General features: G+C 76.0%; 55 protein-coding genes (1 of these 55 cut by a window edge). 44 read left to right on the forward strand and 11 right to left on the reverse strand.

What is annotated here, in order from left to right; all coding sequences use genetic code 11:
- Positions 1–93 precede the first annotated feature (93 nt).
- The 9 genes from aroC to ACI8AF_RS10500 all read left to right on the forward strand — a co-directional run bounded on the left by aroC (position 94) and on the right by ACI8AF_RS10500 (position 7,172).
- Positions 94–1,164: a chorismate synthase gene (aroC, locus tag ACI8AF_RS10460; protein ID WP_456539757.1), complete on the forward strand. Its 1,071-nt coding sequence runs from the start codon at positions 94–96 to the stop codon at positions 1,162–1,164.
- Entirely contained in the window at positions 1,161–1,700 is a 540-nt protein-coding gene (locus tag ACI8AF_RS10465) for a shikimate kinase (RefSeq protein ID WP_456539634.1), read from the forward strand. The genes aroC and ACI8AF_RS10465 overlap by 4 nt, the downstream gene beginning before the upstream one ends.
- On the forward strand, positions 1,697–2,758 hold the full coding sequence (gene aroB, locus ACI8AF_RS10470; protein WP_456539635.1) for a 3-dehydroquinate synthase: 1,062 nt from the start codon (positions 1,697–1,699) through the stop codon (positions 2,756–2,758). The genes ACI8AF_RS10465 and aroB overlap by 4 nt, the downstream gene beginning before the upstream one ends.
- A complete protein-coding gene (aroQ, locus tag ACI8AF_RS10475) occupies positions 2,755–3,189 on the forward strand; it encodes a type II 3-dehydroquinate dehydratase (protein WP_456539636.1) in 435 nt (144 codons plus the stop codon). The genes aroB and aroQ overlap by 4 nt, the downstream gene beginning before the upstream one ends.
- Positions 3,186–4,289, forward strand: coding sequence for a M24 family metallopeptidase (locus ACI8AF_RS10480; RefSeq protein ID WP_456539637.1), 1,104 nt, complete (start codon positions 3,186–3,188; stop codon positions 4,287–4,289). The genes aroQ and ACI8AF_RS10480 overlap by 4 nt, the downstream gene beginning before the upstream one ends.
- Positions 4,290–4,850 carry an elongation factor P gene (gene efp, locus ACI8AF_RS10485; RefSeq protein WP_456539638.1) on the forward strand — a complete coding sequence of 187 codons (561 nt, stop codon included), beginning with the start codon at positions 4,290–4,292 and terminating at the stop codon, positions 4,848–4,850.
- A gap of 13 nt (positions 4,851–4,863) precedes the next feature.
- On the forward strand, positions 4,864–5,262 hold the full coding sequence (nusB, locus tag ACI8AF_RS10490) for a transcription antitermination factor NusB (protein WP_456539639.1): 399 nt from the start codon (positions 4,864–4,866) through the stop codon (positions 5,260–5,262).
- Between the two features lie 332 nt (positions 5,263–5,594).
- Positions 5,595–6,476: a DUF4349 domain-containing protein gene (locus ACI8AF_RS10495; protein WP_456539640.1), complete on the forward strand. Its 882-nt coding sequence runs from the start codon at positions 5,595–5,597 to the stop codon at positions 6,474–6,476.
- Between the two features lie 42 nt (positions 6,477–6,518).
- Positions 6,519–7,172, forward strand: coding sequence for a class I SAM-dependent DNA methyltransferase (locus ACI8AF_RS10500; protein WP_456539641.1), 654 nt, complete (start codon positions 6,519–6,521; stop codon positions 7,170–7,172).
- 89 nt (positions 7,173–7,261) lie between these two features.
- Here ACI8AF_RS10500 and ACI8AF_RS10505 read toward each other — a convergent pair whose 3' ends face one another.
- Positions 7,262–8,770 carry a DUF222 domain-containing protein gene (locus ACI8AF_RS10505; RefSeq protein ID WP_456539642.1) on the reverse strand — a complete coding sequence of 503 codons (1,509 nt, stop codon included), beginning with the start codon at positions 8,768–8,770 and terminating at the stop codon, positions 7,262–7,264.
- Positions 8,771–8,904: 134 nt separating this feature from the next.
- A complete protein-coding gene (gene bldD / locus ACI8AF_RS10510) occupies positions 8,905–9,450 on the reverse strand; it encodes a transcriptional regulator BldD (protein WP_456539643.1) in 546 nt (181 codons plus the stop codon).
- Positions 9,451–9,702: 252 nt separating this feature from the next.
- Here bldD and pyrR point away from each other — a divergent pair, with 252 nt between their 5' ends.
- From pyrR to ACI8AF_RS10605, 19 genes are all read left to right on the forward strand, one after another.
- Positions 9,703–10,296, forward strand: a complete 594-nt coding sequence (gene pyrR, locus ACI8AF_RS10515) for a bifunctional pyr operon transcriptional regulator/uracil phosphoribosyltransferase PyrR (RefSeq protein ID WP_456539644.1) — start codon at positions 9,703–9,705, stop codon at positions 10,294–10,296.
- Positions 10,293–11,213: an aspartate carbamoyltransferase catalytic subunit gene (locus ACI8AF_RS10520; RefSeq protein WP_456539645.1), complete on the forward strand. Its 921-nt coding sequence runs from the start codon at positions 10,293–10,295 to the stop codon at positions 11,211–11,213. Before pyrR ends, ACI8AF_RS10520 begins: the two co-directional genes overlap by 4 nt.
- Positions 11,210–12,496 carry a dihydroorotase gene (locus tag ACI8AF_RS10525; RefSeq protein WP_456539646.1) on the forward strand — a complete coding sequence of 429 codons (1,287 nt, stop codon included), beginning with the start codon at positions 11,210–11,212 and terminating at the stop codon, positions 12,494–12,496. Before ACI8AF_RS10520 ends, ACI8AF_RS10525 begins: the two co-directional genes overlap by 4 nt.
- A complete protein-coding gene (gene carA, locus ACI8AF_RS10530) occupies positions 12,493–13,596 on the forward strand; it encodes a glutamine-hydrolyzing carbamoyl-phosphate synthase small subunit (protein WP_456539647.1) in 1,104 nt (367 codons plus the stop codon). Before ACI8AF_RS10525 ends, carA begins: the two co-directional genes overlap by 4 nt.
- Positions 13,596–16,904, forward strand: a complete 3,309-nt coding sequence (gene carB, locus ACI8AF_RS10535; RefSeq protein ID WP_456539648.1) for a carbamoyl-phosphate synthase large subunit — start codon at positions 13,596–13,598, stop codon at positions 16,902–16,904. The genes carA and carB overlap by 1 nt, the downstream gene beginning before the upstream one ends.
- Positions 16,901–17,782, forward strand: a complete 882-nt coding sequence (locus tag ACI8AF_RS10540) for an iron-sulfur cluster-binding protein (RefSeq protein ID WP_456539649.1) — start codon at positions 16,901–16,903, stop codon at positions 17,780–17,782. Before carB ends, ACI8AF_RS10540 begins: the two co-directional genes overlap by 4 nt.
- Positions 17,779–18,705, forward strand: coding sequence for a dihydroorotate dehydrogenase (locus ACI8AF_RS10545; protein WP_456539650.1), 927 nt, complete (start codon positions 17,779–17,781; stop codon positions 18,703–18,705). Before ACI8AF_RS10540 ends, ACI8AF_RS10545 begins: the two co-directional genes overlap by 4 nt.
- A complete protein-coding gene (gene pyrF, locus ACI8AF_RS10550; protein ID WP_456539651.1) occupies positions 18,702–19,511 on the forward strand; it encodes an orotidine-5'-phosphate decarboxylase in 810 nt (269 codons plus the stop codon). Before ACI8AF_RS10545 ends, pyrF begins: the two co-directional genes overlap by 4 nt.
- Before the next feature lie 380 nt (positions 19,512–19,891).
- On the forward strand, positions 19,892–20,221 hold the full coding sequence (gene mihF / locus ACI8AF_RS10555; protein ID WP_456539652.1) for an integration host factor, actinobacterial type: 330 nt from the start codon (positions 19,892–19,894) through the stop codon (positions 20,219–20,221).
- A 53-nt stretch (positions 20,222–20,274) separates the two neighbouring features.
- Entirely contained in the window at positions 20,275–20,880 is a 606-nt protein-coding gene (gmk, locus tag ACI8AF_RS10560) for a guanylate kinase (RefSeq protein ID WP_456539653.1), read from the forward strand.
- 15 nt (positions 20,881–20,895) lie between these two features.
- Entirely contained in the window at positions 20,896–21,159 is a 264-nt protein-coding gene (gene rpoZ, locus ACI8AF_RS10565) for a DNA-directed RNA polymerase subunit omega (protein WP_179720069.1), read from the forward strand.
- Between the two features lie 136 nt (positions 21,160–21,295).
- The gene (coaBC, locus tag ACI8AF_RS10570; RefSeq protein ID WP_456539654.1) at positions 21,296–22,522 is read left to right on the forward strand and encodes a bifunctional phosphopantothenoylcysteine decarboxylase/phosphopantothenate--cysteine ligase CoaBC; all 1,227 of its coding nucleotides are present in this window, start codon (positions 21,296–21,298) and stop codon (positions 22,520–22,522) included.
- Positions 22,523–22,629: 107 nt separating this feature from the next.
- The gene (metK, locus tag ACI8AF_RS10575; protein WP_456539655.1) at positions 22,630–23,829 is read left to right on the forward strand and encodes a methionine adenosyltransferase; all 1,200 of its coding nucleotides are present in this window, start codon (positions 22,630–22,632) and stop codon (positions 23,827–23,829) included.
- Between the two features lie 129 nt (positions 23,830–23,958).
- Entirely contained in the window at positions 23,959–25,911 is a 1,953-nt protein-coding gene (locus tag ACI8AF_RS10580; protein WP_456539656.1) for a primosomal protein N', read from the forward strand.
- A 7-nt stretch (positions 25,912–25,918) separates the two neighbouring features.
- Positions 25,919–26,608: an aspartate/glutamate racemase family protein gene (locus ACI8AF_RS10585; protein WP_456539657.1), complete on the forward strand. Its 690-nt coding sequence runs from the start codon at positions 25,919–25,921 to the stop codon at positions 26,606–26,608.
- 25 nt (positions 26,609–26,633) lie between these two features.
- Positions 26,634–27,185, forward strand: a complete 552-nt coding sequence (gene def / locus ACI8AF_RS10590; RefSeq protein ID WP_456539658.1) for a peptide deformylase — start codon at positions 26,634–26,636, stop codon at positions 27,183–27,185.
- Entirely contained in the window at positions 27,116–28,105 is a 990-nt protein-coding gene (gene fmt, locus ACI8AF_RS10595; RefSeq protein ID WP_456539659.1) for a methionyl-tRNA formyltransferase, read from the forward strand. Before def ends, fmt begins: the two co-directional genes overlap by 70 nt.
- Complete coding sequence (locus ACI8AF_RS10600) at positions 28,102–29,511, forward strand: RsmB/NOP family class I SAM-dependent RNA methyltransferase (protein WP_456539660.1); 1,410 nt, start codon at positions 28,102–28,104, stop codon at positions 29,509–29,511. The genes fmt and ACI8AF_RS10600 overlap by 4 nt, the downstream gene beginning before the upstream one ends.
- A gap of 17 nt (positions 29,512–29,528) precedes the next feature.
- A complete protein-coding gene (locus ACI8AF_RS10605; protein WP_456539661.1) occupies positions 29,529–30,026 on the forward strand; it encodes a hypothetical protein in 498 nt (165 codons plus the stop codon).
- Between the two features lie 106 nt (positions 30,027–30,132).
- On the opposite strand, the gene ACI8AF_RS10610 is transcribed toward ACI8AF_RS10605, so the two are convergent.
- On the reverse strand, positions 30,133–30,747 hold the full coding sequence (locus ACI8AF_RS10610) for a DinB family protein (RefSeq protein WP_456539662.1): 615 nt from the start codon (positions 30,745–30,747) through the stop codon (positions 30,133–30,135).
- Between the two features lie 3 nt (positions 30,748–30,750).
- On the reverse strand, positions 30,751–31,383 hold the full coding sequence (locus ACI8AF_RS10615) for a GPP34 family phosphoprotein (RefSeq protein ID WP_456539663.1): 633 nt from the start codon (positions 31,381–31,383) through the stop codon (positions 30,751–30,753).
- 51 nt (positions 31,384–31,434) lie between these two features.
- On the opposite strand from ACI8AF_RS10615, the gene rpe reads away from it, so the two are divergent.
- The 8 genes from rpe to ACI8AF_RS10655 are packed head-to-tail and all read left to right on the forward strand — an operon-like array spanning position 31,435 to position 37,190.
- Entirely contained in the window at positions 31,435–32,109 is a 675-nt protein-coding gene (gene rpe / locus ACI8AF_RS10620; RefSeq protein ID WP_456539664.1) for a ribulose-phosphate 3-epimerase, read from the forward strand.
- 2 nt (positions 32,110–32,111) lie between these two features.
- Positions 32,112–33,176, forward strand: coding sequence for a bifunctional diaminohydroxyphosphoribosylaminopyrimidine deaminase/5-amino-6-(5-phosphoribosylamino)uracil reductase RibD (gene ribD / locus ACI8AF_RS10625; protein ID WP_456539665.1), 1,065 nt, complete (start codon positions 32,112–32,114; stop codon positions 33,174–33,176).
- Positions 33,177–33,178: 2 nt separating this feature from the next.
- A complete protein-coding gene (locus ACI8AF_RS10630; protein WP_456539666.1) occupies positions 33,179–33,823 on the forward strand; it encodes a riboflavin synthase in 645 nt (214 codons plus the stop codon).
- Positions 33,820–35,118 carry a bifunctional 3,4-dihydroxy-2-butanone-4-phosphate synthase/GTP cyclohydrolase II gene (locus ACI8AF_RS10635; RefSeq protein ID WP_456539667.1) on the forward strand — a complete coding sequence of 433 codons (1,299 nt, stop codon included), beginning with the start codon at positions 33,820–33,822 and terminating at the stop codon, positions 35,116–35,118. Before ACI8AF_RS10630 ends, ACI8AF_RS10635 begins: the two co-directional genes overlap by 4 nt.
- Entirely contained in the window at positions 35,115–35,639 is a 525-nt protein-coding gene (gene ribH / locus ACI8AF_RS10640; protein WP_456539668.1) for a 6,7-dimethyl-8-ribityllumazine synthase, read from the forward strand. Before ACI8AF_RS10635 ends, ribH begins: the two co-directional genes overlap by 4 nt.
- Positions 35,636–35,899, forward strand: coding sequence for a phosphoribosyl-ATP diphosphatase (locus ACI8AF_RS10645; RefSeq protein WP_456539669.1), 264 nt, complete (start codon positions 35,636–35,638; stop codon positions 35,897–35,899). Before ribH ends, ACI8AF_RS10645 begins: the two co-directional genes overlap by 4 nt.
- Before the next feature lie 25 nt (positions 35,900–35,924).
- A complete protein-coding gene (gene hisG, locus ACI8AF_RS10650) occupies positions 35,925–36,791 on the forward strand; it encodes an ATP phosphoribosyltransferase (RefSeq protein WP_456539670.1) in 867 nt (288 codons plus the stop codon).
- A gap of 3 nt (positions 36,792–36,794) precedes the next feature.
- Positions 36,795–37,190, forward strand: coding sequence for an SSI family serine proteinase inhibitor (locus ACI8AF_RS10655; protein WP_456539671.1), 396 nt, complete (start codon positions 36,795–36,797; stop codon positions 37,188–37,190).
- Between the two features lie 138 nt (positions 37,191–37,328).
- On the opposite strand, the gene ACI8AF_RS10660 is transcribed toward ACI8AF_RS10655, so the two are convergent.
- Positions 37,329–38,252: a DUF2877 domain-containing protein gene (locus ACI8AF_RS10660; RefSeq protein WP_456539672.1), complete on the reverse strand. Its 924-nt coding sequence runs from the start codon at positions 38,250–38,252 to the stop codon at positions 37,329–37,331.
- 431 nt (positions 38,253–38,683) lie between these two features.
- Here ACI8AF_RS10660 and ACI8AF_RS10665 point away from each other — a divergent pair, with 431 nt between their 5' ends.
- Together ACI8AF_RS10665 and ACI8AF_RS10670 are read left to right on the forward strand one after the other, a co-directional pair.
- On the forward strand, positions 38,684–40,555 hold the full coding sequence (locus ACI8AF_RS10665) for a PucR family transcriptional regulator (RefSeq protein WP_456539673.1): 1,872 nt from the start codon (positions 38,684–38,686) through the stop codon (positions 40,553–40,555).
- 73 nt (positions 40,556–40,628) lie between these two features.
- Positions 40,629–41,375 (forward strand): DUF5995 family protein, encoded by a 747-nt coding sequence (locus tag ACI8AF_RS10670; protein WP_456539674.1) that lies wholly within the window; start codon positions 40,629–40,631, stop codon positions 41,373–41,375.
- On the opposite strand, the gene ACI8AF_RS10675 is transcribed toward ACI8AF_RS10670, so the two are convergent.
- Complete coding sequence (locus ACI8AF_RS10675; RefSeq protein ID WP_456539675.1) at positions 41,372–42,097, reverse strand: GNAT family N-acetyltransferase; 726 nt, start codon at positions 42,095–42,097, stop codon at positions 41,372–41,374. The genes ACI8AF_RS10670 and ACI8AF_RS10675 overlap by 4 nt on opposite strands.
- An 82-nt stretch (positions 42,098–42,179) precedes the next feature.
- On the opposite strand from ACI8AF_RS10675, the gene ACI8AF_RS10680 reads away from it, so the two are divergent.
- Genes ACI8AF_RS10680 through ACI8AF_RS10690 form a run of 3 tightly spaced genes read left to right on the forward strand, consistent with a single transcriptional unit; the run spans position 42,180 to position 47,852 of the window.
- Positions 42,180–44,888, forward strand: coding sequence for an ATP-binding protein (locus ACI8AF_RS10680; RefSeq protein ID WP_456539676.1), 2,709 nt, complete (start codon positions 42,180–42,182; stop codon positions 44,886–44,888).
- The gene (locus ACI8AF_RS10685) at positions 44,857–46,509 is read left to right on the forward strand and encodes an FAD-dependent oxidoreductase (RefSeq protein ID WP_456539677.1); all 1,653 of its coding nucleotides are present in this window, start codon (positions 44,857–44,859) and stop codon (positions 46,507–46,509) included. Before ACI8AF_RS10680 ends, ACI8AF_RS10685 begins: the two co-directional genes overlap by 32 nt.
- Positions 46,506–47,852 (forward strand): sensor histidine kinase, encoded by a 1,347-nt coding sequence (locus ACI8AF_RS10690; RefSeq protein WP_456539678.1) that lies wholly within the window; start codon positions 46,506–46,508, stop codon positions 47,850–47,852. Before ACI8AF_RS10685 ends, ACI8AF_RS10690 begins: the two co-directional genes overlap by 4 nt.
- A 6-nt stretch (positions 47,853–47,858) precedes the next feature.
- Here ACI8AF_RS10690 and ACI8AF_RS10695 read toward each other — a convergent pair whose 3' ends face one another.
- From ACI8AF_RS10695 to ACI8AF_RS10715, 5 genes are all read right to left on the reverse strand, one after another.
- Positions 47,859–51,110, reverse strand: coding sequence for an ATP-binding protein (locus ACI8AF_RS10695; RefSeq protein WP_456539679.1), 3,252 nt, complete (start codon positions 51,108–51,110; stop codon positions 47,859–47,861).
- A 24-nt stretch (positions 51,111–51,134) separates the two neighbouring features.
- Complete coding sequence (locus ACI8AF_RS10700; protein ID WP_456539680.1) at positions 51,135–52,712, reverse strand: helix-turn-helix domain-containing protein; 1,578 nt, start codon at positions 52,710–52,712, stop codon at positions 51,135–51,137.
- Between the two features lie 65 nt (positions 52,713–52,777).
- Positions 52,778–53,722: a prolyl aminopeptidase gene (gene pip / locus ACI8AF_RS10705; protein ID WP_456539681.1), complete on the reverse strand. Its 945-nt coding sequence runs from the start codon at positions 53,720–53,722 to the stop codon at positions 52,778–52,780.
- A 17-nt stretch (positions 53,723–53,739) separates the two neighbouring features.
- Positions 53,740–54,120 carry a hypothetical protein gene (locus tag ACI8AF_RS10710; RefSeq protein ID WP_456539758.1) on the reverse strand — a complete coding sequence of 127 codons (381 nt, stop codon included), beginning with the start codon at positions 54,118–54,120 and terminating at the stop codon, positions 53,740–53,742.
- A gap of 84 nt (positions 54,121–54,204) precedes the next feature.
- On the reverse strand, positions 54,205–55,209 hold the full coding sequence (locus ACI8AF_RS10715) for a radical SAM protein (RefSeq protein WP_456539682.1): 1,005 nt from the start codon (positions 55,207–55,209) through the stop codon (positions 54,205–54,207).
- Positions 55,210–55,267: 58 nt separating this feature from the next.
- Here ACI8AF_RS10715 and ACI8AF_RS10720 point away from each other — a divergent pair, with 58 nt between their 5' ends.
- The 3 genes from ACI8AF_RS10720 to ACI8AF_RS10730 form a co-directional block, all read left to right on the forward strand.
- Positions 55,268–56,011, forward strand: a complete 744-nt coding sequence (locus ACI8AF_RS10720; protein ID WP_456539683.1) for an SDR family oxidoreductase — start codon at positions 55,268–55,270, stop codon at positions 56,009–56,011.
- Positions 56,012–56,111: 100 nt separating this feature from the next.
- The gene (locus ACI8AF_RS10725) at positions 56,112–57,029 is read left to right on the forward strand and encodes a DMT family transporter (protein ID WP_456539684.1); all 918 of its coding nucleotides are present in this window, start codon (positions 56,112–56,114) and stop codon (positions 57,027–57,029) included.
- A 17-nt stretch (positions 57,030–57,046) separates the two neighbouring features.
- Positions 57,047–57,181, forward strand: partial view of an amidohydrolase family protein gene (locus ACI8AF_RS10730; RefSeq protein ID WP_456539685.1) — the start only. It continues 1,059 nt past the right edge of the window; only the first 135 of its 1,194 coding nucleotides appear in the window; it begins with the start codon at positions 57,047–57,049; the stop codon falls past the right edge of the window.

Raw genomic sequence — 57,181 nt, forward strand, 5'->3', positions numbered from 1 at the left:
CCCGCCGCCGCCGCCCCCCCCCCCCCCCCCCCCCCCCCCCCCCCCCCCCCCCGCCCGCCGCCCCCCCCCCCCCCCCCCCCCCCCCCCGCCGCGCTGGCCCGCCGCCGCCTCGGCCACGGCCGCGGCGCCCGCATGTCCTTCGAGCAGGACGAGGTCACCCTCACCGGCGGCATCCGGCACGGGCGCACGATGGGCGGCCCGATCGCCGTCCAGGTGGGCAACACGGAGTGGCCCAAGTGGACGACGGTCATGTCGCCCGACCCGGTCGACCCGGAGGTGCTCGCCGGACAGGCGCGCAACGCCCCGCTGACCCGCCCGCGGCCCGGCCACGCCGACCTCCCCGGCATGCAGAAGTACGGCTTCGACGACGCCCGGCCGGTGCTCGAGCGGGCCAGCGCCCGCGAGACCGCTGCCCGCGTGGCGCTCGGCGCCATCGCGCAGGCCTTCCTCCGGCAGACCCTGGGCGTCGAGGTGGTCAGCCACGTCGTGGCCATCGGCCCGGTCACGGTGCCCGACGGCGTCGTCCCCGGCCCCGGGGAGAACGAGCGCATCGACGAGGACCCGGTGCGCTGCGCCGACCCGGCCACCAGCGAGCTGATGGTCGCCGAGGTCGACGACGCCCGGAAGAACGGCGACACGCTCGGTGGCGTCGTCGAGGTCGTGGTGCACGGCCTGCCGCCGGGCCTCGGCAGCCACGTGCACTGGGACCGTCGGCTCGACGCCCGGCTGGCCGCCGCGCTCATGGGCATCCAGTCGGTCAAGGCCGTCGAGGTGGGCGACGGACTGGAGACCGCCCGCCGCCGCGGCTCGGTGGCCCACGACGAGATCGTCACCGAGAACGGGCACGTCCGGCGGCTGACCGACCGCGCCGGCGGCATCGAGGGCGGCATGACCAACGGCGAGGTGCTGCGGGTGCGGGCGGCGATGAAGCCGATCTCCACCGTGCCGCGCGCGCTGGCCACCATCGACGTCGCCACCGGCGAGCCGGCGGTGGCGATCAACCAGCGCAGCGACGCCTGCGCCGTGCCGCGCGGCACCGCCGTCGCCGAGGCGATGGTCGCCCTCGTGCTGGCCGACGCCGCGCTGGAGAAGTTCGGCGGCGACTCGGTGGCCGAGACCCGCCGCAACGCGCAGGCCTACCTCGACTCCCTCGCGATCCGGTGACCGGCCCGGTGCTGGTGCTCGTCGGGCCCCCGGCGAGCGGGAAGACGACGGTGGGCAGCGGGGTCGCCGAGCTGCTCGGGGTCGCGTTCCGCGACACCGACTCCGACGTCGAGGACGTCGCCGGGACGACGGTGGCCGACCTGTTCGTGCAGCACGGCGAGTCGCACTTCCGCGCGCTGGAGGAGCAGGCCGTGGCCCGGGCCCTGGCCGAGCACGACGGCGTGCTGGCCCTCGGCGGCGGCGCCGTGACCAGCGCGGCCACCCGCGAGCTGCTGGTCGCCCACGCCCGGGCCGGCGGCACGGTGGTGTGGCTGGACGTCGACCTGCCGTCGGCGGCGAAGCGGGTGGGGCTCTCCCGCGACCGGCCGATCCTGGGCGTGAACCCGCGCGCGATGCTGCGGCAGATGCTGGAGACCCGGGCGCCGCTCTACGCCGAGGTGTCCACGCACACCGTGACCACCGGCGGCCGCGAGCCGGCCGACGTCATCGCCGACGTGAGCGCGCTCGTGCGTGCCGCGAGGGAGGCGCGCGCATGAGGCGTGTGGTGACCGTGGCCGGCGACAAGCCCTACGAGGTCGTCATCGGCCCCGGCGCTGCCGCCGAGCTCGGTCGCGTGCTCGCCGGCACCGCGCGCGCCGCGGTGGTCCACGCCCCGCCGCTGGCCGCGGCCGCGGGGGCGGCCGTCGAGACGCTGCAGACGGCCGGCGTCGCCGCCGAGGCGGTCGTCGTCCCCGACGGCGAGGCGGCCAAGACCGCGCAGGTCGCGGCGGAGGTGTGGGAGGAGTTCGGCCGGCTCGGGCTGACCCGCTCCGACGCCGTGGTCGGCATCGGCGGGGGAGCGGTCACCGACCTCGCCGGGTTCCTGGCCGCCACCTGGACCCGCGGCGTGCGGGTCGTGCAGGTGCCCACCAGCCTGCTCGGCATGGTCGACGCGGCCGTCGGCGGCAAGACCGGCATCAACACCGCGGCCGGCAAGAACCTGGTCGGGGCGTTCCACCCGCCGGCCGCCGTCCTGGCCGACACCGACGTCCTCACCGGGCTGCCCGAGCCGGAGTTCCGCTCCGGCCTGGCCGAGGTGGTCAAGTGCGGCTTCATCGCCGACGGCCGGATCCTCGACCTGCTCGACGCCGACCCGACCGGCCGGACCGGCACCGCCGAGCTGATCGAGCGCTCGGTGCGGGTCAAGGCCGACGCCGTGGGAGCGGACCTCTTCGACACCGGCGTGCGCGAGTTCCTGAACTACGGGCACACCCTCGGCCACGCCATCGAGCGGGTCGAGGACTTCGGCTGGCGGCACGGCGAGGCGGTCGCCGTCGGCCTGGTCTTCGCCGCCGAGCTCGGGCACCAGGCCGGGCTGCTGACCACCGCGGACGCCGACCGGCACCGCTCGCTGGTCGAGCGGATGGGGCTGCCCACCCGGTACGCCGGCGACTGGGCGCGGCTGCAGGCGGTCATGCGGGTCGACAAGAAGGCCCGCGGCGCCTCGCTGCGCTTCGTCGTCCTCGACGGTCTCGGCAACCCGACGATCCTGACCGACCCCGACCAGGCGTGGCTCGACGCCGCCTGGGCGGCCGTACGCGAGGAGAACGCGTGACGATCCAGGTCCTCAACGGCGCCAACCTCGGCCGGCTGGGGCTGCGCGAGCCCCAGATCTACGGCTCGACCACCTATGCGCAGCTGGTCGAGATCGTGGAGAAGACGGCGCACGAGCTCGAGATGGACGTGGCGGTCCGGCAGACCGACGACGAGGGCGAGCTGATCCGCTGGGTGCACGCCGCGGCCGATGCCCGCGACCCGGTGGTGCTCAACCCCGGCGGCTGGTCGCACACCTCCGTCGTCCTGCGCGACGCCCTGGCCGGGCTCGACGCGCCGCTGGTGGAGGTGCACATCACCAACATCCACAAGCGGGAGGCGTTCCGGCACCACTCGTACGTCTCCGGGGTCGCCGACGGCGTCATCGCCGGGCTGGGCATCGAGGGCTACGTGCTGGCGCTGCAGTGGATGGCGCTGCGGGGGATCCGGTGAGCCGCCCCGCGCAGCGCCGGGACGTGCTGCGGGCCACCGCCGCCGAGCGGGGCCTCGACGCCGTCCTGGTCACCAACCTGCTCAACGTGCGCTACCTGACCGGGTTCACCGGCTCCAACGGCGCGCTGCTGGTGCGCACCGACGGCGCCGACGTCTTCGGCACCGACGGGCGGTACACCACCCAGGCGGGCACCCAGGTGCCCGACGTCGAGCTGCTGGTCGACCGCGCCACGGTGGCCGGGCTGGCCACCGAGGCCGTGCGCCGGGGCGCCGGCCGGATCGGCTACGAGAGCCACGACCTCACCGTCGACGGCCTGGCCGCGCTGGAGAAGGTGCTGGCCGAGGCCGCCGGCGGTGGTCCGCTGCCGGAGCTCGCCAGCATCCGCCGGGCGGTCGAGGCGCAGCGGGCGGTCAAGGACGACGCCGAGATCGAGTCGCTGCGCCGGGCCTGCGCGGTCGCCGACCAGGCGCTGGCGGAGCTGGCCGCCGAGGGGGCGCTGCGGCCCGGCCGCACCGAGCTCGAGGTCGGCCGAGAGCTGGACGCGCGGATGCTGGCGCTGGGGGCCGAGGCGCCGTCCTTCGAGACGATCGTCGCAACGGGGGCCAACTCGGCGATCCCGCACCACCGGCCGGACCGCACCGAGCTGCGCGCCGGCGACTTCCTGAAGCTCGACTTCGGGGCGACGGTCGACGGCTACCACTCCGACATGACCCGCACGCTGGTCCTGGGCGCCGCAGCCGACTGGCAGCGGGAGGTCTACGCGCTGGTCGCGGAGTCGCAGGCGGCGGGGCGGGCCGCGCTCGCGGTGGGTGCCGACGTCGTCGCCGTCGACAAGGCCTCCCGCGACGTGATCGCCGCCGCCGGCCACGCCGAGCACTTCACGCACGGGCTCGGGCACGGCGTGGGCCTGGAGATCCACGAGGCGCCGGGCATCGGACCGCTGGGCGCGGGTATCCTGGCCGCCGGCATGGCCGTCACCGTGGAGCCGGGCGTCTACCTGCCCGGGCACGGCGGTGTCCGGATCGAGGACACGCTCGTCGTCACGGAGGGCGCGCCCGAGTTGTTGACCCTCACGAGCAAGGAACTGCTGGTCCTCTAGATGGCTACCACCAACGACCTCAAGAACGGCCTGGTCCTCAACCTCGACGGCCAGCTCTGGACCGTCACCGAGTTCCAGCACGTCAAGCCGGGCAAGGGCGGCGCGTTCGTGCGCACCACGCTCAAGAACGTGCTCTCGGGCAAGGTCGTCGACAAGACGTTCAACGCGGGCACCAAGGTCGAGACCGCCACGGTCGACAAGCGCTCCATGTCCTACCTGTACAAGGACGGCAGCGACTTCGTCTTCATGGACCTGGAGACCTACGACCAGATCCACGTCCCGGCGGAGACCGTCGGCGACGGCGCGAACTACCTGCTGGAGAACACCGAGGCCGTCGTCGCCGTGCACGAGGGGACGCCGCTCTACGTCGAGCTGCCGGTGACCATGGAGCTCGTCGTCGAGCACACCGACCCGGGCCTGCAGGGCGACCGCTCCACCGGCGGCACCAAGCCCGCCACGCTGGAGACCGGCGCGCAGATCCAGGTGCCGCTGTTCGTCAACACCGGCGACAAGCTCAAGGTCGACACCCGCGACGGCCGGTACCTCGGCCGGGCCAACTGAGCTCCGCCAGCTGATGGCCGCACGGTCCAAGGCGCGCAAGCGCGCCGTCGACGTCCTCTACGCGGCCGACCTCCGCGGTCGCGACCGGCGCGAGCAGCTCGGCGACGAGGTGGGCGCCGGCCAGCCGCCGCTGAACGACTACACGGTCCGGCTGGTCGAGGGCGTCGTCGAGCACGGGGCGGACATCGACCGGCTGATCGACGACCACGCCACCGGCTGGGCGCTGGAGCGGCTGCCCGACGTCGACCGGGCCATCCTGCGGATGGCCACCTTCGAGCTGCTGTGGGCCGACGACGTGCCGGATGCCGTGGTGATCGACGAGGCGGTGCAGCTGGCCAAGTCGCTGTCCACCGACGACTCGCCGGCGTTCGTCAACGGCGTCCTCTCCACGATCGCCGCCGCCAAGGTCTGAGAAGGGACCCCGTCCTCCCCACCGTTCGCACGCTCGGGGCGGGACCCGGGACGGGGCCACGTGGTCGGCATCGACGAGCCGGACGCCGCCGGCGGGACCGTCCTCGCCGACCCGGCTCGCCGGGCTGCTGGGCGCCGCCCGCGTGCGCGCCGACGACTTCCTGCAGCGACGAGGCTCCGCTCGCGGCTCGCCCTGGCGGACGTCACGGCACCGCGGGTCCCGCGGTGGCCGGCACCGGCCGGCTGACCGGGTGTCACGATCGGGTGTCGGCGCAGGCACGATTGGGCATCGGCGCTGGTCGGCGGCTCGATCCCGTGCCTAGCGTCGCGGAGATGAGGCGCTCCCCGGGCGCGGCACTCGCGGCGCTGGTCCTGGCCCTGCTCGTCGGCTGCACCGGCCCCGGCGCCGACTCGTCCGGCTCGTCCGGCGGCGCGGGCGAGGACTCCGGCGGGCCCGTTCCCGCCGGTCCCGCGGACCCCGGGGGCACACCGGTGGTCGACAGCGACCGGCAGGTGGTCACGACCGCCACGGCCTTCCTCGCCGTCGAGGACCCGGCGGACGGAGCCCAGCAGGTCAGCGAGCTGGTGGAGTCCGTCGGCGGCCGGGTCGAGGAGCGCAGCGAGCGGACGGCGTCCGGTGAGGACGAGGCCGAGGGCGCCGCCGCCGACCTGGTGGTCCGGGTGCCGGCCGACGGGCTGACCGACTTCCTGGCCGACCTGGAGGACCTCGGCGACGTGGAGAGCGTGTCGGTGTCCCGCTCCGACGTGACCTCCACCGTGGTCGACCTGGACGCCCGGATCTCGGCGCTGCAGGCGTCGGTGGCGCGGCTGCAGACGCTGATCCAGACCGCGGCCAGCACGCGGGACCTGCTGGAGGTCGAGTCGGCCCTCTCCGAGCGGCAGGCCGAGCTCGAGTCGCTGCTGTCCCAGCGGGCGCTGCTGGCCGACCAGGTGGAGCTGTCGACGGTCAACCTCCACCTCGAGCCGTTCGGCGTGGCGCCGGCCGGGGGCCCGGACAGCTTCGTCGACGGGCTGGGCACCGGCTGGCGGGCCCTGGTCTCGGCCCTGGGTGCGGTGGTCGTCGGGATCGGCCTGCTCCTGCCGTGGGCGGCGGTCGCGCTGGTCGTCGCCGCCGCGGTGCTCGGGACGATCCGCGTGGTGCGGCGGCGGGCCGCGGTCGCGGCACCGGCGCCGGCGGCCCCACCGCAGGAGTAGCGGCCCCGGGGAGGCACAGCCCGGGCTCCCTACAGTGTCGGCGTGCCGAGGAGCGTGGCGAGACCCGACGACCTGGACGCCGTGCGGGACTCCTACGACCGGGTGGCCGATCGCTACGTCGCCATGGGGGTGGGCGAGCTGGACCCCCACCCGTGGCTGCGCGCGGCGCTCGCCGCGTTCGCCGAGGAGGTGCGCGGGCGCGGTCCGGTGCTGGACGTCGGCTGCGGCCCGGGGCACGTGACGGCGCACCTCGCCGGTCGTGGCCTCGACGCCCGCGGGGTGGACCTGTCGCCGCGGATGGTGGCGCAGGCGCGCCGGCTGCACCCGCACCTGCGGTTCGACGTCGCCTCCGCCACCGACCTCGCCGTCGACGACGCCTCCCTCGGCGGCCTGCTGGGCTGGTGGTCGCTGTTCAACCTGCCCCGCTCCGTGCTGCCCGACGTCGTGGCGTCCTTCGCCGACGCGGTGGTGCCCGGCGGGCTGGTCCTCCTCGGCACGCACGTCGGGGACGGCGACGTCGTCCGCACGGAGGCCTACGGCGGCGTGCCGGTCACGTGGACCACGCACCTGTGGCGCCCCGAGCAGCTCGCCGCGATGCTCACCGGTGCCGGTCTGGAGGTCGTCTCCGAGCTCCGGCTGTCGGCGGACCAGACCGGACGACCGCAGGTGGCGCTCGCCGCGCGTCGCCCGGGCTGATCGCCCATCTGCCCGCCGATGTCCGGCGGACGACATGCCGATGGGCGCCTGCGGGGGGCCGGGTGCAGGCGCCGGTCGGCTGAGGTCGGTCAGAAGGGCGGCTGGTCGAGGAGTGCCGGTGGCGGGTGGGTGGGCGGGGCGAGGCCGGGTGGTCGGCCGGTGCGGGTGATCCCCGCGGGGGTGGTCACGGAGCAGGTCCCGTCGGGGTCCAGCCGGAAGCCCCACCGCCGGTCGTGCGTCTTGATCCGGTGGTGGCGCCGGCACAGGCAGCACAAGTTGTCGCAGGCGGTCTCACCGCCGCAGGCGTGCGGGATGACGTGGTCCAGATCGGCCCAGGCTGCGGTGTTCGGGCAACCGGGCCAGCGGCAGCCGCGGTCGCGGGTGCGCACGAACTCGTACTGCCCCGGGCTGGGCCGGTAGCGGTCCACCGCCCTGGGGGTGTCGAGCACCGGGCAGCCGCAGTCGCCCGCCGGGTGGTCGGGGCAGCCGCGGGCGGCCAGCTCGGCCGGCTGCGCGCGTTCGACCACCGCGCGCAGCTTCCCCGACACGGGGTCGACCAGCGAGAGGTGCAGGGCGCCGCCGGCGGGGGCCTGCAGCCCACCGGGGCAGACCGCGTCGAGCTGCTCCAGGACCTCGCGCAGCAGCGCGGCGGTGATCGGCTGCCCGTCGAGATCGGCGAGGTCGGTGGCGTCCGCCCTGGTCGCGCGGACGGGGGCGGTGAGGTGCAGCTGGGCCGTGACCGGCGGTCGAGAGGTGTCCCACGGCCGCAGGATCAGGTCCTCCAGCACCAGCGCGCGCAGCAGGCCGATCGGGCGGGTGTCGCCGTCGGCCTTGCGCATCCGGGCGTACTGGTCGACCGCGTCGGCGCAGGCGGTCGCCGAGGCGGTGGGCAGGAACGCGATCAGCTCGGACATGCCGTCACGGTGGTGGGCCACGCGCACGTGGGCCAGCTCCTCGGCGTCCTCGCGGCGGCGTTCGGACAGGTCGACGTCGTGGGCGAGCAGCCGCGCGCGGATCAGCTCCCGCAGCCGGCGCACCGACAGTTCCCCGGCCCGGGGCAGCACCTCGGCCTCCACGGCGTGCACGACCGCGTCGGGCACGTCGCGAGCCGGCCAGCCCAGCTCGGCGGCCATCGCACGGGCACGGGGCAGGTCGAGCAGCCCGTCGGCCAGCCGCCCCCAGGTCGCGGTCAGCCGGGTGAGCAGGACGTTGGACAGCTCGGCCAGCCCGGTGGCCGTGGCACGCGAGCAGTTGAGCACCGCGCCGAGCTCGTCGGAGGAGGACTCCGACGTGTCCGGCAGCCGCACCTCGCCCGCACCCCACGTGGGCGCCGCGCCGGGTGGGAGGTCGTCGGCCGGGCGCAGCGCGGCCAGCGCGAGGGTGACCTCCATCTTGTAGGCGGCCAGCATCGACTCGATCTGCACGATGCGCTGCAGCTCGGTGCACAGCTCGACGTCGGACCTCGACCGGACCGGCAGCACCTCGCCCAGCCGGCGCCGCGGCGCCTGCGGCGCGAACTGCTCCTCGTGGGGGAGCAGCTCGACCGCGAGCGCGACACCCGCCGTCGCCGGTTCCGCCTCGATCACGTGTTCGATCATGGTGGCAGCGCCGACAGAACGCGCAGGTCAGGAACGGAACCTGTGGAGAACTGCCGCCGGGCTCGGTCGCACCCGCGAAGGTCCCCGTGGCGGTGCCGCGGGGTTGCCGGGGTGTCGGCCGGAAGGAGTCAGGGTCACCGCGGCGAGCGGCGGCGCTCCCAGTGCGGGTCGGGGTCGTCGTCGTCGTCCCCGCCGCCGGCGATGCCCTCCATGCCCGGGTTGAGCACGCCCCACTCGATGAGCTTCGAGGTCAGCTCGTCGGGGCTCATGTCGTAGATGATCGCCAGCGACTTGAGGTCCTCGGCGCGGATGGAGAGGACCTTGCCGTTGTAGTCGTGCCGCTGCGCCTGGATGGTCGAGGCGTACCGGGCCAGCGGGCCGGCCTCGTCGGCGGGCAGCGAGCCCAGTGACTCCAGGTTGAGCACGATCTTGGTGGTCGAGGTGACCGCGGAGCTCGGCCGCGGGTCGGGGAGCAGCTCGGAGACCGGCACGCCGTAGAAGACGGCCAGCTCGGAGAGCCGCTGCACGGTCACGGCGCGGTCGCCCCGCTCGTACGAGCCGACGACGACGGCCTTCCAGCGGCCGTGGGACTTGTCCTCCACGCCCTGCAGGGACAGGCCCTGCTGGTTGCGGATGGCGCGGAGGCGGGCCCCGAGGGCCCGTGAGTAGTCGGTGCTCATGGGCGTCCTGCTCACTGTCCGTCGTCGGCGGTGGTGATCATCGGTGACTGAGCGTACTGGTCACTTCATACACGCAACAGGAGACACACGGTGGCAGGCGCGTCCCGCCTGTGGGGTACTCGCGCGAGGGAGGTCCGGTCGGGGGCGGGACCCGGACACCCGGTCGGGGGAACGCTGGCCGTGCAGTACGGTGGGCGCCGGACCACCCCACTCCTTTAACGACCCGTCCCGTGAGGCGGGGAAGGAGGCCTGATGGCCGGCTCGTCCCCGGCTGCGCCGAGCAGCCGAGAAGCCCGCAGCACCGCAGCGCCCGGGGCGCTGCTCTCCGCCACCGACGTCGCCCGAGTGGTCGACCGGATGGCCCACCAGCTGATCGAGAAGGCCGGCGACGAACTCGCCGGCCTCGTGCTGATCGGCATCCCCACCCGCGGCGCGCCGCTGGCCCGCCGGCTCGCCGCGCGCGTCGAGGCGTTCTCCGGTACCGCGATCGACGTCGGCACCGTGGACATCACGCTCTACCGCGACGACCTGCGCATGCGCGGGGTCCGCGCGCTGGAGCCCACGGTGGTGCCCGACGCGGGCATCGACGGGCGGCTCGTCGTCCTCGTCGACGACGTCCTGTACTCCGGCCGCTCGGTGCGAGCCGCGCTCGACGCGCTGCGCGACCTCGGCCGGCCGCGGGCGGTGCAGCTGGCCGTCCTCGTCGACCGCGGGCACCGCGAGCTGCCGATCCGCGCCGACTACGTGGGCAAGAACGTGCCCACGTCGCGCAGCCAGTCGGTCAAGGTCCACCTCGCCGAGGTGGACGGCGCCGACGAGGTGCTGCTCACCGAGGGGGAGAAGTGAAGCGCCACCTGCTGGAGGCGGCCGACCTCGACCGCGACGACGCCACCCTGGTCCTCGACACCGCCGCGCAGATCGAGTCGGCGCTGGCCGGCCGCGAGGTGAAGAAGCTGCCGACGCTGCGCGGCCGCACGGTGGTCAACCTCTTCTTCGAGGACTCCACCCGCACCCGCATCAGCTTCGAGCTGGCCGCCAAGCGGCTGTCGGCCGACGTCATCAACTTCTCGGCCAAGGGGTCGAGCGTGTCCAAGGGCGAGAGCCTCAAGGACACCGCGCTCACCCTCGAGGCGATGGGGTCCGACGCGATCGTGGTGCGGCACAGCGCGAGCGGCGCCCCGCACCGGCTGGCGCACTGGGTGCGCGGCAGCGTGGTGAACGCCGGCGACGGCACCCACGAGCACCCCACCCAGGCGCTGCTCGACGCCTACACGATCCGGCAGCGGCTGGGCCGGCTCGACGGCGTCCGCGTGGCGATCGTCGGCGACGTGCTGCACAGCCGGGTCGCCCGCTCCAACGTCCGGCTGCTGCACACCCTGGGCGCCGAGGTGACCCTGGTGGCCCCGCCGACGTTGCTGCCGGTGGGCGTGGGCAGCTGGCCGGTCTCGGTCAGCTACGACCTCGACGCCGTCCTGCCCAAGGCCGACGTGGTGATGATGCTGCGCGTCCAGGCCGAGCGGATGAACGCCTCGTTCTTCCCCAGCGCCCGCGAGTACAGCCGGCGCTACGGCCTCGACGCCGTCCGGATGGCGGCGCTCGCCGACGACGCGATCGTCATGCACCCCGGCCCGATGAACCGCGGCATGGAGATCGCCGCCGAGGTGGCCGACTCGGTCCGCTCGACGATCGTCGAGCAGGTCGGCAACGGCGTCAGCGTCCGCATGGCCGTCCTGTACCTGCTGCTCGGAGGCGCGACCCAGTGACGACGCTCATCAAGGGGGCCCGCCTCTACGGCGAGGACCCCGTCGACCTCGTGCTCAAGGACGGCGCGATCACCTCGATCGGCGCCGGGCTGTCGGTGTCGAACGCCGAGGTGGTCGACGCCGACGGGCTGGTCGCGCTGCCCGGCCTGGTCGACCTGCACACCCACCTGCGCGAGCCCGGCCGCGAGGACACCGAGACCGTCCAGACCGGCAGCCGCGCCGCCGCGCTCGGCGGGTTCACCGCGGTGCACGCGATGGCCAACACCGACCCGGTCGCCGACACCGCCGGCGTGGTCGAGCAGGTGTGGCGGCTCGGCCAGCAGGCCGGGCTGGTCGACGTCGTCCCGGTCGGCGCGGTGACCGTCGGGCTGGCCGGCGAGCGGCTGGCCGAGCTCGGTGCGATGGCCGACTCCGCGGCCCGCGTCCGGGTCTTCTCCGACGACGGCAGGTGCGTCGCCGACCCCGCGCTGATGCGCCGGGCGCTGGAGTACGTCAAGGCCTTCGACGGCGTCGTCGCCCAGCACGCCGAGGAGCCGCGGCTGACCGTGGGCGCGCAGATGAACGAGGGCGACCGCTCGGCCCGGCTCGGGCTCGGCGGCTGGCCGGCCGCGGCGGAGGAGGCGGTCATCGCCCGCGACGTGCTGCTCGCCGGGCACGTCGGGGCGCGGCTGCACGTCTGCCACGTCTCCACCGCCGGGTCGGTGGAGATCCTCCGCTGGGCCAAGGGCCGCGGCGTCCAGGTGACCGCCGAGGTGACCCCGCACCACCTGCTGCTCACCGACGAGTGCGTCGAGGGCTACGACCCGGTGTTCAAGGTGAACCCGCCGCTGCGCACCGACGAGGACGTCGAGGCGCTGCGGGCGGCCCTGGCCGACGGCACCATCGACGCGGTCGCCACCGACCACGCCCCGCACGCCGTGGAGGACAAGGAGTGCGAGTGGGCGCTGGCCCGGCCCGGCATGCTCGGGCTGGAGCAGGCGCTCGGCGTCGTCGTCCGGACGATGGTGGAGACCGGGCTGCTCGACTGGCGCGGCGTCGCCGACCGCATGTCGGTCCGCCCGGCGGCGATCGGCCGGCTGACCGGCCACGGCCGCCCGCTCGCCCCCGGCGAGCCGGCCAACCTGCTGCTGCTCGACCCGACCCACCGGGCCACCGTCGACCCGGCCGCGCTGGCCAGCCGCAGCCGCAACAGCCCCTACGCCGGCCGGGAGCTGCCCGGCCGGGTGGTCGCCACGTTCCTGCGCGGGACGGCGACCGTGCTCGACGGAAAGGCAGTGCGTTGACAGAGGCGGTACTCGTCCTGGAGGACGGGCGGACGTTCCGGGGCGAGGCCTACGGCGCGGTCGGGACGACGGTCGGCGAGGCGGTGTTCGCCACCGGGATGACCGGCTACCAGGAGACGCTGACCGACCCCAGCTACGCCGGCCAGATCGTCACCATGACCGCGCCGCACATCGGCAACACCGGCGTGAACCAGGAGGACGACGAGAGCCGCCGCATGTGGGTGGCCGGCTTCGTCGTCCGCGACCCCGCCCGCCGCCCGGCCAACTGGCGGGCCACCGGCAGCCTGGACGACGAGCTGGCCGCGCAGGGCGTCGTCGGCATCAGCGGCGTCGACACCCGGGCGCTCACCCGGCACCTGCGCGAGCGCGGCGCCATGCGGGCCGGCATCAGCACCGAGCTCGACGCCGAGGCCCTCCGCCGGCGCGTGCAGGCCGCCGAGAGCATGGTCGGCGCCGACCTCGCCCCGACGGTGAGCACCGCCGAGCCCTACGTCGTCCCGGCGGTGGGGGAGAGGCGGTTCACGATCGCCGCGCTCGACCTCGGCATCAAGACCGCCACCCCGCGCCACCTGGCCGAGCTCGGTGTCGAGACGCACGTGCTGCCCTCGACGGCCACCGCCGAGGAGCTGCTGGCCGCCGGCCCCGACGGGGTCTTCCTCTCCAACGGCCCGGGCGACCCGGCCGCCGCCGACTACGCGGTCGCGGCCGTCCGCGGCGTCCTGGAGGCGCGCCGGCCGCTGTTCGGCATCTGCTTCGGCAACCAGATCCTCGGCCGCGCGCTGGGCCTGGGCACCTACAAGCTGCGCTTCGGCCACCGCGGCCTCAACCAGCCGGTGCTCGACCGGGTCAGCGGCACGGTGCGGGTGACCAGCCACAACCACGGCTTCGCCGTCGACGCCCCGCTCGACCGGCCGACCGGCACCCCGTTCGGGCCGGTCGAGGTCAGCCACGTGGGTCTCAACGACGACGTCGTCGAGGGGCTGCGGCTGCTCGACGCCCCGGCCTTCAGCGTGCAGTTCCACCCTGAGTCGGCCGCCGGGCCGCACGACGCCGCCCCGCTGTTCCAGCGCTTCGTCGACCTCATGGGGGAGAAGGCCTGATGCCCAAGCGGGACGACATCCACCACGTGCTGGTGATCGGCTCCGGGCCGATCGTCATCGGTCAGGCCAGCGAGTTCGACTACTCCGGCACCCAGGCCTGCCGCGTGCTCAAGGCCGAGGGGCTGCGGGTCAGCCTGGTCAACAGCAACCCGGCCACGATCATGACCGACCCCGAGGTCGCCGACGCCACCTACGTCGAGCCGCTGACCCCGGAGTTCGTCGAGCGGGTCATCGCCAAGGAGCGCCCCGACGCGCTGCTGGCCACCCTCGGCGGGCAGACCGCGCTCAACCTCGCGATCGGCCTCTTCGAGAGCGGGGTGTTGGAGAAGTACGGCGTCCAGCTCATCGGCGCCGACGTCGACGCGATCAACCGCGGCGAGGACCGGCAGCTGTTCAAGGAGATCGTGCGCTCGGTCGGCGCCGACGCGCCCCGGTCGCGGGTCTGCGCCAGCGTCGAGGAGGCCCTGGAGACCGCGGCCGAGGTCGGCTACCCGGTCGTCATCCGGCCGTCGTTCACCATGGGCGGCCTCGGCTCGGGCTTCGCCACCGACGAGCCGATGCTGCGGCGGATGGCCGCGCACGGCCTGGCCGACTCCCCGGTGCACACCGTGCTGATCGAGGAGTCGGTGCTCGGCTGGAAGGAGTACGAGCTCGAGCTGATGCGCGACCGCAGCGACAACGTGGTCGTCATCTGCTCGATCGAGAACATCGACGCGATGGGCGTGCACACCGGCGACTCGGTGACCGTCGCCCCGGCGATGACCCTCACCGACCGCGAGTACCAGCGGATGCGCGACGTCGGCATCGCGGTGCTGCGGGCGGTCGGCGTCGACACCGGCGGCTGCAACATCCAGTTCGCGGTCAACCCCGACAACGGCCGGCTCGTCGTCATCGAGATGAACCCGCGCGTCTCCCGGTCCAGCGCCCTGGCGTCCAAGGCGACCGGCTTCCCGATCGCCAAGATCGCGGCGAAGCTGGCGATCGGCTACACGCTCGACGAGATCCCCAACGACATCACCGGGGTCACCCCGTCGGCGTTCGAGCCCGCCCTGGACTACGTCGTGGTCAAGATCCCGCGGTTCGCGTTCGAGAAGTTCCCCGGCGCCGACCCGCGGCTGACGACGACGATGAAGAGCGTCGGCGAGATCATGGCCCTGGGCCGCAACTTCCCCGAGGCGCTGGGCAAGGCGATGCGGTCCACCGAGACGTCGGTGGCCGGCTTCTGGACCGGAGCCGAGGACCCCGACGCCGACCCCGCCGAGCTGCTCGAGCGGCTGCGCACCCCGGTCGACGGCCGGCTCTACCTCGCCGAGCGGGCGCTGGCGGCCGGCGCGAGCGTCGCGCAGGTCGCCGAGGCCAGCGGTTTCGACCCCTGGTTCGTCGACCAGATCGCGCTGGTCCAGGAGGTCGGCGACGAGGTGCGCGACGCCCCGGCGCTCACCGGGGCGCTGCTGCGCAAGGCCAAGCGGCACGGCCTGTCCGACCGGCAGGTCGCGGCGCTGCGGCCGGAGCTGGCGGGGGAGGACGGCGTCCGGCGGCTGCGCTGGCGCCTCGGCGTCCGCCCGGTCTACAAGACCGTCGACACCTGCGCGGCCGAGTTCGCCGCCCGCACGCCGTACCACTACTCGTCCTACGACGAGGAGACGGAGGTCGAGCCGCGCGAGAAGCCGGCGGTGCTCATCCTCGGCTCCGGGCCCAACCGGATCGGGCAGGGCATCGAGTTCGACTACTCGTGCGTGCACGCGGTCATGGCGCTCAGGGACGCCGGCTACGAGGCCGTGATGGTCAACTGCAACCCCGAGACCGTCTCGACCGACTACGACACCGCCGACCGGCTCTACTTCGAGCCGCTGACCTTCGAGGACGTCCTCGAGGTCGTCGAGGCCGAGCGCGCTGCCGGCCCGGTGGCCGGCGTCATCTGCACCCTCGGCGGGCAGACCCCGCTGGGCCTGGCGCAGCGGCTCAAGGACGCCGGCGTCCCGGTGCTGGGGACGGCGCCCGAGGCGATCGACGCCGCCGAGGACCGCGGCGCCTTCTCCCGCGTGCTGGCCGACACCGGCCTGCTCGCGCCCAAGCACGGCACCGCCACGGCGTTCCCCGAGGCGCGGGAGATCGCCGCGGCGATCGGCTACCCCGTGCTGGTGCGCCCGTCGTACGTGCTCGGCGGGCGGGGCATGGAGATCGTCTACGACGACGCCACGCTGGAGAGCTACATCGCCAAGGCCACCGACGTCAGCCCCGAGCACCCGGTGCTGGTCGACCGGTTCCTGGAGGACGCCGTCGAGATCGACGTCGACGCCCTCTACGACGGCACCGAGCTCTACCTCGGCGGCGTCATGGAGCACATCGAGGAGGCCGGCATCCACTCCGGCGACTCGGCGTGCGCGCTGCCGCCGATCACGCTCGGCTCGGGCGACCTGGTCCGCATCCGCACGGCCACCGAGAAGCTGGCCGCGCGGATCGGCGTGCGCGGCCTCGTGAACGTCCAGTACGCGGTCAAGGACGACGTCCTCCACGTGCTCGAGGCCAACCCGCGGGCCAGCCGGACGGTGCCTTTCGTGTCCAAGGCGACCGCGGTGCAGCTGGCCAAGGCCGCGGCCCGGATCTCGGTGGGGGAGTCGATCGCCGACCTGCGCGCGGCCGGTGTGCTGCCGGCCACCGGCGACGGCGCCGACCTGCCCGAGGACATGCCGATCGCGGTCAAGGAGGCGGTGCTGCCGTTCCACCGGTTCCGCACCGTCGAGGGGCACAACGTCGACACCGTGCTCGGCCCGGAGATGAAGTCCACCGGCGAGGTCATGGGGCTCGACACCGGCTTCGGGACGGCGTTCGCCAAGTCTCAGGCCGCCGTCTACGGGGAGCTGCCCACCTCGGGCACGGTGTTCGTGTCTCTGGCCAACCGCGACAAGCGCTCGGCGATCTTCCCGGTCAAGCGGCTGGCCGACCTCGGCTTCAAGGTCCTCGCCACGTCGGGCACCGCCCAGGTGCTGCGCCGCAACGGGGTGACCTGCGAGGTCGTCGGCAAGTACAGCGAGGGCCCGGGCAACGTCGTGGAGCGCATCCAGGCCGGGGACGTCGACCTGGTCATGAACACGCCGTTCGGCGCCCCGGGCAACAGCGGGCCGCGGCTGGACGGCTACGAGATCCGCACGGCCGCCGTCGCCGCCGGGATCCCGTGCATGACCACGGTGCAGGGCATCGCCGCGGCGGTGCAGGCGGTGGAGGCGCTGCGGGCCGGTGAGCTGGGCGTGCGCAGCCTGCAGGAGGTCCACGCCGGCCTCGCCGCCGCGCAGGGGACGTCGTCGTGAGCGGGCTGCTCACCCGGCCGGCGGACCCGGCGGCGAACCCGCCCGTGCAGCGGGTGGTCGAGGTCGTCGGCCGCCGGCCGGTGGCCGCCTACGTGGAGCTGACCCTCGACGCCCCGGAGATCGCGGCGGCCGCCGAGCCCGGCCAGTTCGTCGCCTTCGCGGTCGGCGGGCCGCTGTCGGCCGCGCTGCTGCGCCGCTCCATCGCGATCGCCGGCACCGGCGACGGCCGGGTCACCGTCGTCGTCGCGCCGCACGGCGTCGGGTCGACCTGGCTGACGCAGCTGCAGCCGGGGGACACCGTCGACGTGATCGGCCCGCTGGGCCGGCCGTTCCCGCTGCCCGCCCCCGGCACGCCCGCCCTGCTGGTGGGCGGCGGCTACGGCGCCGCGGCGCTGGTCGGCCTCGCCGCCCTGCTGGCCGGCCGCGGCTCACGGGTGGCCGCCGTCGCCGGGGCGGCCTCGGCCGACCGGCTGTGCTCGCTCGACGAGCTGGCCGCCGCCGGGGCCGAGGTCGTCGTCACCACCGACGACGGCAGCGCGGGGCGCCAGGGCCTGGTGACGGTCGCGGTCGACGAGCTGCTCGCCGACGCCGGCGTCGTCTACGCCTGCGGGCCGATGCCGATGCTGCGGGCGGTGGCCGGGGCGGCGAGCGCACGGGGGCTGCCCTCGTACGTCGCCGTCGAGGAGGCCATGGCCTGCGGGATCGGGGTGTGCATGACCTGCGTGCTGCCGGTGATCGGCGCCGACGGCCGCAGTCGCTTCTCCCGCTCCTGCACGGAGGGGCCGGTGTTCGGTGGCGACCGGGTGCGCTTCGCCGACGTCGGTTCGCTGCCCGCGGACGTCGTGGGCGCCGACGCGATGGGGGTGCTGCCGGCATGACCGCCGTCGACATGACCACCTGGCTGGGCAAGGCCGAGATCCCGAGCCCGGTGCTCACGGCGTCGGGCTGCTCGTCGTTCGGCCGGGAGCTCGAGCCGTTCGTCGACCTCACCGCCATCGGGGCGGTGGTCACCAAGTCGGTGCAGCTGCGCCCGCGCTCGGGCCGGCCCACGCCGCGGATGGCCGAGACCCCGAGCGGGATGCTCAACTCGATCGGCCTGCAGGGCCCCGGCATCGACGGCCTGCTCGCCGACGAGCTCCCGTGGCTGGCCGAGCGCGGGGTGCGCTCGTTCGTCTCGATCGCCGGCACCCGCGTGGAGGACTTCGCCGAGCTGGCCCGCCGCCTCGCCGGCGTCCCCGGCGTCCTCGGCCTCGAGGTCAACATCAGCTGCCCGAACGTGGAGAGCCGCGGCGAGGTGTTCGCCTGCGACCCCGTGGCGGCGCACGACGTCGTGCGGGCGGTGCGGGAGGCGGCCGACCCGGCGCAGCCGGTCTACGCCAAGCTCAGCCCCGACGTCACCGACATCGTCCCGGTCGCCCGGTCGGTCGCCGACGCGGGCGCGGACGGGCTCTCGATGATCAACACCCTGCTCGGGCTGGTCATCGACCCCGACATGATGAAGCCGGTCCTCGGCGGGGTCACCGGTGGGTTGTCCGGCCCGGCGATCCGCCCGGTGGCGCTGCGCTGCGTCTGGCAGGTGCACCAGGCGCTGCCCGAGGTGCCGATCCTCGGCATGGGCGGCATCCGCACCGGCCTGGACGCCCTGCAGTTCGTCCTCGCCGGCGCGAGCGCCGTCAGCGTCGGGACGGCGGTGTTCAACGACCCGTCCGCCGTCGCCCGGGTGCACGCCGAGCTCGAGCAGGCGCTGGCCGCCCGCGGGTTCGGCTCGCTGGCCGACGCCGTCGGGTACGCGCACCGATGAGCTTCGGGCAGCGGCTGGCCGAGGCCGTGGCCGCCCGCGGGCCGCTGTGCGTGGGCATCGACCCGCACGTGCCGCTGCTGGCGAGGTGGGGGCTGCCCGACAGCCCCGAGGGCCTGGCCCGGTTCACCGACGCGGTCGTCGACGCGCTCGCCGGGCACGTCGCCGTCCTCAAGCCCCAGCTGGCGTTCTACGAGCGGCACGGCTCGCGCGGCCTGGCCGTCCTGGAGGACGCCGTCCCGCGGGCCCGGGCCGCCGGGGCGCTGGTGCTGCTCGACGCCAAGCGCGGCGACATCGGCTCGACGATGGACGCCTACGCCGGCTACCTCGACCCGGCGCACCCGCTGGCCGTCGACGCGATGACCGTCAGCCCCTTCCTCGGCCCGGGCTCCCTGCAGCCGGCCGTGGAGACCGCCCGGCGCTGCGGCGGCGGGCTGTTCGTGCTGGCCCGCACCTCCAACCCCGACGCCGGCACGCTGCAGCACGCGCTGGTGGGGGAGCGGTCGGCCGCGCAGGTGGTCGCCGACACCGTGCGGGGGTGGAACGCCGAGGACGGCTCGGGCTCGTTCGGCCTGGTCGTGGGGGCCACGCTGCCCGAGCTGGACGTCGACCTGACCGGCCTGGGCGGGCCGGTCCTGGCCCCCGGCCTGGGGGCGCAGGGCGGCTCGGTGGCCGACCTCCGGCGCCTGTTCGGCCGCGACCCCGCCGTCATCCCGACCGTCTCGCGCGACGTGCTCGCCGCCGGGCCGGACGCTGCGGCGCTGCGGGCCGCCGCCGACCGCTGGGCCGACGAGCTGGCGCGCGCCTGACGCCTGCTCGCCGTCCCGCCGCGTGTGGGTGGAGCGGGTCCAAAGTCCCTGCTCAGAGCCGCTCCTCGGTCACCGCCGGATCACCCCCCGGCGTGTCGCGACCGGCGTGTCGAACCGGTGCAGGGCGCAACCACCACGGAACGCAATCGTTCAGAATCCCGCTGACCAGCGCAGATGACGGTCCGTCACCGAATGCGGGAACGACGGGTGAACGAACCGGCCGAATCCGTCGACGATCTTCGCCAGAGGGCGCGTGACCAGCGCATATGCCGGGAACTAGGTTGATCGCCGGGCCCGCAACGGCGTGCCCGGCACCGAAAGAAGCACCACCCGACCCGCCGGGTCCAGATCGCCGGCGACGACACGATTGGGTCGCAACCATGCCTCTCCCCTCCCTGTCCCCCGAGCAACGTGCCGCCGCTCTCGAGAAGGCCGCCGCGGCCCGCAAGGCCCGCGCCGAGCTCCGCGAGCAGCTCAAGAGCAAGGGCGCCACGGTCGGCGACGTCCTGAAGAAGGGCGAGACCGACGAGGTGATCGGCAAGATGCGCGTCTCCGCCGTGCTCGAGTCCCTCCCCGGCGTGGGCAAGGCGCGGGCGGCCAAGATCATGGAGCGCCTGGAGATCTCGCCGACCCGCCGCGTGCGGGGCCTCGGCGCCAACCAGCGCAAGGCGCTGGAGGCCGAGTTCGGCGGGGACAAGGTCTCCTCCTGAGCCCTGCCACCCCCGGGCGACCGGTGACCGACCCCGCGTAAGAGACTCGACGCGTGGCAGAACGCACCCCGGCACGGCTCACCGTGCTCTCCGGCCCCTCCGGGGTGGGCAAGGGCACCGTGATCGCGGAGGTCCGGCGGCGGCACCCCGACGTGTGGGTGTCGGTGTCGGCCACCACGCGGGCCCGCCGCGCCGGCGAGGTCGACGGCGTGCACTACCACTTCGTCGACGACGCGGAGTTCGACCGGCTGATCGCCGAGGACGGCCTGCTCGAGTGGGCCGAGTACGCAGGCAACCGCTACGGCACCCCGGCCGCCCCGGTGCGCGCACGGCTCGCGGCCGGGGCGCCGGCTCTGCTGGAGATCGAGCTGCAGGGCGCGCGCCAGGTCCGCGCCCGCGAGCCGGAGGCCCAGCTGGTGTTCCTCGCCCCGCCGTCCTGGTCGGAGCTGGTCAGCCGGCTGGCCGGCCGCGGGTCGGAACCGGCCGCCGTCCAGGAGCGCCGGCTGGCCATCGCGCAGGCCGAGCTGGACGCCGCGGGGGAGTTCGACGTGGTGGTCGTCAACGACGACGTGGCCAGGGCCGCCGACGAGTTGGTAGGCTTGCTGACTGCGCCTGCGCCCGGCCTGTGCCAGGGCAGCGGCGCTCCCACCCCCGACTGAGGAGCTCGCCCGCACGTGTCCGGAGTCGCACCCCACCCCGAGGGCATCACCAACCCGCCGATCGACGAGCTGCTCGAGCGCACCAGCAGCAAGTACGGCCTGGTGATCTTCGCCGCCAAGCGCGCGCGGCAGATCAACGCCTACTACAGCCAGCTCTCCGAGGGCCTGCTCGAGTACGTCGGCCCCCTGGTCGACACCGCCCCGCAGGAGAAGCCCCTGTCGATCGCCCTGCGCGAGATCAACGAGGGCCTGCTCACCCACACCGCGGGCGAGAACTGACGAAGGACCCCCTTGTCTTCACCGCTCGCAGGCTCGCGGCGGGACCCTGCAAGGGGGCCGTTCCAGCACCCCAAATGGTGAGAACGCACCCGGCAGCTCCTGCCGGGTGCGTTGTCGTGTCGGGAGGATGGGCGTCGTGAGTCGCATCGTGCTGGGCGTCAGCGGCGGCGTGGCCGCGTACAAGGCCGCCCTGCTCCTCCGCCAGTTCACCGAGGCGGGGCACGACGTCCGCGTCGTTCCCACCCCGGGCGCCCTGCACTTCGTGGGCGCCGCCACGTTCGAGGCGCTGTCCGGCAACCCGGTCACCACCGACGTCTGGGACGACGTCCCCGAGGTGGCCCACGTGCGCATCGGCCAGACCGCCGACCTCGTCGTCGTCGCCCCGGCCACCGCCGACCTGCTCGCCCGCGCCGCGGCCGGCCGCGCCGACGACCTGCTCACCGCGACCCTGCTCACCGCGCACTGCCCGGTCGTGTTAGCCCCCGCGATGCACACCGAGATGTGGCTGCACCCGGCCACCCAGGACAACGTCGCCACGCTGCGCCGCCGCGGCGCCGTCGTCCTGCCGCCCGCCGTGGGCCGGCTCACCGGCCCCGACTCCGGCCCCGGCCGGCTGCCCGAGCCCGCCGACATCGCCGCCCTCGCGCTGGTTGTCCTGGAGCACGGGGCCGCCGCGCTGGCCCCCGACCTGGCCGGGCGCCGGGTCGTCATCAGCGCCGGCGGCACCCGTGAGCCGCTGGACCCCGTGCGCTACCTCGGCAACCGCTCCTCGGGCAAGCAGGGCTGGGCGCTGGCCCGGGTCGCCGCCGCGCGTGGCGCCGAGGTCGTGCTGGTCGCCGCCAACGTCGACCTGCCCGCGCCGTTCGGCGTCCGCGTCGTCCCGGTCGGGACGGCGGAGGAGCTGCGCACCGCGGTGCTGGCCGAGGCCAAGGACGCCGACGTCGTCGTCATGACCGCCGCCGTCGCCGACTTCCGCCCCGAGACGGTGGCCGCCACCAAGATGAAGAAGGGCACCGCCGGGGAGCCCACCTCGGTGCCCCTTGTGCGCAACCCCGACGTCCTCGCCGAGCTGGTCGGCTCGCGGGCCCCCGGTCAGCTCGTGGTGGGCTTCGCCGCCGAGACCGGCGACGCCGACGGCGACGTGCTGGCCCACGGGCGCGCGAAGCTGGCCCGCAAGGGCTGCGACCTGCTCGTCGTCAACGACGTCTCCGCCGGCCAGGCGTTCGGCCGGCCCGACAACGCCGCCGTCGTGCTGGCCGCCGACGGCGCCGCGACCGACATCCCCCGCGGCAGCAAGGACGCCGTCGCCGCGGGCGTCTGGGCCGCCGTCGTGTCCCACGCGAACCGCGCGTCCCGTGGCTGAGCTGATGCACCGCTCGGTCCCCGGCCCCCAGCGGGGCCGGGTAACGTGCCCCAGGAACTGACGCGCCCCGCGCCCGACCGCACCCCCACCGAGCCAGGAGTACCGACATGCCACGCCGTCTCTTCACGTCCGAGTCGGTGACCGAGGGCCATCCCGACAAGATCGCCGACCAGATCAGCGACGCGATCCTCGACGCGATGCTCGAGCAGGACCCACGCAGCCGCGTGGCGGTCGAGACCCTGATCACCACCGGTCAGGTGCACATCGCCGGCGAGGTCACCACCGGCGGCTACGTCGACATCCCGGCGATCGTCCGCGAGACGATCCTCGGCATCGGCTACGACTCCTCGCGCAAGGGCTTCGACGGCGCCTCCTGCGGCGTCAGCGTGTCGATCGGCGCCCAGTCGCCCGACATCGCGCAGGGCGTCGACACCGCGTTCGAGGCGCGGACCTCCGCCGAGGAGGTCGAGGACCAGATCTCCCGGCAGGGCGCCGGCGACCAGGGCCTGATGTTCGGGTACGCCACCGACGAGACCCCCGAGCTCATGCCGCTGCCGATCGCGCTGGCCCACCGCCTGTCCCGCCGCCTCTCGGCCGTGCGCAAGGACGGCTCCGTGCCGTACCTGCGGCCCGACGGCAAGACCCAGGTCACCGTGGTCTACGAGGACGGCGTGCCGGTCGCGGTCGACACGGTCGTCGTCTCCTCGCAGCACGCCGAGGACATCTCCATCGAGCAGCTGCTCACCCCCGACGTCCAGGAGCTCGTGGTCACCCCCGAGCTGGCGGCGCTCAACCTCCCCACCGACGGTTACCGGCTGCTGGTGAACCCCACCGGCAAGTTCGTCATCGGTGGCCCGATGGGCGACGCCGGCCTCACCGGCCGCAAGATCATCGTGGACACCTACGGCGGCATGGCCCGGCACGGCGGCGGCGCCTTCTCGGGCAAGGACCCGTCGAAGGTGGACCGCTCGGCGGCCTACGCGATGCGCTGGGTGGCCAAGAACGTGGTCGCCGCGGGGCTGGCGAAGCGCTGCGAGGTGCAGGTCGCCTACGCCATCGGCGCCGCGCACCCGGTCGGCCTGTTCGTCGAGACGTTCGGCACCGGCACGGTGGCCGACGAGGTCCTGGAGAAGGCGATCACCTCGGTGTTCGACCTCCGCCCGGGTGCGATCGTGCGCGACCTCGACCTGCTGCGGCCGATCTACAAGCCGACCGCCGCCTACGGCCACTTCGGCCGCACCGACCTCGACGTCCCGTGGGAGCGGGTGGACCGCGCCGACGCGCTGCGCTCGGCGGTCGGGGCCTAAGCGCGCGCAGGATCGTCGTCAGCCGGGGCGACACCGTCGAAGGACCCCGCCCTCCTCACCCCGCGCACGCTCGGGGCGAGCCTCTGGGCGGGGCCGGGAACTGTCGGCGCCGGCGTGGAAGCTGATGCGGTGAGGGTGGCCCGGGTCGTCGTCGACGTGCCCCTGGCCCACCTCGACCGGCCGTTCGACTACGTCGTCCCCGACGAGCTCGCCGAGCAGGTCCGGCCCGGGTGCCGGGTGCGGGTGCGCTTCGCCGGGCAGCTGGTCGACGGGTTCGTGCTGGAGCTCGGCGACTCCACCGAGCACACGGGCAGGCTCGCGCCGCTGGCCAAGGTGGTCTCGCCCGAGCCGGTGCTCACCCCCGAGGTGGCCGCGCTGGCCCGGTCGGTCGCCGACCGGTGGGGCGGCACGGTGACCGACGTGCTGCGGCTGGCGGTCCCGCCGCGCCGGGCGTCGGCCGAGAAGCGGCCGCCGGCCGACCCGCCGCCGCTCCCGGAGCCGCCCGACCCGGCCGGCTTCGCCCGGTACCCGACCGGGCCGATCCTGCTCGACGCGATCGCCTCCGGCGCCCCGGCCCGCGCGGTCTGGACGGCGCTGCCCGGCGAGGACTGGCCGACCCGGCTGGCCGAGCTGTGCCGCGCGGCGCTCTCCGGCGACCGCGGCGCGCTCGTCGTCGTCCCCGACGGCAAGGACCTCGACCGGCTGGAGGCCGCGGCCGACCGGGTGCTGCCGAAGGGCTCGTTCGTCGTCCTGCGAGCCGACGCCGCCCCGGACACCCGCTACCGCCGGTTCCTCGAGGCCGCGCGGGGCTCGGCGAAGGTCGTCCTCGGCACCCGCGCGGCGGCGCTGGCCCCGGTCGCCGACCTCGGCCTGGTGGCGATCTGGGACGACGGCGACGACCTGCACGCCGAGCCCCGGGCGCCCTACGCGCACGCCCGCGACGTGCTGGTGCACCGCTCGCACCTGGCCTCGTGCGCGGCCGTGCTCGCGGGGACGGCGCGCACCGCCGAGGCGGCGCTGCTCGTCGAGTCCGGCTGGGCGCACGAGCTCGTCGCCGACCGGGCGACGCTGCGCGCCGCCGCGCCGCGGGTGCAGGCCCTGGGCGACGACGCCGAGCTCGCCCGCGACCCCGCCGCGCGGACCGCCCGGCTGCCCAGCCTGGCCCACCGGGTGGCGCGGCAGGCGCTGGCCGACGGCGCCCCGGTGCTCGTGCAGGTGCCGCGGGCCGGCTACGCGCCCGGCCTGTCGTGCGCCCGCTGCCGGGCGCCGGCGCGCTGCGCGGTCTGCTCCGGGCCCCTGGGCATCTCCGCCACGCCCGGACCCGGCGGCTCGCGGGTGCCGGCCTGCCGCTGGTGCGCCCGCCCGGCCGCCACCTTCGACTGCCCGCACTGCCACCACACCAAGCTGCGTGCCTCCGTCGTCGGGGCCGCGCGCACCGCCGAGGAGCTGGGGCGCGCCTTCGCGGGGGCGACCGTGCGGGTCTCGGGCCGCGGCTCCGGGGTGCTGGCGACCGTCCCCGGCGGCCCGGCGGTCGTCGTCGCCACACCCGGTGCCGAGCCGGTCGCCGAGGGCGGGTACGGGGCCGCGCTGCTGCTCGATTCCTGGGCGCTGCTCGGGCGGGCCGACCTGCGGGCGGGGGAGGAGACCCTGCGCCGCTGGATGAACGCGGCGACGCTGGTGCGCGCCGGCGGGCAGGTCGTGGTCGCCGCCGACGCCGCGCACCCCGTCGTCCAGGCGCTGGTCCGCTGGGACCCCGCCTGGCTGGCCGAGCGCGAGCTCGCCGACCGCCGCGAGCTCGGCTTCCCGCCGGTCACCCGCATGGCCGCGGTCTCGGGCACGCCCGCGGCGGTGGCCGAGTTCCTCGACGCCGCCCGGCTGCCCGCCGACGCCGAGCTGCTCGGTCCCGTCCCCGAGCCGCCGCGTCCGGGGCAGGACGACGAGCGCGAGCGCTACCTGGTGCGCGTGCCCCGCGGCGAGGGCCTGGCGCTGGCCCGGGCGCTGGCCGAGGTGCAGGGCGTGCGCAGCGCGAAGAAGGTCGCCGAGCACGTGCGGGTCCAGCTGGACCCCCTCGACCTGGTCTGATGTCCCCATGCGGACGATCGGACTGCTCGGCGGGATGAGCTGGGAGAGCAGCGCCCTGTACTACCGGCTGCTCAACGAGGCGGTGCGCGACCGGCTGGGCGGGCTGCACTCGGCGCGCTGCGTGCTGCTGTCGGTCGACTTCGCCGAGATCGAGCGGCTGCAGGTGACCGGCGACTGGGCCCGGGCCGGGGAGCTGCTGGCCGCCGACGCGAAGGCGGTCGAGGCCGCCGGCGCCGAGCTCGTCCTGCTCTGCACCAACACCATGCACCGGGTCGCCGACGCGCTGACCGACGTCCTCGGCGTCCCGCTGCTGCACATCGGCGACGTGACCGCCGCGGCGGTCCGCGCGGCCGGGCTCACCCGGATCGGGCTGCTCGGCACCGCGTTCACGATGGAGCAGCCCTTCCTCGTCGAGCGGATGGCCGCGCACGGCCTCGAGGTGCTCGTCCCCGGGGCCGAGGACCGCGCCGAGGTGCACCGGGTCATCTACGAGGAGCTCTGCCTCGGCGTCGTCCGGGAGGAGTCGCGGCAGTTCTACCGCGACGTCGTCGGCCGGCTGGCCGGCCGGGGCGCCGAGGGCGTCGTGCTGGGCTGCACCGAGATCGAGCTGCTGATCGGGGCCGGCGACGTCGACCTGCCGGTGTTCCCGACGACGCAGCTGCACGTCGAGGCGGCCGTGGCCGCCGCGCTGGGGTAGGGAGCGGCCCGCTTACCCTGGATCGGTGAGCGTCACCCCGATCCGCCTGATGGGCGACCCCGTCCTGCGCCGCAGGGCCGAGGAGGTCGTCGACTTCGACGCCGAGCTGCGCCAGCTCGTCGCCGACCTGACCGACACCATGCACGCCGCCGGCGGCGCCGGCCTCGCGGCCCCGCAGATCGGCGTGGGCCTGCGCGTGTTCACCTGGTACGTCGACGGCGAGGTCGGGCACCTGGTCAACCCCGAGGTGACCGCGGTCGGCGACGAGGAGCAGATCGACCCCGAGGGCTGCCTGTCCATCCCGGGCTTCCGGTTCGACTGCCGCCGGCACCTCTACGTCGCCGCCACCGGCTGGGACATGCACGGCGAGCCGGTCCGGGTCGAGGGCTCGCACATGCTGGCCCGCGCGGTGCAGCACGAGGTCGACCACCTCGACGGCGTCCTCTTCGTCGACCGGCTCGACGCCGAGGCCCGCGAGGCCGCGCTGGCCGTGCTGCGCGACGCGGAGTGGGCCGGCGAGCAGGCCTACCTGCCGGCCGGCGAGCCCGTGCCGGTGGTGAAGGTGAGCCCGCACTGAGGCTCGTCTTCGCCGGGACGCCGGCGCCCGCCGTCCCCTCGCTGGAGGCGCTGCTCGCCTCCGACCACGAGGTCGTCGCCGTCCTCACCCGGCCCGACGCCCCGGCCGGCCGCGGCCGCCGGGTGAGCCGCTCACCGGTCGCCGAGCGGGCCGACGCCGCCGGCGTGCCCGTGCTGCAGCCGGCCTCGCCCAAGGACCCGGAGTTCCAGGCGCAGCTCGCCGGGCTCGCCGTCGACTGCGTGCCGGTGGTCGCCTACGGCGCGCTGATCCCCGTGCCGGCCCTGGAGATCCCCCGGCACGGCTGGGTCAACCTGCACTTCTCCGTGCTGCCGGCCTGGCGCGGGGCGGCGCCGGTGCAGCACGCGATCATGGCCGGCGACGACGTCACCGGCGCCTCGACCTTCCTCATCGAGAAGGGGCTGGACACCGGGCCGGTGTTCGGCACGCTGACCGAGCCGATCGGCCCGCGCGACACCGCCGGTGACCTGCTCGCGCGGCTCGCGGTCAGCGGGGCCCGGCTCCTCGTGGCCACGCTCGACGGCATCGCGGCCGGCGCCCTGGAGGCGCAGCCCCAGCTGGCCGACGGCGTCAGCCTGGCCCCGCGGATCGAGACCGCCGACGCCCGCGTCGACTGGGCGCTGCCGGCGCACGTGGTCGACCGGCGGGTCCGCGGCGTCACGCCCGCGCCCGGGGCGTGGACCACCTGGCGCGGCGAGCGGCTGCGGGTCGGCCCGGTCGAGCCGGTCGCCGACGGCCCCGCGCTCGCGCCGGGGGAGCTGGCGCTGGGCGAGCAGGTGCTGGTCGGCACCGGCTCGGCCCCGGTCCGGCTCGGCGAGGTGCAGCCGGCGGGCAAGCGCGTGCTGCCGGCCGCCGACTGGGCCCGCGGGGCGCGCCCGGAGGCGGGGGAGCGGCTCGCATGAGCGGCCCGCCCCGCCGTCCCGGAAGCGGTCCGAGGTCGGGACGGCGGCCCCGCCGGCCGGCGCCGCGCCGGCAGCTCGACGGCGCCCGGCTGACCGCCTACGACGTGCTGGACGCCGTCACCTCCCGCGACGCCTACGCCAACCTGCTGCTGCCGCAGCTGCTGCGCGAGCGGCAGCTGGAGCCGCGCGACGCCGCCTTCACCACGCAGCTCGCCTACGGGGCGCTGCGCGCGCAGGGCACGCTCGACGCGATCCTCGCCCGGCTGGTCGACCGGCCGCTGGCCGACCTCGACCCCCGCGTGCTCGACCTGCTGCGGCTGGGCGCCTACCAGCTGATCGACCTGCGCGTCCCCGCGCACGCCGCCGTCGACACCACCGTCGACCTGACCCGGGCGATCGTCGGTCCGGGCGCCTCCGGCCTGGTCAACGCGGTGCTGCGCAAGGTGGCCGCGGGGGGCGACCGGGCCGCGTGGCTCGCGGAGCTCGGCGCCGGCGGCGACGAGCGGCTCGGCCTGGCCACCGACCACCCGCCGTGGATCGTGCGGGCCTGGCGGGAGGCCCTCGGGGGCGACCCCCTCGACGACGCCGAACTGGAGGCGGCGCTGCTGGCCGACGACGCCGCGCCCGAGGTGCACCTCGCGGCCCGGCGGATCTCCCGCGAGGAGCTCGTGGCGCAGTCCGGCGGCGAGCCGGGGCCGTGGTCACCGTTCGCCGTCCGGCTGCACGGGGGCGACCCCGGCCGGCTGGCCGCGGTGCGCGACGGCGCCGCCGCGGTGCAGGACGAGGGCAGCCAGCTCGCCGCCCTCGCGCTGACCCGGGCCCCGCTGGAGGGGCCCGACCGCGCCTGGCTGGACATGTGCGCCGGCCCGGGCGGCAAGGCGGGGCTGCTCGCCGCCGTCCGCCCGCCCGGCGTGCGGCTGACCGCCGTCGACCGCGCACCGCACCGGGCCGACCTGGTCCGCCGGGCCCTCGCCGGCGCCGACGACGTCGCGGTGGAGGTGGCCGACGGCCGGCAGCCGCCGTGGCCCGAGGCGTCCTTCGACCGCGTCCTGCTCGACGCCCCGTGCACCGGTCTCGGCGCGCTGCGCCGCCGGCCCGAGGTGCGGTGGCGGCGGACGCCCGACGACGTCGGCCCGCTGGCCGCGCTGCAGACCGAGCTGCTGGCCGGCGCGCTGCGCTCGGTGCGGCCCGGCGGCGTCGTGGCGTACGTGACCTGCTCGCCGCACACCGCCGAGACCGCCGCCGTGGTCGACGCCGCGGCCGGGCGGGACGACGTCGAGGTGCTGCCGGTCGCGCCGCTGTTCCCCGAGGTGCCCGGCATCCAGCGCGGCCGGTACGCGCAGCTGTGGCCGCACCGGCACGGCACCGACGCCATGTTCGTGGCCCTGCTCCGCCGGACCTCCTGACCGCTACGGTGCCCCCCGTGCCATGGCTGCCCGAGGGGTGGGAGCACCCCCTCCGCGTCGACCTGCCCACCGGTGAGCACCTGCGCCCGATGAGCGACGCGGACACCGACATCGACCATCCGGCCGTGATGGGCTCGCGCGAGCGGCTGTGGGCCACCTACGGCGGGGCCTGGGGGTGGCCGCCGGAGACGATGACCGTCGAGCAGGACCGCGAGGACCTCGCGCGGCACGCGCGGGAGATCGCCGCGCACGAGAGCTTCCTCTACGGGCTGTTCCCCGACGACGAGTCGGAGCTGCTCGGCTGCGTGTACGTCGACCCGCCGGAGAAGGCCGGCGACGCCGACGCGGAGGTCTCCTGGTGGGTGGTCGACTGGCTGGTCGGCAGCGACACCGAGCGCGCCCTCGACGAGCTCGTGCCGGCCTGGCTGGCCCGCGAGTGGCCGCTGCGCGCGCCCCGCTACGTCGGCCGCGACCTGACCTGGGCGCAGTGGACCGCCCTGCCCGACCGCGACTGACCGTTCACGGGCGCGCCGCCACCTCCGGCGCCGGGATGCGCACCAGGGACGTCATCCGGCCCGCCGTTGCGTTCCTCGTGCGCATCCCGGTGCGGCCTCAGCCGGGTCAGCGCCACTGGGGCGGGCTGGTGCGCCGCCGCGGCGCGCCGTCCCACTCGGCGAGCGGCGCGCTCTGCCACCACCAGTCGGCGTCCGCGGGCGGCACGTCGCCCAGGGGCGCGCGACCGGTCGCCTGCAGCAGCCGCGCCCAGCCGTCGCCCGGCGGCGTCCACGGCAGCACGCGGTCGACGACGGCGGCGGCCAGCGGCTCGAGCGCCGCGTCCGCCGGGTCGGGGCCGCACGCCTCCCGCGTGTGCACCAGCAGCTCGGTGCAGGCCATCCCGACCCAGCCGGTGCGGTCGGCCCGGCCGGAGGGGTGGAAGGCCCGCTCGCCGTCGCCCATGCCGTCGAGCAGCCGGGCCAGCTCCTCCGCCGACAGGGCGAGCTGGGCGGTGAGCTCGGCGCGGCCGGCCCCCGGGTCGCCGTCCCGCGGCGGCGCGAGCCGGCCGGTGGCGCGGGTGCCGACGTGCGCGGCGTAGAGCTCCATCGTGTCGACCAGGTGGTCCAGCGTGCGGCGGGCGGTCCACCCGGGGGCCGGCCGCGCGAGGTCGGCGTCGGGCAGCAGGGCGAAGCGCTGCCCCGCCCACGTCGCGGCGGTGCGCAGGTCGTCGGGGGTGAGCACGGTTCAGCCGGGCCCCGCGTCGCCGACGCGGAGCGCGCCGGCCTGCGAGTGCATCCGCCGGCTCGTGCGGTGCAGGTGCTCGACGACGGCCTGGCACAGCCACGCGACCGGCCCGGTGGCGGCCACCAGCGCCGGGGACGGCAGCTCGGACGGGAGGCGGGTGCGGTTGAGCAGGTCGGCGGCCTGCGCCACGGCGGTCACGCAGGCGTCGGCGGGCGTCCACGTGCCGTCCGTGTGCGCGGGGTCGCGGTCCAGGTCGTCGTCCCGGCCGGGCGCGTCGTACCGATCGCGGCGGAAGCGCAACCGCCGGCGGTGCCAGCGCCCGGAGGCCACGCTGGCCTCGACCAGGTCGCGGAGCCCGATCCGGCGCTCGTCCAGCCAGCCGTCGAGCGAGCGCTCCGGCTCGGCACCGATCGCGGCGAGCAGCCGGTCGGCGGGGGCGAACCCGGTCGGGGTCTCGTCGACCACCACGCTGTCGGCGGTCTGCTCGATCCGGCCGGCCAGCGCCAGGTCCAGCAGCAGCCCCGCCCGGACGGCGGGACCGCAGATGGTCCAGTCGCCCACGCGGCCGCGGCGGTCGAGGCACAGGGCGGCGACCCGGGCCGCGACACCCCCGGTGAACTGCGCATCCGTCACGGGCGCAGGCTAGGTCAGGCGCTGATCGGGCCGCACCTAGACTCGGCAGACGTGTCCCGTGCCCCCCTGATCGCGCCGAGCCTGCTCTCGTCGGACTTCGCGCGCCTGGCGGAGGAGTCGCAGCGGGTCGCCGACGCCGACTGGCTGCACGTGGACGTCATGGACAACCACTTCGTGCCGAACCTGACGCTGGGCCTGCCGGTGGTCCGGGCGATCCAGGCGGTCAGCCCGGTGCCGCTGGACTGCCACCTGATGATCGAGGCGCCCGAGCGCTGGGCGCCGGGCTACGCCGAGGCCGGCGCGCGCAACGTGACGGTCCACGCCGAGGCGGTCACCGGCGACCCGCGGTCGGTCGCCCGCGACCTGCGCGCGGCCGGGGCGCTCGCCGGCCTCGCCATCAAGCCGGGGACGCCGCTGGACGACGTCCTCGAGGTGCTGCCCGACTTCGACACCCTGCTGGTGATGACCGTCGAGCCCGGCTTCGGCGGCCAGGAGTTCATGGCCGAGGTGCTGCCCAAGGTGCGCCGGGCGCGCGAGCTGGTGCAGAGCGGCCACCTGCAGCTGTTCGTCGAGGTCGACGGCGGCATCAACGCCGACACCATCGAGCAGGCCGCCGCGGCCGGCGCCGACGTGTTCGTCGCGGGCTCCGCCGTCTACGGCGCCGACGACCCGGCCAAGGCGATCGCCGCGCTGCGCGCGCAGGCGAGCACGGCGTTCCGCGGCTGACCGTGGAGGTCACCCCGGCCGAGCGGGCCGCGATGGCGCGCGCCCGCGAGCTCGGGCTCGGCGTGCTCGGCACGACCAGCCCCAACCCGCCGGTGGGTGCCGTGGTCCTGGACGCCGACGGCGCGGTCGCGGGGGAGGGGGCCACGTCCCCGCCCGGCGGACCGCACGCCGAGGTGCGCGCGCTGGCGCAGGCGGGCGGGCGCGCCCGGGGCGGCACTGCCGTCGTCACCCTCGAGCCGTGCGCGCACACCGGCCGCACCGGCCCCTGCGCCGACGCGCTGATCGCGGCCGGCGTCGCCCGCGTCGTCGTCGCCGTCCCCGAGCCCACCCGGCTCGCCGTCGGCGGCGCGGACCGGCTGCGCGCCGCCGGGGTCGACGTCGTCCTGCCCGTCGAGCAGGCCGAGGCGGAGGACGGCGCGCTGGCCTCGTGGCTCACCGGCGTCCGCGAGCACCGCCCCCGGGTGGTGTGGAAGGTGGGCGCCACCCTCGACGGCCGGGTGGCCGCCGCCGACGGCACCAGCCGCTGGATCACCGGCCCCGAGGCCCGCGCCGCGGTGCACCGGATCCGTGCCGCCTGCGACGCCGTCGTCGTCGGCGGCGGGACGGCGCTGGCCGACGACCCGCAGCTGACCGTGCGCGACGCCGAGGGCCGGAACGCCCCCCGGCAGCCGCTGCGGGTCGTGGTCGACCGCCGCGACCGGCTGCCGCGGACCGCGCGCGTCCTCGACGACGCCGCGCCCACCCTGGTCACCGCCGCCGCGACGCCGCGCGCCGTCCTCGACGAGCTGTTCGCCCGCGACGTGCGCCGGGTGCTGCTGGAGGGCGGCCCCACGCTGGCCGCCGCCTTCCTCCGCGACGGGCTGGTCGACGAGGTCGTCGTCCACCTCGCCGCGAAGCTGCTCGGGGCCGGTCCCTCCCTGGTGGGGGACCTGGGAATCGGGACGATCGCCGACGCGCTCACCCTGGAGGTCGTCGACGTCACCCTGCTGGGCGGGGACGTGCAGCTCCTGCTGCGCCCCACCCGGCACACTGAGGGTGGCGCAGCGCGCGCGAACGGGAGGTCGTGAAGGTGTTCACCGGGATCGTCGAGGAGGTCGGCACCCTGCTGGTCCGCGAGGAGCAGTCGGACGCCGTCCGCCTGTCCATCCGGGCGCGCAAGGTCCTGGACGGCGTCGCGCTCGGCGACTCGATCGCGGTCAACGGCGTCTGCCTGACCGTGACCGACGTCCGCCCCGACGGGGACGCCGCGGTGTGGGGCACCGACGTGATGGCCGAGACCCTGTCGCGCAGCAGCCTCGGCGCGCTCGGCGCGGGCGACCCGGTCAACCTGGAGCGCGCCGTGACCGCGCACACGCGGCTCGGCGGGCACCTGGTGCAGGGCCACGTGGACGGCGTCGGCTCGGTCGTCTCCCGCACCCCCGGTGAGCACTGGGAGGTCGTGCGGATCGCCGTGCCGCCGCAGCTGGCCCGCTACGTCGTCGAGAAGGGCTCGATCACCGTCGACGGCGTCTCGCTCACGGTCAGCGCCGTCAGCCCGCTGGGGACGGCGGGCGGGTCAGCCGACACAGCCCCCGAGCCCTGGCTCGAGGTCAGCCTCATCCCCACCACCCTGCGCGAGACCACGCTCGGCACGCGCGCTCCGGGGGACCCGGTCAACCTGGAGGTCGACGTGATCGCGAAGTACGTGGAACGACTGCTGGAGGCCCGGCGGTGAGCGGCACGCGGCTCGACTCGATCGAGGACGCCATCGCGGCGGTCAAGAGCGGCAAGCCCGTCGTGGTCGTCGACGACGAGGACCGCGAGAACGAGGGCGACCTGATCTTCGCCTCCGAGCTCGCCACCCCCGAGCTGGTGGCCTTCATGGTCCGCTACACCTCGGGCTACATCTGCGTCGCGCTCACCGAGGCCGACGCCGACCGGCTCGACCTGCCGCCGATGTTCCGGGTCAACCAGGACCGCCGCGGCACCGCCTACACGGTGACCGTCGACGCCCGCGAGGGCGTCACCACCGGCATCTCGGCGGCCGACCGCGCGCACACGATCCGCCTGCTCGCCGACGTGTCGACGTCGTCGGCCGACCTGTCGCGGCCGGGCCACATCGTGCCGCTGCGGGCCAAGGACGGCGGCGTGCTGCGCCGGCCGGGCCACACCGAGGCCGCGGTCGACCTCGCCGTCCTGGCCGGGCTGCGGCCGTCGGGGACGCTGTGCGAGATGGTCAGCGAGAAGGACCCCACCGGCATGGCCCGGGCCGACGAGCTGCGGGTCTTCGCCGACGAGCACGACCTCTGCCTCATCTCGATCGCCGACCTGATCGCCTACCGCAAGCGCTTCGACAAGCTGGTCGAGCGCGTCGCCGAGGCGACCGTGCCGCTCGCGCCGGGCACCTTCACCGCGGTCGGCTACGCCAGCAGCTACGACAACCGCGAGCACGTCGCGTTCGTCATGGGCGACATCGGGGACGGCGAGGACGTGCTCGTCCGCGTGCACTCCGAGTGCCTCACCGGCGACGTCTTCGGCTCGCTGCGCTGCGACTGCGGCCCGCAGCTGCAGGCCGCGCTGGAGGCGGTCGCGCAGGAGGGCCGCGGCGTGGTGCTCTACATCCGCGGGCACGAGGGCCGGGGGATCGGCCTGCTGCACAAGCTGCAGGCCTACCAGCTGCAGGACGCCGGCGTGGACACCGTCGACGCCAACCTCGACCTGGGCCTGCCCGCCGACGCCCGCGACTACGGCACCGGCGCGCAGATCCTGGTCGACCTCGGCGTGCACACCATGCGGCTGCTCACCAACAACCCCGCCAAGCGCGCGGGGCTGGAGGGCTACGGGCTGAAGATCGTCGGCCGCGTGCCGCTGCCCAGCCACGTCACCCAGGAGAACCTGGCCTACCTGCGCACCAAGCGCGACCGCATGGGCCACCTGCTCGACATCATCGAGCCGGAGACCGAGGCCGGCCCGGCCGACACCGTCCCGGGCACCGACGTGCCCCTCGGCCAGCAGGAGCAGCAGCTGTGAGCGGCCAGGGAGCGCCGGAGGCGCAGCCGGTCGACGCCGCCGGCCTGTCCGTCGGCATCGTGGCCACCACCTGGCACGCCGAGATCACCGACTCCCTGCTCGGGCGGGCGCTGGCCGCCGCCGAGGCCAGCGGCGTCGCGGCGCCGACCGTGGTCCGGGTGCCCGGGGCCGTCGAGCTGCCGGTCGTGGCCCAGGCGCTGGCCGAGCGGCACGACGCGGTCGTCGCGCTCGGCGTGGTGGTCCGCGGCGGCACCCCGCACTTCGAGTACGTGTGCGACTCGGTTACCGCCGGGCTCACCCGGGTCGCGCTCGACGCCGGCAAGCCGGTGGGCAACGGCGTCCTGACCACCGACGACGAGCAGCAGGCCCGCGACCGGGCCGGTCTGCCCGGCTCGGCCGAGGACAAGGGCTGGGAGGCCACCATCGCGGCGCTGCGGACCGCGCTCGTGCTCCGCGACCTGCGGACCCCGGCCCGGCCCACCGGCTTCCGGATCACCCCGGCCGGGGACGGTCGCGCGTGAAGACCTTCGACGAGCTCTTCGGCGAGCTGTCCGGCAAGGTCGCCGCCGGGGACCCGGCCTCCGGCACCGTCGCCGCCGTCCGCGACGGCGTGCACGCGGCGGGCAAGAAGGTGGTCGAGGAGGCCGCCGAGTCGTGGATGGCCGCCGAGCACGAGTCGCTCGACCGGACGGCGGAGGAGATCAGCCAGCTCCTCTACCGGGTGCAGGTGCTCATGCTGGCGCGGGGTCTCACGCTCGACGACGTCTACGCTCATCTGTGATCCCCGTCGGTTAGGAGTTCGCCCCGTGCTGCGCATCGCCGTGCCCAACAAGGGCGTCCTGAGCGAGCCCGCGGCCGAGATGCTCGCCGAGAGCGGCTACCGGCAGCGGCGCAGCACCAAGGACCTCGCCGTCTACGACCCTGAGAGCGACACCGAGTTCTTCTACCTGCGGCCACGGGACATCGCCGTCTACGTCGCCTCCGGCACGCTCGACGTCGGCATCACCGGCCGCGACATGCTCATGGAGACCGCGCCGGCCGACGGCGAGGGACCGGCGGCGGTCGAGGTCATGCCGCTGGGCTTCGGGCGCTCGTCGTTCCGCTTCGCCGTCCCGGTGGAGTCGGGCATCTCGACCATCGAGCAGCTGGCCGGCAAGCGGATCGCCACCGCCTACCCGGTGCTGCTGCAGCGGCACCTCGCCGAGGCCGGCATCAAGGCCGCGGTGGTCAAGCTCGACGGCGCGGTCGAGACCGCCTGCCGGCTGGGCGTGGCCGACGCGGTGTGCGACGTCGTCGAGACCGGGACGACGCTGCGCGCGGCGGGTCTGCAGATCATCGGCGAGCCGGTGCTGGGCAGCGAGGCGATCCTGGTCCGCCGGGAGGGCGCCGAGGAGATCCCGGCCGTGGCGCAGCTGCGCCGGCGGCTGCGCGGCGTCCTGGTGGCCCGGCAGTACGTGATGCTCGACTACGACTGCCCGAACGAGCTGCTCGAGAAGGCCACCGCGATCACGCCCGGCCTCGAGGGGCCGACGGTCAGCCCGCTGCAGACGCCGGGCTGGTCGGCGGTGCGCGCGATGGTGCCCCAGGGCGAGACCAACCGGCTGATGGACGAGCTCTGGGAGCTCGGCGCCCGCGCCATCCTGGTCACGAAGATCCACGCGTCGCGCATCTGAGCCGTGCGCGCGCCGTTGCTGCTCGCCGCGCTCCTGCTGGCCGGCTGCGCCGGCGCCGACGGGGGACCGGACGCGGGCGCCCCGGCGCAGCTCGACCAGCTCGAGGTGGTGCTCGACCGCGGCGACGGCACGCCGGCCCCGAGCTGGACGCTGGTCTGCGGCGGCGGCGTGGCCGGTGACCACCCGGCGGCGGCCGCGGCCTGCACCCACCTCGGGGGCCTCGACGACCCGTTCGCCTCGCTGCCCGCCGACGCCGTCTGCACCGAGCAGTACGGCGGCCCGCAGACCGCGCACGTGACCGGCCGCTGGCGCGGGGAGCCGGTCGACCTGCGGCTGTCCCGGGTGGACGGCTGCCACATCGCCCGGTGGGACGCCCTCGGCCCGCTGCTGCCCGCCTAGCGGCCGACCACCCGCGGGGTGCGGTCGCGACCCGCGCGGTGGACGGCGAGGGCGGCGACCGCACGGCGCGGGTGAGCAGGCCCCGGAACGGCGACGGCCCCCCGACCGCCGGGGTCGGGGGGCCGTCGGCCGCGGTCGTCAGCGCACGCGCGTGGTGCGGTCCACCAGGTCGATCGCGGTGCACAGGCCCAGCGCCATCGCGCGGCCGCTGGTCGAGCCGGTGGCCAGCAGGCCGGCGATCGCCGGGCCCAGCGGCCGCTCGCCGACCAGGCCCTGCAGGACGGCGGCGTACTCGCCGCTGACCCGCCCGGCGGCGGCGTGCCGCAGCAGCGCCCGGGACAGCTCGGTGGTGCGGCCGGCGGCCAGCGAGTAAACGCCGGCGGCGAACCGCTCGGCGGCCGGGTGGCCGAGGAGGACCAGGCCGGCCATCGTGCCGGCCATGACGTCGTCACCGGCCGGGGTGAGGCCGGGGCCGAGCCCGATCAGCCGGGCCGCGGTGCGCAGCGCCGCGTCCAGGTCGGCCCGGCGGACGGCGCCGCGCAGCGCGGCGAGCGGGCCGCCGGGGCCGGTGGGCAGGCCGGGGAGGGTGAAGGCGCTGTGCGGGACGCCCTCGCCGTAGAGCGCGTTGCGCAGCTGGCGCACGCCCTCGGGCAGCAGCGCCGGGCGGGCGTGCGGCAGCCGGGGGCGCGGGTCCCACCAGGCGGCGGCGCTGACCGCGAGGTCGCCGACCACGATGCGGCCGCCACCCACCTCGGCCGGGGCACCGGTGGGCAGGGCGACCAGGGGCCGGCCGTTGCTCGGCCGGAAGAGCACGCAGCCCAGCGGCAGCCGCGCGGCGTCGCTGGTGAGGACGCCGACGACGTCGCCGCCGCGCTCGTTCTGCACCTGCAGGTAGACGGCCGCCGGGAGGCTCATGAGCACGCGCGCCGGCCGGACCGGGCCGCGCAGCAGCTCGGCGACGCCGGTGCTGGCGGAGGCCGGGACCGCGGTGGCGGCGCGGGCGGGGACGGCGGTGCGGGCCGCGGCCTGGGCGGACTCGCGGGGGAGGGGGATCAGGGGCACCCCGGCACGCGCGGCGCGTCCGCGGGGCGCGTCCGGCTGAGTGCGGCGGCCACCCGGGCCAGTGAGTTCGTCGATGGTGCGCATGGCGGCCCTTCCGGCGGAGGCGTCGACGGGAGCGCCGTGCTGATGGCCCCCGCCCGGGTCCCCCGCACCCCGACGGAGGGGGTGGCACTCACCACCAAGGGTGACGGCCTACCATCCAGCGGGTTGCGGTGAACCTGGTCACGAACCTATGCGGCGCGTCGCGCGGCCTCGTATGGCGGAAGTCGCCAAGAATGGCACCGGCCGACCGGGCACTCCTGACAGCGGATCGGGATGTGGCAGTCTGTTTGGCAACTGAAGGGGGATGACCCGTGACCCAGGGTGATTCGTCACTCACGGCCGCCACGCAGCGTAGTTCGACGGTAGCGTTCCGTCGCAGTGCGCAGTCCGTGCGCGCCACCTTCCCACAGCCCTTCGCCGAGCGCACTTCCTGGCACGACCGGATGGGCCTCACGCTGGCCGAGGCGCTCCGGCTGCCCGCGCTGGCCGGCACGACGGTGGTCGCCGGGCGGGAGGGGCTCGACCGGCCGGTGCGGCACATGGTCGTCGACGACCCGGCCGACCCGCTGGCCGTCGCCGCCCCGGACGTCGTCGTCGTCCTCGGCGCGCGGCTGCCCCCGGCCGACCCCGCCAACTGCCGGGCGCTGGTCGAGCGGCTGGTCTCGATGGGCACCGCCGCGCTGGCGTTCCGCCGCGCCGAGGGCCCGGCGCCGGTCCCCGGCGAGGTGCTCGCCGAGGCCGACCGGCGCGGCTTCCCCGTCCTGGCCCTGCCGGCCGGCGTGCGCATGGACGAGGTCCTCTCCGAGGTCCTCGGCGCGGTGGTCAGCAAGCAGAGCGAGGCGCTGTCGCTGACCTCGCGCATGCACAACCAGTTCATCGACGTCGCCCTCACCGGCGGCGGGCTGGCCGAGGTCACCGACCAGCTCTCCGGGTTCCTCGAGGGCGCCGCCGTCCTCGGCCTCGGGCCCGACCGCGAGATCGCGACCAGCGCCGGCCCGTCCGAGGACGTCGCCGAGATCAGCGACTGGCTATGGCTGCTCGACGCCGCCGCCGACGACGCGCTCGCCGAGCTGGCCCCGGCGCGGCGGCTCTCCGGCGTCCGCGCCGACCAGAGCGTGGTCACCCCGGCCGACGTGCTGGCCGATGCCGATCTCAACCCCGCCGACGGCATCCTGCTCGTCCCCGGGCACCACGAGCTGCCCGGCGGGGTGGGGGAGTACGCCGTCGCCCCGATCATGGCCGGCGACCAGCGCCACGGCTGGCTGGTCGCGGTGCACCGCACCGGCCCGCTGATGGTCGGCGCCGGTGGCGTCCTGGAGCAGGCCGCGATGGTGTCGGCGCTGTCGGTGATCCGCCAGCAGGCCGTCCACTCGGTCGAGCTGCGCTTCCAGGGCGACCTGGTCCGGCGGCTGGTCGGCGGCTCGCTGCGGCACACCGAGCGCGCGCTGGCGCAGACCCGCTCGTTCGGCTGGCGGCTCGACGGCCCCGTCGTCGTCCTGGTGTCGGCCACCGAGACCGTCGCCGACCCGCAGGCCGACCCGACCCGGGCCCTCGACGTCCTCGACCGGCTGGCCGACGGCTGGCGGGCCGCCCTCGAGGGCGAGGTCGCCGGCGCCGCCGTGGCGGGGCTGTCGACCGAGATCGTCACCGTGCTGCCGCTCGACGGGCGCAACCCCGAGGAGATCTCCTCGCTGGTCTCGGCGGTGACCTCGCGGGTGAACGCCCGGCTGCGCCGGGTGGGCCGCGTGCTGGGCACCGGCATCGGACGCCCGTCGCCGACCATCACCGGGCTCGGCGACGCCTACCAGCAGGCGCAGCGGGCGCTGTCGGTCGGCCAGGAGATCCACGGCACCTCCGCGGTCACCCACTTCGACCAGCTCGGCGTCTTCCGGCTGCTCTCGCTCATCCCCGACAGCACGGAGCTGCGCTCCTACGTCGACGAGGTGCTCGGCCCGCTGGCCGACAGCACCGACCCCGACTCGGCCGACCTGCGCGAGACGCTGCGGGTGCTGCTGGAGACCAACCTCAACGTGGCGGAGTCGGCGCGCCGGCTGCACTTCCACTACAACACGATGCGCTACCGGATCGGCAAGCTGGAGCGGCTGCTCGGCCCCTTCACCACCGACCCGACGCTGCGGCTGAACCTGCTGCTGGCCCTGCACGCCGCCCGCATGCGGGGGCTGGACCAGCCGCACCGCCCGCCCATCGAGTCGGTGCCGGCTCCGCTCATGCCCGACGACGGACTGGACGCCCTGATCTGAAAATGGACCCCCTGCCCCCACCGCTGGCCCGCTCGCGGCGGGACCCTGCAGGGGGCCGGACCGGGGAGGCGGCGTGAGCGAACGGGTGGACGCGCTCATCGCGCGGATGCGCGCGCTGCAGGCGCAGCTGGAGGCGGCCGGCGACCCGGCGCGCTTCTTCCTCGGCACCTACCTGCGCGTCACCGAGGCGGTCCGGGCCGCGCTGGACGACGGCCTGTTCGAGGACCCCGCCTGGCTGGCGGAGTGGGACACCGACTTCGCCGGCTTCTACCTCGACGCGCTCGAGGCCCACCGGCGCGACCCGGCGACCGCGCCCGCCCCCTGGCGGCGGGCGTTCGGCGCCCGGGCCGGGCTGCGACCCGAGGCGCACGTGCTGCTCGGCGTCAACGCGCACATCAACTACGACCTGCCCCAGTCGCTGGTGCGGGTCATCGCGCCGGGCGACTTCGCCGACCCGGTCGTGCTGGCCGCCCGCGAACGCGACCACCAGCGGATCGACGGCGTGCTCGCCTCCCGCGTGGGCGCCGAGGACCTCGAGCTGCGCCGGGCCGGTGACCCGCGCACCCTGCTCGACCACCTGCTGACGCCGGTCAACCGCCTGGCCACCCGGACCTTCCTGCGCGAGTCCCGGCGGAAGGTCTGGGCCAACGCGGCCGCGCTGAACGCCGCACGGCTGGACGGCGACGACGCGTTCGGCCGCCGGCTCGCCGAGCTCGAGTCCCTGAGCGACGCGCGGGTCGCCGACCTGCTCCGCCCCGGCCCGGTGCTGGTGCGCCTCGCCGTGCACGGCTTCGGCGTCACCCTGCCGCAGGAGCGCTAGTCGGGGATCGGGACGCCGACGGCGTAGAGGACGTCGTCGCGCTCGTGCACGAAGCCCAGCCGCGCCGCCACGGCCCGGCTGGCCGTGTTGTCGGGGCTCGTCGTCCACGTCGGCCGGTGCCCGCGGGCACGGATGTCGGCCACCAGCGCGGCGGTGCAGGCCCGGGACAGCCCGCGGCCGCGGAAACCGGGCTCGGTCACCACGCCGATGTCCTCGAACCGCCGCCCGACGTAGAACGAGCAGGCCACGGCGACCGGCCGGTCGTCGTCCAAGGCGGCCCAGGCGTAGCCCGAGGCGGCCAGCCCCGCGGCGCCGTCCCACGTCTCGCCGATCCACGCGATCGACGGGTCCAGCGCCGCCAGGGCGGCGGCGTCGCCCGCGCCGAGCCGGCGCACCCGCGCGCCGGGCGCCGGCACGGCGACCGACTCCGGCAGGACGGCGACGACGCGGTCCCAGACGGCCAGGCCGGGGTCCACCTCGCGCAGCGCCGGCAGCCACTCCGGCGGCGCCTCCACCAGCCCCCGCAGTTCGGGAACCGCCCGCGGCGTGCCGCGGACGGCGACGTTGTCGCCGGGCAGCTCGGCCAGCACCGTCGACGGGTCGGGCCAGCGGTCGGCGGCGCACCGGCCGACGCCGGAGGAGACGACGTGCTGCTGGATCAGCGGTCCCGGCCGCTCGGGCGCGAAGAACCGGCCCACCGCGGCCGGATCGACATCGAGCATCGCCGCGAGGCTATCCGGCCCCCCGACGTCTCCGTATGCTCCTCGGTCACCACGCCGCTGCGTACCCGCGGGAGGTGGGCCGGTGGTCGGACCGCCGCCCGGCGCGGCCGAGGGCGCTCGGCCGATCCCGACACCGGACCAGCGGCTGCGCGTCTTCGTCTCCTCCACCATGGTCGAGCTCGCCGAGGAGCGGGTGGCCGTGCGGGAGGCCGTGACCCGGCTGCGGCTGATCCCGGTGATGTTCGAGCTGGGCGCCCGCACCCACCCGCCGCGCGACCTCTACCGCTCCTACCTCGAGCAGAGCGACGTCTTCGTCGGCATCTACGGCGAGCGCTACGGCTGGGTGGCCCCCGGCATGGAGATCTCCGGCCTGGAGGACGAGTACGAGCTGTCGGCCGGCATGCCGCGACTGCTCTACGTCCGGCGGACCGCACCCGGCCGCGAGCCGCGGCTGGCCGGGCTCATCGAGCGCATGCAGGCGGAGGGCGACACCTCGACGACGTACTACGACGACGCCGCCTCGCTCGGCGACCTCGTCTCCGACGACCTCGCCGTCCTGCTCTCCGAGCGGTTCGCCGCGCCGCGCACCCCGCCGGGGCTCGCGCCGGGGTGGCTGCCGACCCCGGCCGCGCCGCTGGTCGACCGGCACGACGACCTCGCGCTGGTCACCGGCCTGCTGCGCGACCCCGCCGTCCGGCTGGTCACGCTCACCGGGCCGGGCGGCACCGGCAAGACGCGGCTGGCGCTGGAGGCCGCCGAGGTGCTGACCGTCGAGCGCGACGCCGTCTGGTGGGTCGACCTGGCGCCGGTCCGCGACGCCGCCGAGGTCCCGGGCGCGGTCGCCGCCGCGGTCGGCGTGCCGGCGGAAGGGGTGCGGTCGGCGCTGGACCTGGTCGCCGACCGGCTGGCCGGGCGGTCGGTCCTGCTGGTGGTCGACAACGCCGAGCACGTCACCGGGGCGGCTCCCGAGCTCGGACGGCTGCTCAGCCGGTGCCCGCGCACGCAGCTGCTGGTCACCAGCCGCAGCCTGCTCGGGCTGCGCGGGGAGCACGACGTGCCGCTCGGCCCGCTGCCCGTGCCGGCCGCCGGCGAGCGGCGGTACGACGCCGTGACGGCGGCGCCGGCCGTGCAGCTGTTCACCGCCCGGGCGCGCCGCGCCGACCCCTCGTTCACCGTCACGGAGACGACCGCCCCGGCGGTGGCCGAGGTGGTCCGCCGGCTCGACGGCCTGCCGCTGGCCCTGGAGCTGGCCGCCGCGCGGGTGCGGACGCTGCCGCCCGCGGTGCTGCTGCGCCGGCTGTCCGCGGCGCTCGACCCGGTGCTGGACCTGCCCGACCCCGAGGTGGACGTGCCGGACCGCCAGCGCACGCTGCGCGCCACCCTGGTCTGGAGCCACGACCTGCTCGGCGCCGCGGAGCGGGCGCTGCTGGCCCGCCTGTCGGTCTGCGGCGGCGGGTGCACGCTCGACACCGCCGAGGCGATCGGCGCGGCCGACGGCGACCTCGACGTCGCCGAGACGCTGGCCGACCTGGTGGCGCACAGCCTGGTCGTCGGCACCGACACCGGCGAGGGGGAGCCGCGGTTCCGCATGCTCGAGCTGGTGCGGGTGTTCGCCGCCCAGCAGCTGCGGGAGCGGGGCGAGGAGGAGACCACCCGCCGGCGGCTGGCCGAGCACCTGGCCGGGGTCAGCGCGGCGGCCGGCACCGGGCTGCTGGGCCCCGACCGGAAGCTGTGGCGGGCCCGGCTCGACGCGGAGACCGCCGACCTGCTGGCGGCGCTGCGCTGGGCGGTGGCGCACGACCGCGCCGACCTGGTGCTGGGCATCGGCGCCCCGCTGACCCGCTGGTGGTGGTCGCGCGGGCTGCTGGGTCCGCTGGCCGAGGTCGCCGAGCAGACCGCGGCGCTGCCGTCGGCGGGACGGCTCCCGGCCGAGGAGCGGGCCCGGCTGCACTGGGCGCGCGGCGTCACCCGGGTCGCCGGCGGCCGGGTCGAGGACGCCGCGCCGCTGCTCGACGCCGTCGTCGCCGAGGCCCGCGACCGGGGCGACCCCTGGCTGCTGGGGCACGGCCTGGTGGGCGTCGCGTGCACGCGGCCGCCGGAGGACCCCCAGCTGCACGACCTGCTCGCCGAGGCGGTGGACGCGCTGCGCCGCAGCGGCGACGCCTGGTCGGTCGCCTACGCGCTGGTCCACCGGGGCGAGGCCGCCCTGCTCGCCGGGGACCTGCCGGCGGCGGTCCTGACGCACCAGGAGGCGCTGGACCTGGCCCGGTCCACCGGCGACGAGCACCTGGCCGCCACCGTGCTCGACCACCTCGGCGCCGACGCCGTCCTCGCCGGTGACCTGGTCGCGGCCCGGGAGCGGCTCGGCAGCTCGGCCGAGCTGCACCGCCTGGTCCGCGACCAGGAGGGGCTGGCGAACTGCCTGGACGGGCTCGCCGGGCTCGTCCTCGCCCTGGGCCTGCCGCGCGCCGCCGCCCGCCTGGCCGGCGCCGCGGACGCCGCGCGCGCCGCCATCGGCGTGACCATGTGGCCCCTGCGGCGCTCCCGCGTCGACCGGCTCGCCCGGGCGATCCGGCTGGCCCTCGGCGAGGACGACGAGCCGAGGGAGCGCGCGGCCGGCGCCGCCGCCGGCCCCTGGGCCGCCCTGGACGCCGGGCTGGACGCGGTCGCCGCCGCCGAGGACATCGCCGCCCGGCCCTCGGGGGACCCCGACGGCCGTGCCGTGCACCCCACCGCCCACCGACCGTGGAGGAGGCGTCATGAGCAAGCCGGCTCTGCTGGCCGTCGATGACGACGCGCCGGTGCTCGCCGCCGTCGAGCGGGACCTGCGCGACCGCTACGCCGAGCGCTACCAGGTCTACACGGCCGCCTCCGGGGAGCAGGCCCTCGACCTGCTCCGCCGGCTGCGGCTGCGCGAGGACCCGGTCGCGCTGCTGCTGGTCGACCAGCGCATGCCCGGGATGAGCGGCGTGGAGCTGCTGTCGGCCGCCCGGCGGCTCTACCCCGACGCCCGGCGGGTGCTGCTGACCGCCTACGCCGACACCGACGCGGCGATCAAGGCGATCAACGACGCCGACGTGCAGCACTACCTGCTCAAGCCGTGGGACCCGCCGGAGGACCGGCTCTACCCGGTGCTCGACGACCTGCTGCAGACGTGGCGGCAGCCGCCGCCGATGGCCAACCTGCGGGTCATCGGCGACCGGTGGTCGCCGGCCACCCACGAGGTCCGCGAGTTCCTCGCCCGCAACCTCGTGCCCTACCGGTGGCTGGACGTCGAGACCGACGCGACGGCGCGGGAGCTGCTCGACGTGGCGCAGGTCGACGCCGGCGCGCTGCCCGCGGTGGTGCTCGACGACGGCGAGGTGCTGGTCCACCCCGACCTGCACGAGGTGGCCGCGCGGATCGGCCTGCGGGTGCGCGCCGAGCGGGCGGCCTACGACCTCGTGGTGGTGGGCGCCGGGCCGGCCGGGCTGGCCGCCGGCGTCTACGGCGCCTCGGAGGGCCTGTCCACGCTGATCCTCGAGTGCAACGCCCCCGGCGGGCAGGCGGGCACCAGCAGCCGGATCGAGAACTACCTCGGCTTCCCGGTCGGCCTCTCCGGCGCCGACCTGACTCTGCGGGCGCGCGAGCAGGCGGTGCGCTTCGGCGCGGAGCTGCTGGTGCCGGCCGAGGTGGTGGGCGTGCGGCGGGTGGACCCGTACACCGTCGTCCGGCTCGCCGACGGCAGCGAGGTCAGCGCGTCCACGCTGCTGGTGGCCACCGGGGTGAAGTACCGGACCCTCGACGTGCCGGGCGCCGCGGCGCTCACCGGCGCCGGCGTCTACTACGGCGCCGGGCGGGCCGAGGGCGTCGACCACGAGGGCGGGCGGGTCTTCGTCGTCGGCGGCGGGAACTCGGCCGGGCAGGCGGCGATGTTCCTCTCCCAGTTCGCCGCGTCGGTCACCGTGCTGATCCGCGGCAGCGACCTGGCGGCCACCATGTCGCGTTACCTGATCGACCGGCTGGAGGCCTCGGAGAAGATCACGGTCGAGAACCACACCGAGGTCGCCGGCGCGCTGGGCACGCGGCGGCTGGAGGGGCTGCGCCTGCGCACGGGGACCGACGAGCGCGAGGTGGCGGCCGACGCGCTGTTCGTCTTCATCGGCCAGGCCCCGCGCACGAGCTGGCTGGACGGCGTCGTCCGCCGCGACGAGCGCGGGTTCGTCCTCACCGGCATGGACCTCGGCGCCGGACCGGAGGCCCTGCCCGAGGCGTGGCCGCTGCCGGTGCCGCCGCTGCCGCTGGAGACCTCGGTGCCCGGCGTGTTCGCCGCCGGCGACGTGCGGCACGGGTCGGGCAACCGGATCGCCGCCGCGGTGGGGGAGGGGGCCATGGCGGTCCGCTTCGCGCACCAGCGGCTGGCCACCCGGTGACCCTGGCGCCCGACCGCGACGTCCGGACGGCGCTGCGCGGCTCGCGGCTGTTCGCCGAGCTGCCCGCCGAGGACCTCGACGAGCTCGCCGCCGGCAGCCGCACCGTGACCGTCGCGCCCGGTGAGGTGCTCATGGCCGAGGGCTCGCCGCCCGAGGGCATGTACGTCGTCCTGGACGGCGAGCTGGAGGTCAGCCGCGAGGTCGGCGGGTCGGAGGTGCTGCTCAACGTGTGCGGTCCCGGCGAGCTGCTCGGCGAGCTCGGCATCGCGCACCGCCGGCCGCGCTCGGCCACCGTGCGCGCCCGCACCCGCAGCACCCTCCAGCGCATCGGCGCGGAGGCGCTGGACAGGCTGCTCACCCACCCCGAGTCGGCCCGGGCGCTGCTGCTGGCGGCCACCCGCCGGCTGGACCGGGAGGAAGGACTGGTGCGCCAGCACGAGCGGATGGCGGCGCTCGGAGCGCTGTCCGCCGGCCTGCTGCACGAGCTGAACAACCCGGCCAGCGCCGTGCAGCGCGGCGCCGCCCGGCTGCGGGCGCTGCTCGCCGAGGACGGCGGACCGGCCAACCCGCTGCGGCCGCTCGCCGGTGCAGTCCCGGCGCCGGCCGACCCGCTGGCCCGGGCCGACGCCGAGCGGCTGCTCGCCGACGTGCTCGCCACGGCCGGCGTGGAGCAGGGCTGGCGCGCCGCTCCGGAGCTGGTCCGCCTCGGCGTCGCGCCGGCCGATCTGGGGCCCGCCCTGGCCGGCCTGCCCCCCGACCGGCGGGAGCCGGCGGTCCGCGAGCTCGCGCGCGCCGCCGAGGTCGACGCGCTGCTGGAGGAGATCTCGGCCGGCGCCGAGCACCTCTCCCGCATCGTGTCGGGCGTGCGCCCGCTGGCCTACAGCTCCGACCAGGCGCTGACCGACGTCGACGTGCACGCCGGGCTGCACCAGGCGCTGGTCCTGCTGCGCCACAAGGTGCCGCCGGGCGTGCGGGTGGTCGAGGACCTCGACCCGGCGCCGCAGGCGGTGCAGGGCTGGCCGGCCGACCTCGCGCTGGTGTGGACCAACCTGCTCGACAACGCGCTGGCCGCGGTCGACCCGGGCGGCACGGTCACCGTGCGCACCCGCGGGGAGGACGACGCCGTCGTCGTCGTTGTGGAGAACACCGGGCCGCCGGTGCCCCCGGAGGTCCTGGAGCGGGCGTTCGACGCGTTCTTCACGACCAAGCCGGTGGGGCAGGGCACCGGGCTCGGCCTGGCGACGTCGCTGGCGGTGGTGGCGCAGAAGCACCGGGGGCGGCTCACGCTCGGCTCCGAGGACGGCGTCACCCGCGCCCGCGTCGTCCTGCCGCGGCGGCGCTGAGCCCGCTCAGCGGCCCAGCAGCGCGTCCGCGACGGCGGTCTCGGGGGTGACGACGCCGTCGGGCATGTCCTCGCGCGCCTCGGTGAGCAGGGCCCGCCAGCGCTCCGGCCGGCAGGACACCGGCAGGTGGGCCAGGTCGAGCGCGGCGCGCAGCCGGGACGTGCGGGCACCCTGCCACTTCGCCGTCCGCAGGGCCTGGGTCAGGTCGGCGACCGCCCGCTCGGCATCGCCCTGCCGGGCCAGGGTGACGTGGGCGCGCTGGCAGAGCAGCTCGGGCAGGTGCAGGTCCTCGCCGGTGCGCAGCACCACCTCGAACGCCTGGGCCAGGTGCTCGTCGGCGCGGTCGCGCGCGCCGGCCGCCTCGTCCAGCCGGGACAGGTAGCACAGCATCGAGGCGGTGAAGGCCTCCAGCCCCATCAGCCGCAGCGTGCCGATGGACCGCTCGAGGAAGGCGCGGTCCGGCCGCCCGTCCGGGTCGCCGCTCGCGGCCCAGGCCTCGCCGAGCGCGGTCCACAGCGCGTACCCGTGCTCCTGGCCGATCGCCAGCGCCCGGACGCCGAGCCGCGCCGCGCCCTCGTCGTCGCCCAGGTAGCGGCGGATCCACGCGGCGTAGGTCGTGACGAAGGCCTCGGTGGCCGTGCGGCGCGGGGCGTCGAGCTCCGCCACCCGGCGGAGGGCCTCCTGCTCGTGGCGGGCGGCCTCGTCGGGGGCCCCGCGGGCGGCGCACACGCAGGCGAGCGCGACGGCGACCGCGGCGACCGGGTCGTTGGGCAGCGGCCAGGTGGGCAGCACCCGCTGCTCGGCCGGCCGGGCGGCGAAGCCGGCCAGCGACCGCCGCAGGTGCTCCTCGGCCGAGGGCAGCCGGCCCTGGTGGAAGTCCAGGAAGCCGGCGCAGGACTCCACCTCCGGCTCGAACGCGGCGAAGGCCGGCTCCGACAGCATCCCGGTGAGCCGGTCGTACATGCCGCGGGCGGTGGCCAGGGCCCCGCTGCTGAGCCAGAACCCCCACAGCGCGATGAGGGCCGGCAGCACCTCGGGGCGGCCCAGCCGGGTGGCCAGCTGCTCGGCCCGCCGGTGGTCGGACTGCACCACCGGCGCCGCGTAGCCGTGCACCGAGCTGACCGACAGGCCGCGCAGCAGCCGGGCGTTGAGCTCGGCGAGGTCGCGGTCCTCGGAGCCCGGCAGCCCCTCCAGCAGCTCGAGGGCGCGGGTGACCAGCTTCGTCGCCTCGGCGTGCGCACCGCGGCCCTGCTCGGCGTGGGCGGCGACGAGGTAGAGGCCGGCCGCCCGGTCGGCGGCGCCGGCGAGGTCGAGGTGCTGGGCGACGAGCGCGGGCTCGGCACCCTGCCCGCCCAGCACCTCCGCCACCCGGGCGTGCGTCTGGCGGCGGACGTCGAGCACCTGGGTCTCGTAGGCGGCGTCGCGCATCAGGGCGTGCCGGAAGCGGTAGGTGCCCGGCTGGAGGCCGACGGGGTCGACGATCCCGGCGTCGGTGAGCACCTGCAGCTGCTCGGCGACGGCGTCGGCGTCGCCGACCACCGCCGTGACCGTCGCGGGGTGGAACGTGGGCCCGATGGTGGCGGCGACCTGGACCGTGCGCAGGTCGATGCCGGGCACCTTCAGCCGCCAGGTGAGCAGCTCCTGCAGGCGCAGCGGGATCGGCTCGGTGCGCTGCGCGTCGAGGCTGGAGCGGGTGAGCTCCTCGATGAACAGCGGGATGCCCTCGCCGTGTTCGATGATGGCCGCCCGCTGCTCGCCGGAGAGCCGCTCGCCGGCGGCGAGGTTGTCGACCAGGCGCGTGGCGGCGGGCCCGTCGAGCCGGTCCAGCTCGACCACGCAGGCCGCCTCCAGCCACGGGATGCCCGAGTCGTCGCGCGTCGTCGCCACCGCCAGCACGCCGGGCGGACGGCGTTCGGCGATGCGGCCGAGCAGGCCCAGGGTGGACGGGTCGGCCCAGTGCAGGTCCTCGACGACGAACAGGTGCGGGGTGCGCGCGGCGACGCCGGCCAGCCAGTCGACGAGGCGGTCGAGGGTCTGCTCGAGGATCGCGCGGGAGTCCAGCTCCGGCGCCGGGAACTCGGGGCTGGGCGGGATGCCGAGCAGCGGGCCGAGGAACGGCACCGCGCGGGCGGGGTCCAGCCCGGCGTCGGCGAGGTTGTCGACGAGCCAGTCGAGCCGGTCGGTGCCCTCGTCGAGCCGGCCGAGCACGCGGTCGAGCAGCCGCGCGATCGGCCAGAGCGAGACGTTGGCGTAGTACGGCAGGCACGCCGCCCCGAGCACCCGCCCGCCGCTGGCCTCCACCCGGTCGAGCACCTCGGCCACCAGTCGCGACTTGCCGATGCCGGCCTCGCCGAGCAGCAGGAACGGGGAGACGGCGGTGCCGGGGGTGTCCTGGACCGCCTGCCAGGAGGCGAGCAACCGGTCGCGGGGGGCGTCCCGCCCGACGAGGCCGGCCTTGCGGTAGCGCTCCACCTGGAAGCGGGCCGCGGCGTAGCGGGGGCGCTCGACGGCGAACACCTCGACCGGCCGGCTGATCCCCTTGAGCGCCCGCTCACCCAGCGACTGCAGGAAGAAGTCGGCCTCCACCAGCTGCCGGGTGACGTCGCTGATCACCACCGACCCCGGGGCGGCCTCCGACTGCAGGCGGGCGGCGAGGTTGGGGACGAGGCCGACGACCGAGTCGCGCTCCGCGACCGAGGGGTCGTCGCTGAGGTCGGTCACCACGACCCGGCCGGTGTGGATGCCGACCCGCACCTCCGGGGCGACGCCGAAGCGGCGGCTCAGCTCCGTGCGGGCGTCGCGGACGGCGACGACGAGGTCGAGCCCGGCGAGGACGGCCCGCCGGGCGTCGTCCTCGTGCGGCTCGGGGTAGCCGAAGCCGGCGAGCACGCCGTCGCCGGCGTACTGCATCACCGAGCCGCGGTAGCGGCTGACCGCGTCGCGGGCCGCGCCGCGGTAGAAGGCGTAGAGGTCCCGCAGCTGTTCGGGCTCCACCCGCTCGGACAGCGGCGTCGAGCCGACCAGGTCGGCGAACACCAGCGTCATGAGCGCGCGCTCGCCGGCCGGGCCGAGCTGCCGCCGCGCCACCCGGCGCAGGATCGACGCCGCCCGCCGGTTGTCGGGGTCGACCGCGCGCACCTCCTCGGCGGTGGCACGGGCCGGCTCCAGGTCGCCGGCGGCCAGCGACGCCTCCGCGGCCGTGAGCAGCCGTTCGAGGAGACGCGCCAGCCTCGTCTCGGCGGAGCCGGCGAGAGTCACGCCCTCATCGTGGGGGGTCGGACCTCAGTCGTGGAAGACCTCGATGTCCGCGCCCATCTCGACCAGCCGCTCGTAGAGGTGCTCGTAGCCGCGGGCGATGATGTCGACGTTGCGCAGCACGCTGGTGCCCTTCGCGGCCAGCATCGCCAGCAGGATGCAGACGGCGGGCCGCAGCGCGGGCGGGCAGACGACCTCGGCGCTGGACCACCGGGTCGGGCCGGTGACCAGCACCCGGTGCGGGTCGAGCAGCCGGACGCTGGCGCCGAGCCGGGTGAGGTCGGAGAGGTGGATCGCCCGGTTGTCGTAGACCCAGTCGTGGATCAGCGTCTCGCCGGCCGCGTGCGCGGCGATCACCGCGAAGAACGGCAGGTTGTCGATGTTGAGGCCGGGGAACGGCATCGGGTGGATCTTGTCGATCGGCGCGCGGAGCGTGGAGGGCCGGATGGTGAGGTCGGCCAGCCGGGTGTGCCCGTTGTCGGCCAGGTAGTCCGCGGAGCGCTCGATCCGCAGGCCCATCTCGGCGAGGACCGCGAGCTCGATCTCGAGGAACTCGACCGGCGCGCGCGAGACGGTCAGCTCGGAGTCGGTGACGATGCCGGCGGTGAGCAGGCTCATCGCCTCGACCGGGTCCTCGCTGATCGTGTAGTCGACGTCGGCGTCGAGCACGGGGCGGCCGTGCACCACCAGCGTCGTCGTCCCGAGGCCCTCGATGCCCACGCCGAGCAGCTGCAGGTACAGGCAGAGGTCCTGGACCATGTAGTTGGAGCTGGCGTTGCGGATCGTCGTCGTCCCGTCGGTGCGGGCGGCGGCGAGCAGGGCGTTCTCGGTGACGGTGTCGCCGCGCTCGGTCAGCACGATCGTCCGGTCGCAGACCGGCGGTGCCTCGACGGTGGCGTGGTACTCGCCGCTGCGCGCCTCGACCCGCAGGCCGAAGGGGCGCAGCGCGATCATGTGCGGCTCGACAGTGCGGGTGCCGAGGTCGCAGCCGCCCGCGTAGGGGAGCGCGAAGGTGTCGGCCCGGTGCAGCAGCGGGCCCAGGAACATGATGATGCTGCGGGTGCGGCGGGCGGCGTCGGCGTCGATCCCGGCGAGGTCGAGCTCGTCGGGGACGACGAGGGTGAGGTCGCGGCCGGCGGCGTCCCAGGTGGCCTCCACGCCGATCGAGCGCAGCACGTCGAGGATGCGGTCGACCTCGACGATGCGGGAGACGTTGCGCAGCGTCGTCCGGCCGCGGTTGAGCAGGGCGGCGCAGAGCAGGGCCACCGCGGCGTTCTTCGACGACTTCACCGTCACGCTGCCGCGCAGCGCGTGCCCGCCGGTGACCCGCAGGTGGGTGGGGCCGGCCGGCTTGGGCGGGCCGAGGCTGATCAGCTCGCTGTCCAGCGCCCCGGAGAGGCGGCCGAGCAGCTCGAGGGTGAGGTTCTGGCCGCCCTGCTCGATGCGGGCGACGGCGCTCTGGCTGGTGCCCAGGCGCTCGGCGAGTTCACGCTGGGTGAGCCCCCGGTGGCGGCGGGCGTCACGGACGAGGATGCCGATCCGCCGCATGACGCTGTCGCGTGCCCAGTCGTCGGCGGTGTCGGGAAGGAGGTCGGTCACCGTCACACCGCCACGCTATCTCGCACGTGAGATGCGCCCCGCGCGCCACGCTGTGACGGACCCGTCCGATCTCACGCGTCCGCGTGGCGGTCGGTGAAGGCGACCACGGCGTCGGTGAGGCCGGGACCGCCGTGGCCCTCGTCGACCACGACCAGCTCGGCGTCGGGCCAGCGCCGCGACAGCTGCCAGGCGACCTCGAGCGGACCGCTGATGTCGCGGCGGCCGTGGGCGAGCAGGCCCGGGATGCCGGCGAGGGCGGCGGCGCCGTCGAGCAGGGCGCCGTCGGGCAGGAACGCGGCGTGCGACCAGTAGTGGGTGACCAGGCGGGCGAAGACGGCGCGGAAGACCGGGTCGTCGAAGCGGGGGTCGGGGGACCAGCCGGGGCCCAGGGAGACGTGGGTGTCCTCCCAGGCGCACCAGTCGCGGGCGGCCCGGTCGCGGACGGCGGGATCGGGGTCGGCGAGCAGCCGGGCGTAGGCGGCGGCCAGGTCGCCGTCGCGGTCCCCGGGCGGGACGCCGTCGCGGAACCGGGCCCAGGCCTCGGGGAAGACCCGCCCCATCGCGCGGGTGATCCAGTCGACCTCGCGCCGGGTGGTGGTGCCGACGGCGGCGAGGACGAGCTCGGCCACCCGGTCGGGGTGCGCCTGCGCGTAGGCGAGGCCGAGCGTGGTGCCCCAGGAGCCACCGGCGACGGTCCACCGCTCGATGCCGAGGTGCTCGCGGAGGGCCTCGGTGTCGGCGACCAGCGCCTGGGTCGTGTTGGTGGAGAGGTCGACGGCCGGGTCGTCGACCCGCGGGGTGCTCCGGCCGCAGCCGCGCTGGTCGAAGGCGACGACGCGGTAGGCGGCCGGGTCGAACCAGCGGCGCATGCCGGGAGAGATGCCGGTGCCCGGACCGCCGTGCAGCAGCACCGCGGGGCGGCCGTCGGAGTTGCCGCTGACCTCCCAGTGGACGCGGTTGCCGTCGCCGACCGCGAGCTCGCCCTGGTCGTGGGGGTCAGCCGGCGTGCGGTCCACGGCGCCATCCTGCCGGTTCAGGGCAGGGCGCGGGCGATCGTCAGGCAGCAGAGGGCGAGGACCAGGGCGACCGGCGTCATCACGAAGCGCTCCGGGCGGCTGCGCGAGATCGCGTTGGCGAGCACGCCGACGGCGAAGTAGGCGGTGAGCACCCAGATGAGCGGGTGGTCGGGCCGGTGGTCGCCGACCTCGGAGGCACGGTCGGCCGCCGCCCAGACCGCCCAGGCGAAGAGCCCGTACAGCAGGACCGAGACGGCGCTGGCGATCCGCAGCCCCCGGGGCAGCACGCGGTGCCGGCCGCCCCAGGCGAGCCGGCCCAGCGGGGCGCCGGCCGCGAGCGCCACCTGGAGCACCGCGAGGGCGGCGAGCAGCACGGACGCGACGACCGCCGCGATCATGATCACGGCGGGCACCGTAGCCGAGGGCACATGTCGGCTCGTCGACCTGCCGGCCCGCCGTCGCCGCGGGGCCGGCCGTCCGGTTCAGAACGTGCCGCGGTACAGGGAGCAGCCGCGGCAGACGTCCGGCGGCTCGTCGGTCATCAGCGCCGCACGGAAGTCGGCGTACGCCTTCCCCTCCCAGACGGTGGCCAGGTCGTCGTCGGCCAGCGACCCCATCGAGACCCGGTCGCTGCCCATGACCATGCAGCACGGCTGGACCGTGCCGGAGCTGGTCACGTAGGCGGCCTCCCACGGCCAGGTGCAGCCGGGCCGCCCGGGCTCCCGGCGGGCCGGCACCGCCTCGGTCGCCGGCAGCCGCAGCCGCACGCCGGCGCGCGCGGCCTCCTCGGCGGCCCGGGCGAACACCTCGCCGACCCCGTCCGGTGCACCCGCCAGCGACTCCGCGGCGGCGAACGCCCGGATGTCGGCGTAGTCACCGGCCGGGTCGGTGTCGGCGAAGTCGTGCGACAGCCCCTGCACGTGCAGCTCGTCGACGCCCCAGTCGCCGAGGCGGCGGACCAGCGCCGGCAGCTCGCCGACGTTGCGCCGCATGGCCACGAAGACGACGCGCACCCACGGCTTCGTCGCGCCCGCCGCCCGCCGGGCCTCGACGAGGCCGCGCAGGTTCCGCGTCGTGCGGGCGAAGTCGGCCCCCGCGCGGATGCTCTCGTGGGTGGCCGCGGTCGCGCCGTCCAGCGACACGTGCAGCCACGCCAGGCCGGCGGCCACCAGGCGCTCGGCGCGGGCCCGCGTCAGCAGCATCGCGTTGCTGTTGAACCCGACCTCGATCCCGCGGGCCGTGGCCAGCTCCACCATCTCCACCAGGTGCGGCTGCAGGAGGGGTTCCCCCAGGCCCTGCAGGGTCACCCGGGTCAGGCCCGGGGTGCCCTCGACGACCCGGCGGAACAGCTCCAGCGGGAGGGCGCCGGCCGCCTTGTCGACCCGCGGGCGGTAGCTCACGAGACACATGGCGCACGAGAGGTTGCAGGCCGAGGTGACCTCGAACTGGAGGTGACGGGGCAGCGGTGGGGCCAGAGGGACCGTCATCCCGACATCGTGGCCCCGAGGGTGCGCGACCGCTCCCCGTCCGGCCAGACTGCGGGGCGTGGACGTTCTCGTCACCGGAGGAACCGGACGACTCGGACAGCGGCTGATCGCCCTCCTGCAGGGGGCCGGCCACACGGTGCGGCAGATGTCGCGGCGCGGCACCGGGCCGGGCGGGGTGCGCGCCGACCTGGCCACCGGCCGCGACCTGCCGGCGGCCGTCCGGGGCGCCGAGGTGGTCGTGCACGCGGCCACCGATCCGCGCGACGCCTGGCAGGTCGACGTCGCCGGCACCCGGCGGCTGGTCGAGGCCCTCGACCGCGACCGGCTGCGGCACCTGGTCCTCGTCTCCTGCGTCGGCGTCGACCGGATCCCCTACGGCTACTACCGGGCGAAGTTCGCCGCCGAGCAGGTGCTGCTGGCGTCGGGGCTGCCGGTGACCCTGCTGCGGGTCACCCAGTTCCACGACGTCGCCGACGGCCTGCTGGCGTCGGCGCGCCGGGGGCCGGTGCTGCCCGTGCCGATGGGCTGGCGGGTCCAGCCGGTCGACGTCGGCGAGGTCGCCGCGCACGTCACCGATCTGGTCGGCCGGCCGCCGTCCGGCGGCGTGGTCGAGTACGGCGGGCCGGAGGAGGTCGCGGTCGCCGACCTCGCCCGGGCCTGGGCCGCCGCCCGCGAACCGGGCGCGCGGGTCGTCGCCACGCCCCTCCCGGGCAGGCTCAGCGCGGCGCTGCGCGAGGGCGCCGCGCTGCCGACCGGCGGCGAGCGGGGCCGGCGCACGTACGCCGAGCACCTGCACGGCTGACCGCAGCGGAACTGCCGACCTCCGCAGCGGAACCGCCAGGACGACGTGCGCGTCCGGAAACCGCCGGAGGACCGTCGGTGCCGCCGCCTAGGGTCCGGCCGTGAGCTCTGCACCGGTCCGCACCGCCCCCGTCCTCGCCGCGGTGGCCGTCACCGTCGTCGCCTGGGCGTCGGCGTTCATCGGCATCCGCGGCGTCCGGGACGACCTCTCCCCGGGCGCGCTGGCCCTCGGGCGGCTGCTGGTCGGCACGCTCGTGCTCGGCCTGCTGCTGGCCCGGCGCGGCTGGGTGCGCCCGACCGCCGGCGAGTGGCGGCTGCTCGTGCTCTGCGGCGTCGGCTGGTTCGGCGTCTACAACGTCGCGCTCAACGCCGCCGAGCACCACCTCGACGCCGGCACCACGGCGATGCTGGTCAACATCGGCCCGATCCTGATCGCGGTCTTCGCGGGCCTGTTCCTCGGCGAGGGCTTCCCGCGCTGGCTGGTCGTCGGCATCACCGTCGCCTTCGCCGGCGTCGTCCTCATCGGCGTGGCCACCCGCGGCGCGGAGGCCGACCTGCTCGGCGTCGTCCTCTGCCTGGTCGCCGCCCTCACCTACGCGATCGGCGTGGTGGCGCAGAAGCCGGTGCTGCGCCGGCTGCCCGGCCTGCAGGTGACCGCCACCGCCTGCGCGATCGGCGCGGTCTGCTGCCTGCCCTGGGGCGGGGTCCTGGTCACCGAGCTGGCCAGCGCCTCGGCCGGGTCGATCGCCGGCATGGTGTACCTCGGCGTCGTCCCCACCGCGGTGGCGTTCAGCACCTGGGCGTACGCGCTGGCCCGCATGGACGCCGGCAAGCTCGGCGTCACCACCTACGTCGTCCCCCCGCTGGTCGTCCTCATGGGCTGGCTGCTGCTCGGCGAGGTGCCGCCGGCGCTGGCGGTCGTGGGCGGGGCGGTGTGCCTGGCCGGCGTCGCGGTCTCCCGCCGCCGGACCCGCCCGCGGCCCGAGCCGGTGCCCCAGGAGACCGCCACCGCGGCCTGACCTGGGAGGATCCGGCCGTGCTGGTGGTCACGCAGGCGCGGCTGCGCTCGGGCGACGTCGTCGACGTGCACTGCGACGGCGCCACGGTCGCCGCCGTGGTCCCGACGGGGGAGCGGCCGGTGCCGCCCGGCGCCGAGGTGGTCGCCGCCGAC

This window comes from Blastococcus sp. SYSU D00669 (assembly GCF_054050715.1).

Excerpts from the sequence above, each read along its gene's own strand:
- aroB (WP_456539635.1), top strand. The coding sequence starts at position 1,697 with ATGAGGCGTGTGGTGACCGTGGCCGGCGACAAGCCCTACGAGGTCGTC.
- efp (WP_456539638.1), top strand. The coding sequence starts at position 4,290 with ATGGCTACCACCAACGACCTCAAGAACGGCCTGGTCCTCAACCTCGAC.
- nusB (WP_456539639.1), top strand. The coding sequence starts at position 4,864 with ATGGCCGCACGGTCCAAGGCGCGCAAGCGCGCCGTCGACGTCCTCTAC.
- ACI8AF_RS10495 (WP_456539640.1), top strand. The coding sequence starts at position 5,595 with ATGAGGCGCTCCCCGGGCGCGGCACTCGCGGCGCTGGTCCTGGCCCTG.
- ACI8AF_RS10505 (WP_456539642.1), bottom strand. The coding sequence starts at position 8,770 with ATGATCGAACACGTGATCGAGGCGGAACCGGCGACGGCGGGTGTCGCG.
- bldD (WP_456539643.1), bottom strand. The coding sequence starts at position 9,450 with ATGAGCACCGACTACTCACGGGCCCTCGGGGCCCGCCTCCGCGCCATC.
- pyrR (WP_456539644.1), top strand. The coding sequence starts at position 9,703 with ATGGCCGGCTCGTCCCCGGCTGCGCCGAGCAGCCGAGAAGCCCGCAGC.
- carB (WP_456539648.1), top strand. The coding sequence starts at position 13,596 with ATGCCCAAGCGGGACGACATCCACCACGTGCTGGTGATCGGCTCCGGG.
- ACI8AF_RS10545 (WP_456539650.1), top strand. The coding sequence starts at position 17,779 with ATGACCGCCGTCGACATGACCACCTGGCTGGGCAAGGCCGAGATCCCG.
- pyrF (WP_456539651.1), top strand. The coding sequence starts at position 18,702 with ATGAGCTTCGGGCAGCGGCTGGCCGAGGCCGTGGCCGCCCGCGGGCCG.
- mihF (WP_456539652.1), top strand. The coding sequence starts at position 19,892 with ATGCCTCTCCCCTCCCTGTCCCCCGAGCAACGTGCCGCCGCTCTCGAG.
- metK (WP_456539655.1), top strand. The coding sequence starts at position 22,630 with ATGCCACGCCGTCTCTTCACGTCCGAGTCGGTGACCGAGGGCCATCCC.
- ACI8AF_RS10585 (WP_456539657.1), top strand. The coding sequence starts at position 25,919 with ATGCGGACGATCGGACTGCTCGGCGGGATGAGCTGGGAGAGCAGCGCC.
- ACI8AF_RS10600 (WP_456539660.1), top strand. The coding sequence starts at position 28,102 with ATGAGCGGCCCGCCCCGCCGTCCCGGAAGCGGTCCGAGGTCGGGACGG.
- ACI8AF_RS10675 (WP_456539675.1), bottom strand. The coding sequence starts at position 42,097 with ATGCTCGATGTCGATCCGGCCGCGGTGGGCCGGTTCTTCGCGCCCGAG.
- ACI8AF_RS10685 (WP_456539677.1), top strand. The coding sequence starts at position 44,857 with ATGAGCAAGCCGGCTCTGCTGGCCGTCGATGACGACGCGCCGGTGCTC.
- ACI8AF_RS10710 (WP_456539758.1), bottom strand. The coding sequence starts at position 54,120 with ATGATCGCGGCGGTCGTCGCGTCCGTGCTGCTCGCCGCCCTCGCGGTG.
- ACI8AF_RS10715 (WP_456539682.1), bottom strand. The coding sequence starts at position 55,209 with ATGACGGTCCCTCTGGCCCCACCGCTGCCCCGTCACCTCCAGTTCGAG.